Below are 57,671 nucleotides of genomic sequence, written 5' to 3' on the forward strand. Positions count from 1 at the left end.
TTCCTTGTCGCCGGTCACCCAGGGCGATCCCGCGAGGGGCGGATAACCGGTGGCATCGAGCCCGCGGCCGTCCTGCTGGTGGCAGGTTTCACAGTAGGATTCCCGGGCGAAGATCTCTTCGCCCAGTGCGTAGGCCTTCGCCAAAGGCCCCTCGGGTTCATTTGACACCGCGGCAGCGGGCGGTACGTAGGCCTGTCCGTTCATCTGGGCGCGGGCGTTGAGCAATACTTCCCGGTCAAAGGATGCCAGCTCGCCCGCTTCGGCGGCGGCCAGCACCATCTCACCCTGGTCGGGAGGCAGCCAGCTCGCCGCTACGATCGCTTCCATGCGTACGCGGGGGTGGGCGTCACCGGCAAAAGCGGTTAGCCGGTCAGCGGCATCTTCCAGTTGGTAACCCAGGTAGCGGACCACGCGCGCGGCCGCGGCCCGGAGGCGATAGTCCTCCGCCTGGCTCGCTGCGTCCAGTATGGATTGGTCGATTCGGTTGGCTCCCCAGGTCACGAAGAGGGCTTCCCGTAAAAGATGCTCGTACTGATCGGCCTGCTCATTTTGGTCAGCTATCCACCTGCGCACCGCCGCCATTACTTCTTCGGTATCGCGGTTACGGAGTACGCGCCGGCTGCGGTAGCGGGTCCGGTATTCGGGGAGCTCCAGGTTGTCCAGCAGTTGCTCGATGGACGCGTCGGCTACCGGGACCGCTTCGACCAATGGTCGCTCGGGATAGGTGATGCGGTAGATGCGGCCGTGGACGTGGTCGCGCAGGGGGTCGCGGGCGTTGTGCTGCATGTGCCCCACGAGGACGTTGTGCCAATCTACCAGGTAGAGGCTGCCGTCGGGCGCGAATTCCATATCGACAGGCCGGAAGTTCGGGTCGGTGCTGGTCACCAGGTCCTGCCGCCAGCGGGTGTCGAAGCCGGTGCCCTTGTCGAACAGCCGGTGCTGTTTGGTGCCGAGAAAGCCGATGGTGTTGTTGATGAGCAGGTCGCCCTGCATCTCGTCGGGGAAGTGGCGGCTGCTCACGATCTCCAGGCCGGAGGTGGGGCGGACGCGGTGGGCCTCCTCGATCAGGTCGTCGGCCATAGGGGCCTGCACGCCGTAGACCGGCTGTATGGTGGAGGGCAGCATCCAGCGTACCTGGGTGCCGCTGGTGTGGGCGAAAATGGGCTGCCCCCAGGCGTCGAAGATGATGCCCCAGGGGTTCGGGATCGGGATCTGGGCGGTGCGCTCCAGCCGGCCGCGGACGGGATTGTAACGGTAGAAGCCGCCGTTGGTGCCCCGCACCGGGCCGTAGGGCGTCTCGACGTTGGTGTGCAGGAAGATGCCCTCGCCCATGTAGATGCCGCCGCCGGGGTCGGCCTCGTAGGCGCTGATGTTGTGGTGGGTATCGTGGTCGTCGAAGCCGCTCAGGACGATCTCCCGGCGGTCGGCGCGATCGTCGCCGTCGGTATCCTGCAGGAACATGAGGTTCGTCCCCTGGGAAACGTACACGCCGCCGTTGGCGAATTCGAAACCAACGGGCAGGTGGAGACTGTCGGCCCATACCTTCAATTCGTCGGCCTTGCCGTCCCCGTCCGTATCCTCCAGGATGATGAGTTTGTCATTAGGAAGTTCGTCGCCGGGTTTATAGTGGGGGTAGCTGGGCATGAGGCTGACCCACAGCCGGCCGCGGTCGTCCCAGTTCATCTGGCAGGGGTTGGCCAGTTCGGGGAACTCTCGCTCGGAGGCGAACAGCTCGATCTCGAAGCCGGGGGCGGTGGTGAAGGTGGCCAGGGCTTCCTCGCCGTAGAGGTATTCGACGGAGTCCGCCGGCTCCACGGCGTAGTTGGTCTGCACCGCGGGCAGGGTACGAGTACGGGCGTCTGCGGCGGTAAGGTCGTAGGCGTTACCGCGCAGATGGGCGAAGATGGTTGTATCCCGGTTAGCGGTCATTTGCCGCACCTTCTCCTTTTCGTAGGGGTAGTTGTCCGGTCCGTAGGGGTCGTAGCGCCGGCCGTAGGCGTGGACGCCGTTGGGCATTTTGAAGTCGAGGAGCCAGAAGCGGTTTTTCTCGTTGACGCGGGCTAGTAGTTCGGGGTCGTCCGATGGCTGCGTCGTGCCGAACAGCTTTTCGGCCAGGTGATCGGCGAGCCGGCGGTAGCCCACGTCGGTGAGGGAAATGCCGTCCGAGGTCAGGCGGTCGCCGGAGGCCATCCAGTCGAGCGAGGGCGCGTACAGGTCGACGAAGGGAACGCCATTGTCCTCGGCGATGTCGGCCATGATGCCGGCGTAGCGTTCCAGCCGCTCGTTTTCTTGCCGGCCGTCGGGCAGTCCGAATGCGGAGGCGTCCTCGTAGGCCGGCGGGCCGACCAGGACCAGGCGGGGAGGGCTCTCTTCGTTGTACAGCTGCCGCTGGGAGTGACGCAGAAAGCTGTCCAGTTCCAGCGCGAAGTTGGTTTCTCCGGCGCGGCCCGCGTAGCTTTCGTTGAGGCCGAAGAAGGTGATCACCACGTCGGCGTCGAGGGTGTCTAGCCACTCGTCCTCGGTGGGAAAGAAGCCCTGGCTGCCCGTCGGGCGATTGACGTCGGGGTTGAACGCCTCGGCGCCGGGGAAGGCCCAGGGCTCGGCGCGGCTGGCGTGGGGGCGGAAGCCGGGGGTGTTCCCCGGGTCGCACATATTCCGGACCGTGAGGTTGGCGTCGGGGTATTGCTGGTACATGGCCGACTCGAAGTGCCCGAAGTAGGCCATGCGGCTGCAGAGGTTGTTGCCGATGAGGACGACTCTGTCGCCGGGTTGGAGCGGGAGTAATCCCTCCCTTTCTTCCGCGGAACACGAGAGGAGCAGGAGGAGTCCGAGGAGGGCAGGGTAGTAGCGCACGATCGATATCTAGTCGACCGAATATACAAAGCCGTTAATCGTCTTCTCCTAACCGCAGTAGCTTGATGCGGCTGATCATCATATCGATCCCGAGTGTGAGCGTCTGGATGAGGTCGCTGTCTTCCCGGTAGTCGGCGTCCTCGAGGTTGTGGACGCGGCGGCCGCGGCTCATTTTTTTATAGTTTTCCCACGAATCCCCCTCGGGGTTAATGGCCACTGCTACGCCCCCGCCGCTCTCCACGACCTGGAAGGCCGACATGTCGCTGCTGCCGTCACCCACGTAGATTACCTGGGCCATGGGCACGTAGTTGTTGTTGGGGTCGTGGTCGATGTAGGTGTTCTCCAGTTCGCTGGCCTTGTCGAGGTCGAGGCCTTCCACCAGCTGCTTGATGTAGTGCACCTTATCGACGTGGCTGATGACCCGGCGCGCGCTCAGGATGCGGCCGTCGTGGTCGAACTCCAGTTCCCCGCCGTACACCCGGTCGAACTGCTCGCCGATTATGGAACTTTCAGGAATGGTCTTGAAGCCGGCAGTGAGCAGGACGAACTCCAGTCGTACGTCCTCATCCCGGTCGGCGGCGTAGTCTTTCAGGCAGTCCACGAGTTTATCCGCACCGGGAAAGAGGGGAAATTCCCGCCCGAAATCCTCCATGGACCGCCGGGTGATGGGACTGTCTTCCCGGTGGGAATATTCCCGCAGCAGGTCGGCCTTGGCCAGGGGGTACTGCCAGATGTCCTGCTGCCGCTGCTCCAGGCGGGCGGCGAAGTCGTCGTAGGGCAGGCCGAGGTGTTTAAAGTAGGTTTCGGTGGTGCTCGGACCGAGGGTGTCGTCAAAGTCGAAGATGAGCACGATACGTTCGCGCAATATGCGGGTAGCGGAAGTGGACATATTTACTATACGCCCCTACGTGTATATCGTGTTCACTGGTGCAGGACGATCTGGCTGGTGACTTTACCGTCCTGGTCGGTCATCCGCAGGATGTAGTGGCCGGGGATGAGGCTGGTGTCGCCCAAGGGAAGCTCGATCCGCGCCCGTCCGGCTTCGTGGGGCTGGGGTTGCCATTTGCGGATCATCTGCCCGTTCACGTGCCACAGCTGGGCGGAAAGGGCGCCGGCCGCTTCGGCGGGAAACTGGACGTTGAGGCGATCGGTGAAGGGGTTGGGGGAGACGGTGATGACGGGAGGGGTTTTTTCCTGGACGATGACCGTATCGCGCTGGGAAAAGGCAAAAAAGGCGGTGTCGGGTTCTGAATAGTCGACGTAGCATGCGCCAACTATGATTATTTCTCCCGCCAGTATCTGATCCGACATTTCTAGTATGAACGTTTTTTGCTCCTCGAACCCGGAGTCGTCCCGGTCTATAAGGTAGACAAGCTCTTCGTACCCTGTATAACTTAGCCTTAAAACCTGACCGGCCTTCACCGTCAGCTCAAACTTGCCATCGAGATCGGTCACCGTCCCGGTAGTGGTTCCCTGGATCAGCACCGTAACCCCGATCAGCGGCTCTCCATTTTCATCAAGTATCTGTCCGCGGAATTCCCCCTTCATTCGTGCCTCCCGTTTCGTGTCCCCGTTGATGATCTCGCTCATTGCCGCGTAGGAAGGTTCCGGCTCCGTAACCGGGGCATCATCTGCCGTTTGGGCACCCACCCCCGCGCTCAGCAGCAGCCCCGCCCCGGCCGCCGCCGCCCGCCAGCCGGTAGACGGCTTCACGTACGCGCGTACCGGCCGGTCCAGCTGGTCGCGGCGGAAACGACCGCACAAATTATTCCCGGCCACGGCCAGGTACTGGTGGATCTCCCGGTCGGTCATCCAGCTGAAGTCGGTGACCGCCTTGTCGCAGCTCGCGCAGTGGCGTCGGTTGTGGCCCACGGGTGTCATGCGGTTCCAGTCTTCGTGGCAGGGTTCGGGGATGGAGATTCGGAGGGGAGTGTAGGCCATGTCGTGCGTGCTTTGTCAGGTAGATGCACCGATTGGATGGATTGCACACGGGGCATGGATTTTTTCCGTCGACTATTCGCCGAAGTTTATCGGGAAAACTTACCGGCACCTCCGTATCGACCGATGTTGTACCCGATCAAACTTCCTTCACCATGGGCTTCGGCGGATCGGCCAGTGCGGCCAATGCAGCAATCAAACGGAATGCGGCCATGCGGAAAAATCGCTCCTTCCTGGGTGCGGTGAAACGAAAATGGACGTCCAACGCCGGATTTGACAGACAGGCCCGGCCCGCCGTACAGAAGAAATTCCGGGACCAGCTGGAGCTGGAGATGGCTGCGGACCGCCGCTGGCAAATCGTTACGTGGGGGCTTATTTTGATCGGACTGTATACCACCATCGTGTACTTCCTTTGATGCAACAAGCAAAGCACTTCCCCTCGATCTGGGTTACCGCCTTCACCCTGCTGGCTATTGTCCTGCACCTCTACGCGGCCACCTCACTTTCGTACCACCGCGACGAGCTCCTCTACTTCGCGCTGGGCTATCATCCCGATTGGGGATATCCCTCCGTGCCGCCGGTGATCGGCTGGTTGGCCGGGCTGGTGCGCATTACGCTGGGCACCAGTGTCTTTGCCGTGAAGTTTTTGCCGGCCGTGCTGAGCGGCGTCTTCGTCTGGCTGATCGCCGCTATCGTAAAGGAAATGCGGGGCGGCACCTTCGCGACCGTACTGGCATGTGCTACCGCGGTATTCATGCCGGTTAGTCTGCGGACGTTTCACCTATTCCAGCCGGTGCACCTGGATTTAATCTGGTGGACGGTACTCACCCTGCTCCTGCTGCGCTACCTGAACACCGCGCGTAGTCGGTACCTGCTATACCTCGGCGTAGTGGTCGGGGTAGCCCTGTTGACGAAATATCTGGTACTGCTGTGGGTGGGCGGCCTACTGCTGGGCCTCCTCATCTTCCGACCCACCATTTTTCGGGAGCGTCACTTGTATTACGGGGCTGGAATAGCCCTCCTGATATGGGTACCCAATCTGCTCTGGCAGGTCACCCACGATTGGGCAGCGGTCGGACATTTGCAGGCCCTAAGCCGCCAGCAGTTGGTCAACGTAAATCGAATGAATATCCTGACCGACCAGCTGACGATGGCTTTCGCGGGGTCCTTGCTGCTCGTGCCCGGCCTGTTTCAACTGCTCCGGCGGTACAGGGTACTGGCCACCGCGGTGTGCTTCACCTTCGCCGTCCTCTTGCTGCTGCGCGGAAAGAGCTACTACGCCATGGGCACCTTTCCGGCCCTCATCACCGCCGGTGCCGTGCTGTGGGAGAAGTGGCTGGGACCCACTGGCTGGCGATACGTCCTCCCGGTGGCGATGGTTGTCCTGACCGTCCCCATTTTGCCGCTGGGCCTGCCGGTCATCGGGGAGGCCGCGCTGGTCACCTACTTTCAAGACCTGGAGCGGGATTACGGTATCGTTCCCGGCCGCCGGTGGGAGGACGGTAAAATCCATCCCCTGCCCCAGGATTACGCCGACCAGCTGGGTTGGACGGAACTGCAACAAGCCCTGGTAGCCGCTTACGCGCAGGAGCCGAGTCCGGAGACCACGGCACTTTACTGCGAAAACTACGGTCAGGCCGGCGCAGCCCTTATGGTCAAGGGGCACCAAGGCGTCCCGGAACCGATCTCCTTCAGCGATGCCTTTAACTATTGGGTGCCGGATTCGCTTTCGGAGCCCTTTACGGCCTTCTACTACATCAACGACGAACCGGCCTCCGATCTCGACGACTGGTTTGGCCAGGTCGAGGTGGTCGGCGCCATCGATAAGCCGGAAGCCCGGGAGTACGGCACCCGGATCTATCGTTACAGCGAACCGCTACGGCCCTTCCAGGAATTCTGGACCGCGCGGCTGGCCGATGACCCTTCGCCCTACTGACGGGTCATTCGTCGATCTTCGCATCCTGCCCATCGAAGAAGGTTACCACCCCCGACACCCGCCTTTACCTTGCGGAGGATCAATTGCCAGCCCAATGTGCACAGCTGAACTTTACACCACTACGGCAGGGTCGCTTTTTGAAAACCTGCTACCCGAGGAATGGAGAAACGTCGATTTCAACCGTCCCCCCGCCACCACCGACCACGCAGATACCGAACGGGAAACGGAGGAAGCAGACCGGATGCAACGTGCCTATCAGAAGCATTACCAGCGGGAAGCGCGCGACAGTCGGCGCACGGTGATCTGGGCCACTATTTTGAGCATCGGTCTGGCAATAAGTACCGCCTTAGTGCTTTATAGACTGCTCATCATCGGAACGATATGATGAAGTTTATTCGGTTCGTCGCCGTCAGTCTTATTCTCTTTTTTGCCGGACAATCCATTCACGCCCAACGGGATGATTTGGTGGTAGCGGTGCGCTATCTCTTTTAAACCAAAATTTCTGGACGGAACAGGTAACGTGACGGATAGTGGTGGCATAAAGGGGTATACCACATACACTATGAATCACATCCGCTTCACACTCATCTTTTTGTTTATTACCGCATTTGCCGCACTTTCCGCGCAGGATTTTAAGTCCGCCGTCGGGGTTCGCCTGGGTTATCCGTTTTCCGTCAGCTACAAAACCTTCATCTCCGAATCCAGCGCGCTGGAGGGCTACGTCGGCTTCCGGGGGTACAGCGGCGTGGCCAACTGGATCAGCGTCAACGGGGCCTACCAGATCCACAAGGACATCGAAGACCTGGAGGGGCTGCAATGGTATTACGGCGGCGGCGTCGGTGCCCAGTTTTGGAGCTACGACTGGGAAGCCTCCGGCAGCACCACCTTCAGCGTTTCCGGCTACCTCGGCGTACAGTACACCTTCGGTGAGGCGCCGGTGACGGCCAGCATCGATTGGGTGCCCACCTTTTTCATCGGAAGTTCCTCCTACGGCGGCTTTAATTCCTTCGGTGGAGGCTACGGAGCACTGGCCGTACGCTACGTATTGGGTCGCCCGTAATTGGGGTAAAGGACAGACACCGACTATGCGGTGCGTAGACTATCCGTTACCTTGCCGGCTGATTGCCCATAGGAACGCGATTACTTAGGTCGCGGCCAAAACGTCTAGCCCTATGCACACGCTTCGGTGTCTGTTCTTTTGTCTCCTCTTTTTGGGGCTGTCGCCCCTAACCCAAGCACAGGACTTCGGTTCCGCCATCGGTTTGCGCTTCGGTTATCCGCTGTCGGTATCCTACAAGAACTATCTGAACCGCACGGATGCCCTGGAGGTCTACGCGGGCTTCCGCAGCTTCGACAATTACGGCTGGTTCAGCATTAACGCAGCCTACCAACGGCACAATGATATCGCCGAGGTCTATGGCCTGCAGTGGTACTACGGCGGCGGCGCCGGCATCCAGTTCTGGAACTACGACCTGGTAGACGAAAGTTCCGTCACCCTCGGGCTTTCCGGCTACCTGGGACTGCAGTATACCTTCGTTGACGCACCGGTTACGCTCTCCCTCGACTGGGTGCCGACCGTTTTCGTCGGCCGCAAGTACGGTAGCGGGGTCAACACCTTCGGTGCCGGCTACGGGGCCCTGGCGGCTCGTTACGTGCTCTTCCGCTAGAGAAAGGCATCCGCGGCTACTCCGTCGGCTACCGCCAGTCCATCCCGCGTCAGCCGAAAGATGGCTCCCGGGGGCACTTGGCGAAGCGTACCGGCGGTAAGGTGGCGGGCGACTTCCCGCGCGAAGTGGTCCGCGCGCTCCTGGCCGAAGCGATCCGCCAGATCTTGCAGATCGATACCTTCGCTCCGGCGTAGGCCCGTCATGACGAATTCGTTGTAGCGATCCCGTTCCGTAAGTACTTCCTCCCCGTACAAGAGTGGTCCGGCACCTTCGTAATCCTCCGTGGAATGGATATCCGGCCAGACGCGTGCGTAGGCTGCATTATTGGCGACGTTCCACCGGCGCCGGTCGCTGCCGTTAAAGCTGTGGGCCCCGGGCCCGACGCCCAAATAGGGCTGCCCCGTCCAGTACCCGCTGTTGTGGCGGCTGCGGTGACCGGGCCGGGCGAAGTTGGATATCTCGTAGTGCTCAAAACCGGCTCCCTCCAGATGCTCGATCAGCATGTCGAACTGGCGGGCGAATTTATCGTCGTCGGTATCCGGTACGGCTCCGGTAGCCACCCGGTGGCCGAGGGCGGTTTTGGGTTCGACCGTCAGGGCATAGGAGGCAATGTGATTGACGCCGAGGTCGGTGGCGATGCGCAGGTTTTCGGCCCAGGTGGCGTCGCTGGTGGTTTGTGCCCCGTAGATCAGGTCGATGCTGAGATTATCGAAACCCGCAGCTACCACCTTTTCCACCGCCGAGCGTGCCTCTACGGCATTATGCGCGCGGTTCATGAAGCGCAGGTCCGCCTCGTCAAAACTCTGGATGCCGATGCTCAGCCGGTTGACGGGCCTATTCGCGAGCATGGCAATCGTCTCCGCGTCCAGATCATCGGGGTTGGCTTCCAGGGTGATTTCCGTTTCCGCGCTTCCGTCCCAATATTCCGCTTGGCGGATCGTATCGAATAGCTTATCCAGCTCGTCGGCCCGCAGCAGCGAGGGCGTGCCTCCGCCGAGGTAGATGGACGGTACCGTCTCCGCCGGTAGTTCCGTACGCCGTACTTCCAGTTCCCGCACCAGCGCATCGATTACTCCCGTACGTTGCTTCAGGTTAGTGCTGAAGTGGAAGTTGCAGTAGCTGCAGGCCTGTTTGCAAAAGGGGATGTGGAGGTAGAGCAAGGGGGATTTACGATTTACGATATTTGATTTACGATCTACGATTTGTGAGGCAGCTCGCTCCGCTCGTGGCGATCAAAGTAGGCTTTTGCGGCGGAGCGCAGGTAGTATGGCCGTTGAACAACACCCAGCCCGTTCCGGACGACTGACAACAGCCACCTGGTCGGCCGAGCGGTAGCTCGTCTTCCCAGGGGGCGGGTCGTGGAGAAGTGTTTAGGGGGGGTAACTTGGTGAAGTTGGTGGTTGGGGTAAGAGAGATTTTCGCTTCCGAACCGTCGGCGGACCAGCTATCGCTGGGCAGACGACTGGTACCCCACGAGCACAGCGAGCATCCCCGCCAAATCGTAAACCGTAAATCAGAAATCGTAAATCCCCTCTTCTACCGTCCTTTCGGGCGCCGACGCTTACCCCCGCGCGACATCATGCGGTGGCCTTCCTTGCCCATCCGCTGGGCGGCTTTGACCTGGCCGGACTGCCGCAGGGCGGTATCCAGCTGGTCGATCTGGTCGGTGATCTGGGGGAGCTTGACGTTGGTTTCCTTGGCGGCCTTGAGGTATTTCTTGGCGGCGCCGAAGTTGCGGCGGTTGGCTTCGATCTGGGCCAGCTGCAGCTTGAGCATGGCCTTTTCGTTGGCGGTGGGGACGTCGATGGCGTCGGCCTGCTTGAGGTAGCCCTCGGCGGCGTTGAGGTCCTTACGGCTCAGGGCGATAGTACCGCGCATCATGTAGTAGAAGGCGCGGTTGGCGCTGTAGAGCCAGTCCGGCTTCAGGGTCAGGTTTAGCAGTTGCTCGCCGCGGTTGAAGTCCTGCATCTGGACGGCCTTGGCGGCGGGCCCCACGGTACCCAGGAAAATGTAGCCGAGCAGCAGGATGATGCCCGCCAGCAAAAAGGGAAAGCCATACCAGAAACCGAAGGCCACCCAGAGGGCGGTACCGCCGATGATGCCGGCGGCGATCAGTGCGAATCGGATGTATGGGGGTATGATAAACATGCTGTTAATTTTAAATGCCTTTATCCTGCGCTCCGCCGCAAAAACTATTCCAAAGCGGCTTCGTATTCCCGTTGGGCACGCTTGGCCACGAAAATCGAGATTTCGTACAGCGTGTACAGCGGTAAGGCAATCAGTATTTGGGTAACCACGTCGGGTGGGGTCAGCAGGGCGGACAGGATCAGGATGCCGATGACACTGTGCCTGCGGTACTGCCGCATCGACTCCGCGGTGACGAGACCGAACTTGGCCAGAAAGTGAACCAGGACCGGCAGCTCGAAGATGAGGGCGGCCGGGAGGGTAAACATGACCATGTATCCGATAACCGAGGCCATCTTGGGCTGGTTGACCGCGCCCCCCACTTCGAAGCCCATCAGGAAGTTCGTTCCGAAGGGAGCCACGACGAAGAAGCCGAAGGCCACGCCCAGGAAAAAGAGAAAGGAACAAATCGCGATCACCCACCGGGTGGCCGCCTGCTCGGCGGGGTAAAGGCCGGGCCGGATGAATGACCAGATCTCGTAGAATACGTAAGGGAAGGAAAGCACGAACCCGCCAACGAAGGCCATCTTGACCGCCGTGATGAACTGCTCGCCGAACTCGGTGGCCTGCACGAGTACGTTAGGCGGGGAGAAGCAGAGTGCATCGCCGGTGCCGAGCCAATCCGATATGGCACAGAATACCCGGTAGCTGGGGAAATCCTCGTGGAGGGGTCCGAATAAGACATAGCGGAAGTACCAATCATTGAAAAGGAAAAGCACGATACCGCAGACGGCCATGGCAATCAGCGCCCGCATCACGTGCCAGCGCAGTTCTTCCAGGTGGTCCACGAAAGACATTTCCTTATCCATTTCGGGTATGGGCTTACCGGCCTCGTCGTATTTCCAAGTATCTACGTCCTGTTGGTCGAGTGGCATAGCGCGAAGGTACTATCTCGGGCGGTTTAGAGAAGATAATCCCGTACGGCTTCCGTGCTGTAGTCCCACAGCCGACCGGCGAGTTGCTCGTTACAGGCGGTGGGGGAAGGCTTGATGAGGCACTGGGACGGATTAAAATATCGGCCGCTCACTTCACGGACCTCCGGGCTACTGGCGAGGTAAACACTGGTGTCCGCCCCGCGTTTGGGCGTGCGGGCGAAGGGCTTGTAGAGCGACCAGACGGCTTTGGTCAGGAACTTGCCGTGCTTATTGGCTAGCGACGTGCCCACCACACCTGGGTGCAGGCAGTTGGTAGTGAGCTCCGCGCCGTGGCGCCGGTCGAGTTCCTTGGTGAATAAAATATTGGCCAACTTGCTCTGCGCGTAGGCTTTCCCCCCGCTGTATGTATCGGCACCCCGCTCCCCGCGTAGGTTGCCGAAATCGATGCCCGCCTTGGTGTGGAGGGCGCTGGATACGTTGATGACCCGACTACAGAGGTTGCTGCACTGCATGGCCGGCAGGAGGTTCAGCGTAAGCAGAAAGTGACCGAGGTGGTTGACGCCGAACTGCAGTTCGTAACCGTCTTTCGTGTGGGCCAGCTTGTCACTGTATACCCCGGCATTGTTGATGAGGACATCAAGCCGCGGGTGCTCGGCCAGGTACAATTCCGAGGCATCGCGGACGCTGGCCAGGTCGGCCAGGTCGAGGGGAATGGTGTCAATATTTTCGTTGCCCGTCTTCCGGACCAGCTCGTCGGCCGTCCGCTGGGCCTTCGTCTCGTCACGGCAGGCCAGCACCAGATGGTAGCCTTTATGCGCCAGGCGCTCGGCGGTAGCCCGGCCAATGCCATCATTAGCTCCTGTGATGAGTACGGTTCTGTCTTGCATAGTCTCCTGGGAGGTAACGCTTGGGAGGGTTGGGCGGTTGTTGGAGGGGGGAGGAGAGCTCCCGTTGGTCGCGGTGGAGCTTGCGCTTCGCGCTGCGCGGTAGAGCTCACTGCGTTCGCGGTAGAGGCTGCGCGGTAGAGCTCACTGCGTTTGTGGTAGAGGCTGCGCGGTAGAGCTCACTGCGTTCGCGGTAAGAGGCTGCGCGGTAGAGCTCACTACGTTCGTGGTAGAGGCTGCGCGGTAGAGCTCACTACGTTCGCGGTAGAGGCTGCGCGGTAGAGCTCACTGCGTTCGCGGTAAGAGGCTGCGCGGTAGAGCTCACTACGTTCGTGGTAGAGGCTGCGCGGTAGAGCTCACTGCGTTCGCGGTAGAGGCTGGTGCTTCGCACGGCGCGGTAAATGATGTGTGGCTAGTGTGTACTTTTGGGGTGTGCTAGTTACCCGTGATTTGTCGTACAGCTACCGTGCCGGGGGGGCGGGGTTTTCTTTTCCGGACTTGTCGGTCGGGGGGGGGGAGGGGGCGCTGTTGTTGGGGCCCAGTGGGTCGGGGAAGTCGACGTGGTTGCACTTGTTGGCGGGTATACTGACGCCGACGGGTGGTCGCGTGACGCTGGACGGGACGGATTACGAGAGCCTGGCCAGAGGTGACCTGGATCGCTTCCGGGGGCGGCACATCGGGCTCGTGCTACAGCGAGCGTACTTCGTGGAGGCGCTGAACGTGGTCGAAAATCTGAGTTTGGCGCGTAAGCTCGCGGGACTGCCGCCGGACCGAGACTTTATCCAATCGGTGCTGGACGGGCTGGCGATCGGGCAGTACGGAAATCGTAAGCCGGGGGAGCTGAGCGTGGGGGAACAGCAACGGGTGACGATCGCGCGGGCACTGGTGAACCGTCCGAAATTAATCCTGGCGGATGAGCCTACCAGTGCGCTGGACGATGCGAATGCCGGGCGGGTGAGCCGACTGCTCCGCGAACGTGCCGCCGAACTAGGAGCTGCCCTGGTGGTCGTGACGCACGATGGCCGGCTGCGGCCCGATTTTTCGCGAATCGTGGAAATTGAGCCCGCCAACGTACAAAACCAATAAGCTTGTCCCTACTTAGCCTGGCACTCCGCAATCTGCTTTACCGACCCTGGACGACGGCCCTGAGCCTCATTCTGGCGGCGCTCGGTGCGGGGCTCATCAGTCTCATCCTGCTGCTGAGCTGGCAATTGGAGCAGCAATTCGATCGCAACCTGGCCGGTATCGATCTGGTGGTGGGGGCGAAGGGAAGCCCGCTCCAACTGATGATGTCGAGTATGTATCACATCAGCTCCCCTACCGGGAACGTACCGCTGTCCGGTGTGAAACCATTCCTGAATCCCAAACACCCCTACATCGAACTGGCCGTCCCCTTATCGCTGGGCGACAGCTACCGCGGGCGTCGGATCGTTGGCACCCGCGCATCCTTTCTGGAAGTGTACGGAGCCGAACTCGCTAGCGGTGAACTGTGGACCGCCCCGATGGATGTTGTTGCCGGTGCGACTGCCGCCCGGGAGCTCGATCTTCAGGTAGGCGACACCTTTCAGAGTAGCCACGGACTGATCGAGGATGACGACCTTACCCACCGGGATGCCCCCGCCTTTACCGTTACCGGTATCCTTGCCCCGACGGGTACGGTTGCGGATTTGATCCTGCTTACCCCGACGGAAAGTCTGTGGGCCGTGCACGATACCCACGACCACGAAGCGGCGGAGGGCGAAGAAGATCACGACCACGACCACGAACATGCTGCCTACGACGTGAGCGCACCACTGACCATATACGATGACGAGTCGATCACCTCGATCCTGCTGAAGTTCAAAGGGACCAGCGTGGTCGGACTGAATATGCAGCGCAGCATCAATGAGAATACCGAGATGCAGGCGGTCACCCCGAGCGTACAGCTCACAGAATTATATTCGACGGTCGGGCAGGGGGAGGATGTGCTGCGGCAGCTGGGCTACGTGGTGGTCGTGGTCAGCATCCTGAGCATCTTTATCGGCCTGTACAGTTCCCTCGATCGGCGGCGTGGCGAGTTGGCACTGTTGCGGACACTGGGGGCCGGGCCCGGCAAATTATTCGGACTTCTGTTGATGGAGGGCACCATCACGGCCGTAGCCGGGGCGATACTGGGGCTGCTCGCCAGCCACCTCGGACTCTGGTTAGTCGCCCGCTACTTCGCCCGGACGTACCGCTACGACTTTCAGTCCCTGGTTTTTCTGCCCGGGGAGGCATATCTGCTCCTGGGTGCGCTGATCGTCGGGATCGTGGCCGCCTTCATTCCGGCGCTGCGGGCTTCCCGGACCGATGTACACCGTACGCTCAGCCGCTAGTGGCCTCAGATGGTTCCGTTCTTCTTCAGTTCCTTGTCCATGTAATCCACCGCGCGAGCGGTCATGGCCATATAGGTTATGGAGGGGTTCTGCGTGCCGGAGCTGGTCATGAAGCCGCCGTCGGTGACGAAGACGTTGGGAACGGCGTGGACTTGGTTCCACTTATTCAGGACGCTGGTACGCGGATCGCGGCCCATGCGTGCGGTACCCATCTCATGGATGCAGGCACCCACGGCGGTGGGGCTGTTGTAGGTTTCGATATCCTTGAAGCCGGCGGCCTCCATCATTTCGGCGAGGGCGTTGACGCCGTCTTCCCGCAGCTTGCGTTCGTTCTCCTTGAGACCGGCGTCAAACACGAGGGTGGGGATGCCGTAAGGATCGGTTTTGTCATCGCTCAGGAACACGCGGTTATCGTGGTAGGGCAGCAATTCCCCGAAGCAGGTCGCCTGAAAGCGCCAGGGGCCCGGGGTGCTGATCGCCTTCTTGAATTCCGGTCCGAGAGGAGCGTTCATGTCGGTAATACGATCGATGCCGCCCTGGTAGCCGTACCCCCGTAGGAAGTCTTGCCGGGTAGCGTCGTTGATGTTCCGGAACCGGGGAATGTAGAAGCCGCGATTGGGCTTCCGGCCTTTGTAGTACTCATCCTCCATGCCCTCGAATACACCGGATCCGCCCATCCCGTAATGGTGGTCCATCAGATTGTGGCCAAGCTCGCCGCTGTCGTTACCGAGCCCATCCGGGAAGCGCTCCGATTTGCTGTTGAGCATGATCGCGGTGGAACCGATGGTACTGGCATTGCAGAAGACCACCTGACTGAAATACTCCCGGGTCTCCTTGGTTTCGGCGTCGATCACGTTCACTCCGGTCACACGCTGGGTCGCGTCGTCGAAGATCAGGGAGTGTACGATGCTGTGGGGCACGATGGTCAGGTTGCCGGTTTCCTGCGCTACGGGAATCGTCGAGGACAGGCTGCTGAAGTAACCTCCGAAGGGGCAGCCGCGCCAGCAGCGGTTGCGGGCCTGACACTGCCCGCGGGTACCGTGGTGTAGTTCGGGGATATACTTGGTGAGATTGGCGGTCCGGGCCGAGATCACGTTCCGCTCGGGGAAGGTTTTTTCGACCGCCTGCTTAAAGTGATCCTCCGCGCAGTTTAGCTGGAAGGGGGGAAGGAACTCCCCGTCCGGGAGGTGGGAAAGACCGTCCTTATTACCCTGTATGCCAACGAATTTTTCCACGTAGGTGTACCAGGGTTCAATGTCGGCGTAGCGAATCGGCCAATCGACGGCTACTCCGTCTTTGAGGTTCGCTTCGAAGTCGAGGTCGCTCCACCGGTAGCACTGCCTGCCCCACATGATCGACCGTCCGCCGAGATGGTGGCCGCGGATCCAGTCAAAGCGCTGAATTTCGTCGTAGTCATACTCGTCGTCTTTGACAATCCAGGGTTTGTTGTCTTCATTGACCCACCAATTGAGGCGGTTTTGCTTGAAGTAGTGGGCGGCGATTTCCTCGCGGGGGACTTTGTTCAGAATGCCCAGGTCCCAGGTGTCCAGGTTGGCTGTGGGGTAGTCGCCGTGCTCTACCATCCGTCCGCGTTCGAGCATCAGCACTTTATAGCCCTTTTTGCAGAGTTCCATGGCGGCGTATCCGCCACTGATGCCGGAACCGACAACGATAGCATCGTAGGTGACCTCTTCGCGGCCCTGGGAGTTGAATTTCATAGATCGATAAGTAGAATACATGAAAAGAGGTAGCCCCACCTCCGAAACGAAAGCGAACGTATGGTCGGGCTACCCCCTGGCGAAACTAAAATGTAGGTCGGTGGCCTAAATAGCCCAGGCTTTGCCCCCGGTCAGTTCCTGCAGGTCACCGCAGGGAATGTATTCTCCCGGCACGGGCAGATAGGCTAATACTTCCGTTCCGATCGGTTCGCTATTGAACCAGGCTCCGACGATCTGCGACTTGAGGTCGAAGTAGGTATCGCGGGCGGAGCCGTCGACTTCCGGCATCGTATCCCAATCGGTGTCGGGATTCTTGTAGTGGAGATCCTGGTCCTGCAGGTAGACCAGTGATTTCTCCGAATCCATTCCATTGAACGGGCCGGCTTCATCGGCGTCCATGCGTTCGCGTAGCGCCGTGAGGCCGTCACGGAATTTCGAGCGGGCTTCTTCCGTATAGACCTGACCGACCATTTTATCGACAACCTCGGGCACGCCGACGTCAAGGGCGCCCGGGGTGTCCGTGGTGGGGATCATCGTATCGGCGAGCTTGGAGATGAACTCGTACTCATCTTCGTTGAAGAAGGTGGGTTCGTAAACCGCTTCGCCGGCGGCGACGGCTTCGTCTCGTTTGCAACCGGCGAGGAGGGCGGAAGCGACGGGGGCGCTGACGGCCATCCCGGTGATGTAGGCGGTATACCGCAGTAATTCTCTTCTTTTCATCTTCCTAGATGTTCATCTTTTTAAGTTCGTTAACGGCGTGGTCCGCGGCGCGGGCGGTGAAGGCCATGTAGGTTAGCGACGGATTCACGCAGGCGGCGGAGGTCATGAAGGCGCCGTCGGTCATGTAGACGTTTGGAGCGGCCCAGAGCCGGTTGTGTTTGTCTACCACGCTGTTATTCGGGCTGCTGCCCATGCGGGCCATGCCCATCTCGTGAATGCCGAGGCCGGGGTAGGAGTGCGCATTGTAGGTGCTGACATTCTTGAGGCCGGCCGCTTCCAGCATTTCGGCGGCATCGTTCATCATGTCGTCGACCATGGCGTACTCGTTCTCGCCCCACTTCGCGTTGAAGGTAAGGGTGGGGAGGCCGTCCTTATCCAGTTCATCGCGATTGATGGTCATCCGGTTGTTGGTATCGGGCAGGGTTTCGGCGAAACTGGTCAGGCCCATCGTCCACTTACCCGGGCGGATCAGCGACTCTTTCAATTCGGGACCGACTTTGACGTTCATTTCCCGAACGAGGTGGCTCCAGCCGTTTCTTCCGGCTCCTCCCTGGTAGCCGAAGCCGCGGAGGTAGTCCCGCTTACTATTGCGGTCGCCGAGGTTTTGGTAGCGGGGAATGTAGACGCCGTTTGGTTTGCGGCCCTTTTCAATCTTGTCGCCGTAGTCATCGGTGTCGCCGTTGGCACCCACGCGGAAGTGGTGATCCATGATGTTACCGCCGAGTTCGCCGCTGGTGTCCATCGTCACGCCTTCTTCGTGCTCGGTATTCATGACGATGTAGCTGCTGGGGATTGCCGAGGCACAGAGGAAGATGACCTTGGCGTAGGCTTCGTGATCTTCTCCGCTTTCGGTATCGCGGAAACGGACTCCCTTTGCTCGCTTGTTCTCCTTATCGTAGATAAGGCTGTAGACCGAACTGTTGGGGCGCATGGTCATATTTCCGGTTTCCATCGCCACGGGTATGGTCGAGGAGACACTGCTGAAGTAGCCGCCGTAAGGACAACCCCGGATGCAGCGGTTACGGAACTGACAGGCTCCCCGGGTACCGAGGTGTACGCTCGGGTCGTAAGCGGTGAGATGAGCCACTCGGCCGGCGGTAACGACCCGGCCGCCCATGTTTTCAGCCACGCCCTTGCGAACCTGATCTTCGACGCAGTTTAGCGGCATCATCGGCAGGAAGTTCCCGTCGGGTAGCTGGCTCAGGCCGAGTTTTTCTCCGCTGATACCGGCGAAGGTCTCGACGTAAGTGTACCAGGGGTCGATATCGGCGTAGCCTACCGGCCAGGGGGTAGCGATCCCGTCGCGGGCGTTGGCCTGAAAATCGAGATCGCTCCAGCGGTAACTGTGCCGGCCCCACATAATGGAACGGCCGCCAACGTGGTAGCCACGCATCCAGTCGAAGCGTTCGGTTTCACTGTAGGGGTGCTCGTCATCCTTGACGAACCAGTGCTTGCTCTGCGGCCTCACCGTATAACCCGTGCGGTTCTGCTTGGAGTAATGTTCCTTGATCTCCTCGGCGGGCACGTTGTTCCGCAACTCCAGATCCCAGGTATCCAGGTTGGCGGTCGGATAGTCGCCGTGCTGTACCATCCGGCCCTTCTCCAGTACAAGCGTCTTCAGCCCTTTTTTGGTCAGTTCCATGGCGGCCCAGCCGCCACTGATCCCCGTACCGACGACGATTGCGTCGTAGGTGACTTCCTCGTCACCCTGCGAATTGAATTTCATATGATCGATTTGTTCGTTCCCCAATAAAGGAGGCCGTAAAGTAACAATAATGTTCCAGCACGGATGCGAACAACCCGTCCTTTCGTGGTCAACCGACGGACTTTCCCATATATCCTATGGGCACTTCGGGAAAAGATTTGAACAAATGATCTATGCGATTCTCGCTCACGTGGATCACAAAAATCACTGCACGCTCTGCGGCCCCGTTTCTAAGGGCGAACGAATAAAGTATCCTGCTGACTGGTAGGGTGGTAAAAGAGAGGATACTCCGTCTAACGGGCCGACTTCGGAGTAACGAGCGAGAGCAATACCTCCCAAAACGACTTGCGCGGGGTTTCGGCAATCTTAACGCCGGGTAGATCCGGGAAAGGGTGGGTGACCGCGGGGCTAACGGATGGGGTGGCGGAAGCGGTTAAAGCGGCGGTTGGATCCGGCACGTCTTGGACTCTGGTGTCGTAGGGTTGAAAGGTTTCTACTTCGTAGTAGACCATTTCGTCGCCGGCGGACAGGCTGTCCACCTCGCCCCGATCGCTCCACACTAACAGTCGGTCCACCGGAAGGCCATGCCGGGTGGCGACCTGCCGGGCAAGCGTATCTCCTTCCTGGACCGTGATGTCGCGGCGGGCGTAGTAGCGATCACCGTCAAGTTCTCCCTTCGCCGCGAGGGGGTGGGTCCAGGGTAGATAGATTTCGTCTTCCGGCGTTTCGGCCGGATGCGTTTCAAGATAAGTGAGCATCGCCGGTATGACCCGGGAGGGCAGCTGTAGGGAGTGCCCACCGCGCAGACCGGGCAGGTAGCCCCGTAGGTACTGGGGGTTCATTTCGATGACCACTTCCGGACGCAGGCCCGTGACCTGGGCTACGCGGTAGAGGCTTAGTTTACGGTCTACGGTGATCCGCTCGGTCACCTGCTGATCCAGCGGAAGCCGGGTAGCATCCAGACCGTAATCATTGTGGTAGGTCATTAAGAAGACCGCGGCAATGAAGTTTGGTACGTAATGGCGTGTTTCCCTGGGCAGGTATCTGCGCAGCTTCCAGTAATTCCGGCTTCCGGAGCGTCGAATGGCCCGGTTTACGTTGCCGGGGCCGGAGTTATAGGCGGCGAGCGCCAGGGCCCAGTCGCCATACCGTTCGTGCTGCATACGGAGGTAATCGAGCCCCGCTTCGCAACCCAGCCAGGGATCCAGGCGCTCGTCCAGTTCGTCGTTTACGATGAGGCCGAGTTCGCGGGCCGTTCCGGGCATGAGTTGCCAAAGCCCGCCGGCGCCTACCGGACTGACCGCCCAGGAGCGCAGGGCGCTTTCCACTACGCTGAGGTGCTTTAGTTCGAGCGGTAAGTTGGCCGCTTGCAGTTGCTCTTCGAAAATCGGGAAGAATCGGGCTGACCGTCCAAGCACCCGCCCGCTGGAAATAGGCCAGTTTCGTATGTAATTGACGACCCGGTGATAAACCGCGTCGTCCATCCGGTAATCCAGCAGCGAACCGTCGAATTCCTCGAGACGCCGCTCCACTTCTTCCCGTGTAAGATCCATGATCTGGCGGGCGTACTGCTCGGCTTCGGCCTCGGAGAGGGGAGCGGTGGCTGCGACGGGCAGACCTAGCAGGCAGGAGAAGAGAAGGAGGTAGAGGGGTTTCAATAGTTGGAGCTCAAAGGGTACCGGGGTAGTCGGACAAGATAACAAGATTCCTCATACGAAGCGACCGGTGTCACCGGGTGCCTATATGTGGGCGTGGCTATTGAACAGCAAACGGTGCGCTTTTAGTGCGGCGGAGCATGTATTTACGTGGCCTACTGCGTAAAGAATAACCATTCGATGGCCAGCGGAAATTCGCTACCCCAGCGGGCTTCATTGTGCTGGCCGAAGGGGTCGACGGCCAGGCGAATGTCCAGACGGGTGGCGCCGGGCTGCCGGGTGATTTCCTGTTGAAACCGCTCCATATTCGGCACCATGGTCTTGCTCTCCGCCTGGCCGCCGTACAGGTAGATGCGGCCGCGGTACTGGTGCGTCAGCTTCATCAGTCGAAAGGGGATTTCCGGGGTTACCCAGAGGCTGGGGCTGAAGATCATCAGCTTCTCGTACACCGCCGGATACATGATCCCCGCATAAATACTGATTAGTCCGCCGAGCGAACTGCCGCCGATTCCGGTGTGCGCCGGTTCGGGCATCGTCCGAAAGTGGCGATCCACGTAGGGCTTGAGGGTTTCGGCAAGGAAGCGGACATACTTTCGTCCGTCTCCCCGGCCGAGTCGGGTTTGGAAGGATGGGGTAAACTCGCTTACGCGTTCCGTGTCGGCGTGGTCGATAGCGATGACGATGAGGTCGCCCATTCCACGTTCCGTCAGGTGGGCCAGACGTTTGTCGACACCCCAGCTTCCGTAGGGTGCATATTCGTCAAAGAGGTTCTGACCGTCTTGGAGGTAGAGTACGGGATATCGCTTATCGCTATCGTAGTAATCGTGGGGGAGCAGTGCCGCCACCCGCCGTGTCCGGATCAGCTCCGGGATCTCGAAGGCTTCGTGAATGATCTCGACCTTCGGCAGGTAAGATGGATCGTAGATCAGCCCCGGACTGGCCCAGCGCTCCACGTGATCGGGAAGTATCCAGGGGACGCTGGTATACCGACTGTGATTGGGCACGTTGGAGCCGTCGGCACCCAATTCGACGCCTTCCCAACCGCCGCGGGTGAATTTGTATTCCACGTGTTCCACTTCTTCCCCGAGGTGCAGGGAGAGCGCGTAGGCTCCGGGCTCACCGGCCGGGTGCATGCGGTAAGCCTCATCGCGAGCATTCCAGTGGTTAAAGGTCCCCGCTACGTAGATCGGTCGCGGATCGTCAGTGGTGGTGAGGAGTTGGAGTTGGCGCTCGGGCATCTTATTTCTTATAGGCTACGCAAAGGTAAGGTACCCTCGTTCCGAAGGCGTCCGGAATGAGCGGCATACGGTCTCAGGCGAAGCCCGCGATCTCCACCTCGTCGGCGTAGTAACCCTGGCGACCTTCCCGCAACCGAAAACGGACCCGGTCGCCCTTACGCGGTGGTCGGCCGGCAAGATTTTGCGAGCGAAAATGAAATTCTTCCCGGGTGCCTTCCAGGCGAAGGTACCCGTAGCCCTTATCCACGAGAAAAAACACGACGACTCCGATGACGGGTAGGGACGAATCCATATGATGATACGAGACGGAAGCCCGAAATTTTGCGGGCGGCATGGTTTGAGTTGGAGTAAGTAAGGTAGTCGATACGGATTTGTTCCCTCCGTCGTGGGTGGGTGACCAAAGCAGGCGGAGGGCCACGCTTAGCCCGTTCGGGGCATCGATAGCATAGTCTACCGGCCGACGAAGTCATACCCGAAGGGAGAAACTCCCGACTAACCGCCTGCCCGTGGGCTAAATCCGGGAGCCACGCACCTTATCTTTACCCGATGCCTAGACCGCTATTTTATCTACTTTTTCTGCTTCCGCTGTCGGCCGCCTTCGGGCAGGTAGACAGCATCGGACAGTGGCGCAGCCTGCAATCCTTTTCCCAGGGGCTTTACGTCACCCAAAGCGCGGAGTCCGTTATTTATACCACCGGCGCGGCCGTGTTCTACGTGGATAAGGAGGACCTTAGTTTTACACAGCTGACACGAACCGAGGGCCTCTCCGGCGGGCGGATCAATATCGTAGAGTACCACCAGCCCACGGAGACCCTGATCATCGTTTACGAAAACAGCACCATCGATCTGCTCCAAAACGGCCGGTTTTCCACCATTCCCCAGATCGACAACTTTAACTTCAGCGGAGACAAGCGGATTTACGACGTGTCCTTTGCCGAGGACGAAAATACGATCTATCTCGGGGCGGGTTACGGCGTGTCTTCCCTATCACTGGAAGAAGAGATCTTCAATTTTACCACCTTCACCGGCATTCAAGTGAGTGCGGTGAGCGAATTTGAGGGACATCTTTATGCCGCTACACCGGAGGGTGTATACCGGGTACCCCTTACCGGCGTCAACATCAACGATTTTGGTACCTGGGAACTGCTGGGTTCCGAGTATGGATTCCCCGGCGATTACGCCTCCACTACGCTCACGGAATGGCGTGGTGCCCTCTACTTAGGGGTTGACAAAGACATCTACCAATGGGACGGTGATACCGCGCGGCTGCACTTCCGTCCCCCCGCCGCATCGAACGAGTTAAGACAGGTACAGGGCGGACCTAACTATCTGATCGCCGGGTATCGCTGTACCCTAACCAACTGTGCCGGCCGGGCTGTTTATGCATTGACGGAGGATGCCACCGCGGAAGTCACCCAGATCACCGACTGTGCCTATCTATTCAACAACGGAATCGAAGATGAACGAGGCCGATTCTGGTTTGGCGACGGTGCCAATATTGTCAGTATGGTGGACGGCCCGACCGGAAACTGTAACCGACTCAACTATCCCGGCCCCGCACGCGACGATAATTTTCGCATCCTCCACGACGGCACCTCCCTGTGGGTTGCGCCGGGTCAGCTGAACGAGAACGGATCGCCCCACTTCGATTACAACGGCGTGTTTCGTTTGCAGGATGGTAGCTGGGTCAACTACCGGCGGAACGAAATCGCGGCTTTTCGCGGGCAGGACGGACAAATGAACGGGGATGACGATTTCGCTACCGTGATCGACATCGATTACGATCCCATCAATCGTATTCATTATTTCAGCTCCTTTTTCGAGGGTGTCGTAGCGCGGGACGAAGAAGGTAATTTCACGCTCTTTGACGAGTCGAACAGCAGCCTGGAAATCGCACCGGATGCCGGCCCCGGACGGGTACGCGTTGCCGGTGCGGCCACCGATGCCAACGGGTATACCTACTTCGCGGTGAGCCGGGCCGAGAATAATGGTATCGTGAGCGTGCGCGGACCGGAAGGGGACTGGGTAGCGCTGGGGCAGGACTGTGGGCTTAATATTGCTTACGATGTCGCGGTGGATCAGAACGGGTACGTCTGGGTCATACATTACGATAGTGGTACGGGTGGACTCACCGTGATCGATACGAACGGCACCCCCCTCGACCCGAGTGACGATTCGCCATGCCGCACCTTCAATGAATCGAACAGCGCCCTGCCATCCAGCCAGACCCGTAGCATAGCCGTAGACCAGGACAATGCGATATGGATAGGGACCGCCGAAGGGGTAGCGGTTTTCAACTGCAACGGACGGCCCAGCGACCCCGAAGGCTGCCGGGCTACCCTCCCCGCGACCGAAGCCGACGGGTTCGGCGCTTACCTCTTGGCAAGCGAGGAGGTGCGGACGATCGCCGTTGACGGGGCGAACCGCAAGTGGATGGGAACCAACAGTGGCGCGTTTTTGCTTTCCGCTAATGGCAGGGAAGAACTGTTGCAATTCAACCGGGGCAATAGCCCACTGCTTGATAATGCGGTACGTACCATCACGATCGATCCCACGACGGGGACGGTCTACTTCGGCACCGAACTCGGCGTGATCAGTTATGCCGGCAACGCTACCGAGGCAACCGACTTTTTCGATGACGAGTTGACGGTGTTCCCGAATCCCGTCGAGCCGGGGTATACCGGTCCCATAGCCATTGACGGGTTGGCGGTCAATGCACGGGTTAAGATCACCGATCTGAGCGGTAAGCTCGTCACCGACGGTACCAGTAACGGGGGACGGTTCATCTGGGATGGTAACGACTACAACGGTCGTCGGGTCACCACTGGGGTTTACCTGCTCTTTGCCTCCAGTGGCCAGAGCACCAATTTCGAGGAGCGGGACTCCGGTAGTGCGGTTGCGAAGATTGTATTCATCCGCTGAGTACGTTCCGGGCCAAGCGAATAGGGGTTATCTTCGCTGCAATGGCTCCCGACTTCCACTTTCGTGCCGATCACCCCGATCCCGGTACTACCCGATGGCTTCATATTTGCTTCTACCTCGGTGCGGTCCTGCTTGCCATAGCGGGGGTGTACGAATTATACCTCTACGCCACGCACTGGTCAGCCGGTGAGGACAGCAGCCATTTATGGATGCTGATTTTGGGTGTCATATACCTGGTCGTGGCCGGATTGGTTGCCTATGCTACCTATAACCACGGTGGGAGCGGCGAGATCCCCCCCGAAAGGTTCGTGCGGATTCAGGACGGCGTGATGACGTATCAGCTGGACCAATTACAGAAAGAGCAGAAAATACGATTAGCGAACGTCCGATCGGTCCACCGACCAACGGTTCGGGACCTTGTCCTGGAATTGACAGACGGCCGTCGGGTGACATTGCCCGTCTACCTCATCGATGAGGAGGAGAAACAACGGGAACTGGAGGTATTCCTCACCCGTTCCGCCTCGTCGCAGGCTTAATCCTTGTTGGCGAGTTGTCCGCAGGCCGCATCGATATCCTTGCCCCGGCTTCTGCGCACGGTTACCATGACCCCACGATCCCGCAGGTAACGGGCGAAGTCATCGATCCGGTGCTCCGTTGATTTCAGGAACGGGGCGTTGTCGATGGGATTGTACTCGATAATATTCACCATGCTGGGCACGCGCTGGCATATCTGGTAGAGTCGCTCTGCGTCGTCCAGGCCGTCGTTGAAGTTCTGGAAGGTGATGTACTCGAAACCGATCCGCTTTTTTGTCTGGGCGTAGAAATACTCCAGGCTTTCAATAATCGCTTCCAGGTTATTCGACTCATTGATGGGCATAATTTCGTTCCGCTTCACGTCGTCGGCGGCGTGCAGGCTAAGGGCGAGGTTCACCTTGGTGTCTTCATCGGCGAGCTTCCTGATCATTTTAGCGATACCGGCGGTGGATACCGTCAACCGGCGCGGGGCCATGTGGAGGCCATTGTGGCTGGTAATGCGATCGATGCTTCCTACTACCTCGCGGAAGGCGAGCAGGGGTTCGCCCATACCCATGTAAACAATGTTGGTGAGCGGTTTCCCATAGGCTTCCAGACACTGCTCGTTCACCAGGTAGACCTGGTCGTATATCTCGGCGGCGGTCAGATTCCGCAGGCGTTTCATGCGACCGGTAGCGCAAAAGGTGCAGGACAGGCTGCAGCCCACCTGGCTGGAGACGCAAACCGTGAAGCGATCGTCGTCAGCCACGGGAATGAGGACGGATTCGATGAGGTGCCCGTCGTGCAGGCGAAAGCGGCTCTTGATGGTACCGTCGTTGCTGCGCTGCGCTTTATCGAGCGTGATGACGGGCAGGCTATACCGCTCCTTCAGCTTTTCCCGCAGGGGAATTGACAGGTTGGTCATCTCGTCGAAGGTGCGGGCGCCTTTCTGCCAAAGCCATTCGTAAATCTGCTTGGCGCGGTACTTCTTTTCCCCGGCCAGAATGAGTTGAGAGGTCAGTTCTTCCAGACTAAGGGAACGAATATCGGGTAAGGTGGCGGTAAGTGGGCTGGCGGACATAGGAGGCAAACGCCCGTGCCCCGCTCGCGGTTGAGGGCCAACCCTATCTGCGGAGTCTTGTTACATTACGCCGGACAGCCCCCGGCCACTCGCCTTATTAGATATGCAGTTACCGCCAAACCATCTTGACCTTTACGAACAGGCCCTCCGGTACGACCGGGTGGGGGACCCGTATACGGCCGTCAAGTTGTTGAAGAAGGTAACGCGCATCGTCCCGGAATGGGCGGATGCCTTCCGGAGCCTGGCCGTGATCTATTCCCGGCGTCAGGAGTGGAAGCCGGCTATTCATTACTGGAGCAAAACCGTTGCGCTCGACGCCGACGACCGCGAGGCCTGGTGGCAATTGGGGCTGGCCGCTATTCCCCTGAAAAGAATGCGTACCGCCCAAACGGTATGGGCAAAGTTTGGCTTTGATAAGCTTTCCCATAAGGACCCTCTCGGCTTGCAGTTGAAGCACGCCGACGGCTACGAAATCCTGTGGATGCAGCCCCTCGACGCCGCCCGGGGACGCATTGTGAGTATTCCGCATCCGGGAAGCGGCATGCGGTACCGGGACCTGATGCTGTACGATCGCCGTGGCCAGAAGGGCTATAATGTCATCGCTCGCCGCCGGGTCCCGATATTTCAGGCGGTCACGCGGCTGAAGCGGTCGCCGTACCAGACCTTCAGCTGTCTGCTGCACACGAGTGAGGTGGAACCGATCGAGCAACTGGAGCAGCTTTGTTACGACGCCGGTCTGGGTTTCGAAGTGTGGAGTAACGCTACACGGGCCGTCCAGCAAAAGGCAGCCAACGCCACCGAGGAGGAGCGGCGGGCCTTCCCCGAATATTACAGTGATTTACTGCCGCGTCCCGAAACGGGGACGAGCCTGGTGGCCATTGCCGCTATTCATCCGGCCGAAGTAGAACGGGTTCTCAATGATTGGCAGATCATTTCACTGCAGCAATATTCCGATCTGCGGGCTTACTGAGTTCATCTACGAAAATCAGCACCTCGCGTAACCCACCCACCGGAATGACCCGCTCGAAGGCGCTCAGGTCATGCAGCGTTGACTGGTAACCGGAGAGGACCAGTTGTGACTCCTGGCAGTGATGCAGTACTTCCCGGACCAGACTCTCTACGGGTTTGGCGACGTAGGTGCTGGATAGTATCGTGAAGAGATAGTCGGTCTGGTAGGTCTTACAGGCATCCCCGAGATCCGCCGGAGAAACGTTCCCACCCAGGTAAAGCACGGGGACATCCCGCCGCCGCAGGAGGTACTGGATGAACAACATGCTCAGTTCCTGCCGCTCTTCCTCGGGTAGAAAGAGGGTGAAGGACGGCAGGTCTTCCCGGCTGTTCGGTGGCAACCGGTCGGTGGCGGCCAGTACCTTTTGGCGAATGAGACAGGCCACGAAGTTTTCGTGCACCGCCGTGATCGAGCCGGTGAAGTAGAGGACACCCAGCTTATCGAGGAGGGGATATACCACCTCCATCATGGTTTCCTCAAAGCCCCGCTGCTCTATATTCATGTCTAGAATGAGGCCGAATTTCTCGGCATCCATTTCCAGGGTCGACAGCGTGAGGGCATCAAGGCGGGTGTCCGAGCTGATGTTCAGGGAAGAGAGGGAAGCCACTTCGCTGGCCCGCTCCTCCGAACTCATGGCCGCGATCCGGCTGATGCGAAAGCCGTTTCGATTCAGCAGGGCGACGTTGTACAGCTCCCGCAAATCTTCTTCCAAATAGAACCGGACATTGTGCTGGCTGCGGCGGGCGACAATTATATCATAGCGTTGTTCCCAGGCGCGCAGGGTGTGTGCCCGTATGCCCGTAAGTTTCTCAACGTCAGTGATGGAATAGACCGCCAAAGGGATTGCTGTATGTGATGATAGTGCCTGAATCGAAGCGTGTGCGCCTAACACTACCCCAAAAGAATGGTTCAGTTGGCCGGGCGGCACAACCTTAGCCGGCTATGTGGTATTTTTCCGCCTAGCCACGGTGACGGTTCGTGTCGTCATGCACCCAATATCAGCCATATGCGACTATCTCTACTCTTCATTGTCCTTCTTTTCGCCCTGTCGATAAGCGCCCAGGATTGCTTTTATCAACTGCGGCTTACCGACAGCGAAGGGGACGGCTGGAACGGGGCGGCGCTAGTCGTTCGAAACGGTGGCGAATCCGCAACCTACACCCTGGACGCCACCAACGATGATGGCTTGAGTCGGGTCTTCTACCTCCCGGTTGCTAACGGTCAAACGGTGACCCTGGATTACACCACCGGAGCCTTTCCCGACGAGGTGGGGTTCTCTATCTTAGACAATAACGATAGTCTTATCTACGAAGTGACGGCGCCGGACACCGATCCGGCACTTGCCTCCTTCACCGTGGCTTGTCGTTCCTGCGCTCCGCCGCCCTTTTCTTCCATCGATGTGTACCGCGTTCGGTACAACAGCGTGGACATTCGATTCCGCTCGACGCCGGGCGATCCGACCTACCGCATCGAGTACGGGCCCGATGACTTCGATCCGGCCACGGACGCCGGTACCGAGATTACGACCCAGGATACCATGGTGCGGGTAACGGGGCTGAGCTCACTGAGCGTATACCAATTTTACATTTCTACAATTTGCAGCGATCCGTCCGATACCACGGTTCGGCGGGGACCCTTTCGTATACGAACGCAGATCCAGAAAGACATCGGGATCACCTCGCTGGTCCGCCCGGTGACCCGGTGCCAGCCGAGCACGAACGACTCGGTTACGGTGGGCATTACCAATTTCGGCGGGGAAGCCCAGCAATTTTTCCGGCTTGACTTCACCGTGAACGGTCAGCCCGGCGGGGTTAATATGCCCTTCGACGGTATCTACACCGGGGTGGTGGGCGTGGACAGCACGAAGTTCTTCACCTTCGATGCCCAGGCCGATCTGCGGCAACCCGGATTTTACGAATTCCAGATCTTTACAATGCTGGAAGAGGACCAAGACCTCAGCAACGATACGCTGACGGCATCCGTCGTCAGCCTGCCCGTTATTACCCAGTATCCGTACTTCCAGGACTTTGAAGGAGGTGATGGCTTCTGGTTCCCCAGCCAGGGCGGGCGAGGACCTTCCAGCTGGTCGCTTGCCGCACCGCGCGGACAACGGATCGACCGGGCGGGCTCCGGCGACGTTGCTTTCGTCACGAATGCTCAAGGGCAGTATAACGATGACGAACTGAGCTACCTGGAATCGCCCTGTTTCAACTTTTCCGGCCTGGAGGAGGCACCCTACCTTTCTTTCCTGCTGTCGGTCGACACCGAGGAGGAGTTCGACGGGCTGTACCTGGAAGCCAGTACGGACGGAGGCGAAACCTGGGAGATCGTAGAGCGCAATTCCACCGGCGTCAATTGGTACAACAACGGCCTTCAGCAGCAATGGGACGGTAACGGCGGCTTCGGCGAGGGCTATTCCCTGGTGGGGCAGCAACTCCGGGAATACGCCGGCGAGGACCAGGTGCGGCTACGTTTCGTTTTCCGCAGCGATGGCGATACCCGGCGCGAAGGCGTAGCGATTGACAACATCCGCCTGACCGACAGGCCGATGGTTGATTACGCCGTTACCCGGGTAGGGCTGATCAACGAGGCGAACTGCTTCAATGAGTTCGACACCGTGCAGATCAGGCTGGCCAGATTGGGGCAGCAGGCCGTTGAAAACGTGAATGTCTATTACTCCCTCAACGGCGATCCCGCCGTGGTGGAGCAGGCACCCGCTCCCCAGACCTACGGGCAGCAGCAGACCTATAATTTTGACGTCCGCCTACAGTTTGGCAGCGCATCCCGGCAGCGGAATCGCCTGGTCGCCTGGGTGGAGGCCGAGGGCGACAGCGCAACGTACAACGACACTGTTGTCTACCGCTTTCAGCTCGCTCAGCCCGTTCCGTTCCTCGCCGATTTCGAGGACCGGCGCGTTCCCCGTTCGTGGGAATTAGATTCGGATATCGTCATCGCCGAGCGGCCGGGCAGTCCTTCCGTTGCGCTCACCGATAACCTGAGCGAACAGGATACCTTCATGCGCTTCACTACGGCCAATTACGGGCCATTGGAGGCCGGCGACGAACTGGTGTTCACTTTCCGTCAGCGCGATGCGGACGGGAACCCCGTGACCGGCGGCATCACCCGGCTACAGGTCGATGGTAGCGTAGGATGCGGCACGCTCCTGCCTACTTTGGTGAACGAGGCCAATCCCCCCGATTCCACTTTCGTCATCTCCCTCGACGAGTACGCCGGAGAGAATATGTACTTTGATTTTCTGGTCGAGTGGGCGACGGGTGATTACTACGTGATCATCGATGACATTTCGGTACGCCGGTGTCCCGCCGATCTGAACCTGCGCTACACTACCGCACCCCCTTCCGGCGTATTCGCGGACGATGGCACGGCCTACGTATTAGCCGGGGCCGGTCTGGCGCCCTACAGCTATTCCTGGAGTAACGGTGACACGACCCAGTCGGCGGATAGCCTGAGCGTAGCTGCTTACTCCGTGACGGTTACGGATGCGATCGGGTGTTCCGATTCGCTTGATCTGGAAGTGGACCTGATGGCCGTATCCACCAGCGATCCGGACGCCTTGCTGGAGAACTTGGAAGCCTTTCCGAACCCGACTGCCGACCGGGTAAATCTACGACTACGGCTTCCCGGTCCGTTGGCCCTCGGACTCGAGGTGTACGACGGTAGCGGACGCCGCATCGAGCAACGGTCGATCGGGCAATCCGGAACCCTGGACGCTGTTGTCGACTTGACTGACCGGGCGCCGGGGATTTACCTCATCCGCGTATGGGCCGGGGAGGCGACCCGAACGATACGCGTCATAAAGAGGTAAGCTTAGCGAATGCCGCGCTCCCGCAAATTGGCTACGTAAATGGCAATGTTGCGGGAGTGCCCGCTCAGCGTGGTGGCGAAGTTGTGCAGTCCACTGCCATCGCCGCGTGCGCAGAAGTAGAGATATTTATGCTCTTCCGGAGCGAGGACCGCATCGATACTTCCTACGCTCGACATCGTGATGGGGCCCGGTGGCAGGCCGGAGTAGCGGTACGTATTGTACGGGCTGTCAAATTCAATGTGGCGATTGAGCACCCGGCCGACCCCGAATTCCCGGGTGGCAAAGACGGCCGTGGGATCCGCCTGCAGGGGCATGCCGATTCGGAGGCGATTGAGGTATACCCCGGCAATTCGCGGACGCTCCGATGCCTGCAAGCTCTCTTTCTCCACGATGCTCGCTAGTGTATACACCTCCGCCGGGGAAAGCCCGACTGCTTCGGCCTTCGCCATGCGGTCGTTGCTGTTCCAGAATCGGTCATGTTCCTTGACCATGCGCGCCACGAAGTCACGCGGCGTCGCGTTCCAGTACATCTCGTAGGTATTCGGAATGAAGAGCGTCTGGAAGGTTTCTTCGGTATAACCTACGCTATCCACGAAGTCGGCATCCTGAAACAAGCGCAGAAAATCGAGGCTGTCGGGCTCGAGGAAACGGGCCACCTTGGCCGCTACGTTCATAGGCTCGCGCTCGGTGGTGAGGACGACATCGACGGTAGACTGGGCTCCGCCACGCAGCTTGCGGATGAGGGCCACGCTGCTCATGCCCGGGTTGACCGTGAAGCGGCCGGCACGCATCGGGCTGCGTTCGAAGCCCATCTGGCTGGCCAGCGGATCGAAGAAGGTGCGGTTGGGACGGATGCCTTTGGCCGCGAGGCTATCCATGACCTGTTCGTACGTGCTGCCCGTGGGAAACTCGACGGCAACGGGTTCGGCGAGAGCGTTGGGTACGGCCGGCACGATCATGACCTGGTAGTAAGCATAGGCCCCGAGCAAGAGGCCGACTAAGACCAGGAGCGCGATAATTTTCTTCATGTCAATATTGTTCCTCCTCGTTGGGGAAGTCTTGACTTTTAACGTCCGCCACGTAGGATGCTGTTGCCTCCCGGATGACCGAAAACAGGTCGGCGTAGCGACGCAGGAAGCGGGGGTGAAAATCTTTGGTAATGCCCAGCATGTCCTGGGTCACTAAAACCTGCCCGTCGCAATCGTTGCCGCCTCCGATCCCGATGGTCGGGATCGCCACGGCTTCGCTGACTCGTTTGGCAAGCTTTGCGGGTATCTTCTCCAGGACCAGCCCGAAGCAGCCGAGATCGGCCAGCATGTCCGCGTCGCTCAGTAAGCGATTGGCTTCCGCCTCTTCCCGGGCACGGACCGTGTACGTGCCGAACTTATAAATGGACTGCGGCGTGAGACCGAGATGACCCATGACCGGAATCCCTGCCTTAAGGATGCGGCGGATACTCTCCGAAACCTCCTGACCGCCCTCCAGCTTGACGGCGTGGGCGCCGCTTTCCTTCATGATCCGGATACTCGACTTGAGGGCCATCTTGCTGTCTCCCTGGTAGGTGCCGAAGGGGAGGTCGACGACCACCAGCGCCCGCTGGACACCCCGAACTACGCTGGACGCATGGTAGATCATCTGGTCCAGGGTGATGGGTAAAGTAGTCTCGTGGCCGGCCATCACATTACTGGCCGAATCACCCACCAGCAACACGTCCGCGCCGCCCGCATCGAGAATACGAGCCATGGAAAAGTCGTAGGCCGTGAGCATGGCGATCTTTTCCCCGGCCTCCTTCATGGCCTGCAGGGTGTGGACGGTTACCCGCTTGACATCACTAACCTTATGTACGCTCATGGCGCCAAAGGTAAGCTTCCCCGGTCGACCGCACGCTAGCGAACGATCAGGCGCCGCGCTCCCCGGCGTCCGCGGTCATCCACCAGCACGATAAGGTAAATGCCGGAGGGAACGCCATCTAGGGGCAGGGCGTACGCCTCGTTCGATCCGGAAAGCAATTCCGTTAGCATCCGCCGGCCATCGGGAGCGTACAGTTCCAGCGCGACTACCGGCAGCGTTGCCGACCAGGAAACCGTGACGCGGTCGGTAGCCGGGTTCGGCACGACCGACCATGCCGCGGGGGGAAGCCCCACCTGTTGCGAAGCCGTGCAATCGCCACCAAAGAAAACGGTACGGGATTTCCCCGCCGCACCGTTACATATGCTAGCCACCTGGACTTCATAGCTCGAGCAGAGGTTCAGCTTATCGACCCGTAAGTTCAAGCCCTCGACTTTCCGTTCGGTAAAGTTCTCCGAGGAGCGATCCCGGTACCGTACCAGATAACTGCCCCCGGGAGCCGCGGAAGCGGTCCAGTCGAGCAGGGTGGCATCGGCCGAAGCATCGTAGTTCGCCTCCAGGCTGGAGGGTGGCGGACAACCCTCCGCGGGCGTGACGTCCAGGCAGTAGTCCTCGACTTCTCCGCTGAATTGCTGGTTACTTCCCGCCGGGCAACCGTTCGTCTTCACCGAAGTGAATTGCATAATGATCCGCATACGGGTCAATCCGAAAGCCGCCTCATCCGGGACGGTGATGTACGCCCGGGCGGATCCGCCACGCGGCGCGGTTTGCTGCATAACGAGCTCGTCGGCCGCGAATGCCGCATCCTGGTTCCAGTCGACGTACACGTGAAAGTCCTGGGTGAAGCCGCTACCGCGGTAATCGGGTGAGAGCGCTAGCTGGTAAACACCACCGGGAACGATACTGGCGGTCGTCAGGTCCCCGTAGTTTGCGAACGCCCCGACGGCGCGGTCCGAGGTGTTTTCGAGTACGCCGGGCATGCTGACCTCCGCGATCCATTCCTGTTCGTTGCCAAAGCCCGTCGGCTGACAGTATGCCCCGTCCAGGCAGACACCGCAACCCAGCGTTTTGACCTGTTTTCGCCTGCCAAATTCCGTACTCGAGCCTACGCAATTCGTCCGCAGTTCAAATTCATAGGTTCGGCAGTTTCGTAAGCCGACCACTTCCGCGGAGGGGTCGGTCACCGTAACTTCCCGCCAGTCTTCATCGTGCGTACGAAAGCGAAGTGTATAGCTGGTCGCACTGAGTAACGGTATCCAGCTCGCCCTTACCTGCCCGCCGGGTTGTGGGGTAAGGGTAAAGTCATCGGGAAGTCGGCAACAGCCCGGGGATTCGACGACCAGTATTTCCGATGGGGTGGGTTCTTCGTTGCAGTAGGCCAGCAACTGCAGTTGGTAGTCGCTGCAGGCGGATAGTTCGCCGAGGCGATAGGGGGAAGTAACGTTGCGAATCGTATCCCAGGTCGTTCCATTCCTCTTCCGGTAGCGCAGGTCGACTACCCCCACCGAGGCGATACGCGTCCAGGTGAGTAACAGATCGGTAGAAGCGTCGCCCGGCGGGCTTGCGTCAAAAGAGGCGGGAGCCAGGCAGTCGGTACAGGACTGCTGAAGCGACCGAACCGCCTTTCCTACGTCGAGTGCCCCGCCGGTACGGGTAGCTTCGGTTAGGGTGGGCAGGGAGCGTACCGTGGCAAACAGTACGTCGCGGACCCGCCGGGCGGCCACCGGCGGGTCGCTGATGGTAAGTTCGCCGAAGGTCAGGCAGGGCACGGCATACAACAAACCGATGCTGCCCGTTACGGCCGGCGTGGCGTAGGAAGTTCCGAATACCGCCCCGTAGCGACCGTTCGCTAGGGTAGTGACTACCCCCTCCCCGAAGGCCGCCATATCCACCGATAAAAGCCCCTGAGCAGCGTCCTTTACCTTTTTATTGCGGGTGTCCAGGTTGGTTACCGTTATCAGGAATTCGGAATCGCAGAGGCTCGGCAGATCACCGACCTCGTCGACATCGACGTCGCGGTTCGGAACGGCCGCTACACTGAGGATTCCATATTTTCCAAGGGTATCGTAGAGGGCACACCAGATCGGGCTCTGGGAAGGAAATGCCCGGTCACGCCCCCAGCTGGCGTTGGTCGCGATCACGTAGGCCCCCTCCTCACCGCCGGATGTGTCGTAGCGCCGCCTGGCCTGCAGCGCGTAGCCGTAGGCCTGTATTACTTCCGACTCGAGCGGATCGAAGTCGTTAGTAATGTGCATCACCTTGGTGTGCCAGTTTATGCCGGTCACGCCGAGGCGGTTGTTACCGACGGCCGCCATCTGGCCCATCACCGGGGTACCGTGGTCGCCCTTGCCCGCCTCGACGTCATTGTTGTCCAGGGCCGTATTCCATCCGTACCGGTCATCGACGTAACCGTTGGCGTCGTCGTCGATCCCATTGTCGGGAATCTCACCGTAGTTGACCCAGATATTCTCGCGTAGGTCGGGGTGGGTAAGGTCGATACCGTTGTCGATGGAGGCGATGACGATGGTGTCTCCGTTGGCGGTCACCCCGCCCGTCGTGATATCCCAGGCCAGTTCGGTTTGGTAGTCGGCCCCGGGCTCCCCGCCGATCTGGCCGGTGTTCCAGAACTGCCACTGCTGATTGTACTGGGGGTCGTTGGGGCGCCGCCGGGAAGTGAGCCGGTGATTCAACTGGACGAAATCCACCTGCGGATCGGAAGCGTAGCGAAGGCGTAAGTCCGCTTCCGCGTAGTGGGACCAGTCGAAGTGGACGAGCCAGGTTTCCCCGCCGGCGTGGAGGCGTTTATAGCCGGTTACTTCCTGGTGGGTCAGTATCCAGGACTTACCGTCGACACCAGCCCGGAACTGGAGGATCAGCTCTCCCTGCGCGTAGTCCAATAACTGTGCACCCAGCGAGGCGGAGCAAAGCAGACATAGTAAAATGCAGTGGGGTGAGCGCATGTTCCGGAATCAAAACCGAGCGAGAGCCAAAATAGGCATTCGTACCGGTAGTCACCCGGTCAATTTGGTTGTCGGGCTTACCTTAACTGACGTACGTAGCACCTGAACCGTTGGTTTTGGTCGCCTAAAAGGGCGGGAGATATCGTGCCTCAGGCAAAAACCCTGCGCCAGCCCAGCCGGATGAAGAACAACAGCAGGAGGAAGACAAGCAACAGGTACTGGATCTTCAACCCGCTAAATACTACGATCCGCGTACGATCGATCGCCCACAGGATGACGAGCGTGGCAAAAATCATCAGCACCAATCCACCTAGCCGACCGAATCCCGGCAGCGCGGGCATGTACACCTGCCTGCGGATGATGTAGGCCGTGGCGAAGAAACTGGCAATCGGGATACCCTGCAACAAGAGGTCCGTATCCAGAATACTGCCCCGCTCGAACAGCCACTGGTAGGCCATCAGGCCCACTGAAAGGATCGCGGGTACCGCCACCAGATAGAGTAGGGTGCTGTACAGGTAGTTCCAGGGAGGCAGGTGATTTTCGTTTCGCTCCATCAAGCCGGCCAACAGCGCGGCAAAGGGAATCAGGGCAAAATAGAAGATGATCACGTCGGGATGGTCCGCGGCGTACCGGAGCAGATCGTTGAGGGTCATGACGCGCTAAGGTAATTCATCGATCCACCGCCAGGGTAACAGGCCGGACAGATTGAGGCGAAAGGCCAGTCGTTCCAGAAGATTGCCGCGTTGCTCCAGCAGGTTCCGCGTATCCGCGTCCGAGACCAGGGGGAGGTAGAGGTTAAAACGGTCGCCGAGGAGGTTTAGGGCTACTCCGCCGACGTAGTTCACCTGGTTCTCCTGGTCGGTGCTCAGTGTGGTACGGGAACCATAGCTTCCGACGTCAAAGTAGAAGCTAAAGGGCAGCGGCAGGGGTAGGTCCGCTTCCAGGTTCAGTGCCGCCAGGTAATCGTTGCTGCGCCCGTACGGGAATGCCGCGCTGACCGGCGCCCGGAAGCCCCCCTGCCGCCCTTCCAGTTGTTGTTCGTACCAGCCTGCTTGTCCGCGCCCTAGGTACAGGCCGTCGTAGGCGTAGTCGCTGGCGGCATTATCCACCAGGGAGAAGCTCGTAGCCGGCCCGGCCGGCCGGTCGCGTTGATCGTGTTGGAGGAAGTAGCCGGCGTAAAGGCGGCCACTAAGAAATTTGTTGGGTCGGTACTGGTAGCCGGTTTCCAGCTCTGCGTCCAGTCGCAGGTAGTCCACGGCGTTGAAAGCGTCCGGATCGCCGAAGCGGTGTTCCAGGCGCAGGGCGTAGTGGAGGGGGGTAAGTTCCCGTTCCAGCGCCGATTCATATCCCAGACGCAGGAAGCTCGCCGTTAGCTGGCGGTCTTCATCCAGGAGTTGGCCGTCATTACTGAAGTCGGGCCGGCGCTGCGTAAGATGCACGAATTGGGTGTACACCCGACTCGTTCGCTGCCGGATCGCCGGATGGGCGAATCGAAAGTCCGAGCGAATGCCCCAGCGATCGTAACTGTAAATGTCCTCAATATTTTCGGCCGGTGGATCGAAATCGCTAAAGCGTTGTACGCCACCGCTCACCTCGACCCGCTGCAGCCAGTCCGTAGGACGCGTTAACCGGTACTTGGCGCCGGCGAAACCGACGATTGCTTTACTGTTGAACCCGTACAGGGGACTTATCAGGAACTCCAACCGACGGGGCTCCAGCGTGCGGTTATGCAGGGCCAGGCCAAGCATAGCACCGTCATTTCCGTTGAAACCGACCAGGGGAACGAAGAAGAGCTGACGCCGGCTCTGCTCCCCGTCGATGATCAGGCTGAGCTTCGGTAGAATAGAGGTTCCTTCCCCGTCCCTCGCCCATACCGTCGAATTATACTCGCCGCGGTCTACCGTCGTCATGGCATCGCGTACGTAATCGGTTTCCCCCAGGGTGTCGATCACCGCGAAGAAGTCTTCCGGCGACGGGTGCCGGAATTGCCACCGCCGGAAGTACGCGTTAAAGGCGGCGTCCAGTCGTTCGGTGCCGACCCGTTGCTCGACCTGGTTGAGGACCAACTCGGGCTTGCTGTAGGCACCCATCCAGTAGTTGTACGCTTCAAGGCTGTCGCTGCGCGTATCCGGCGCTTGATCTCTGCCTAGCCTGGCCAGTTGGCGATAAGCTACCTTATCCGTGTCGAGCTCGCGGCCCGGCAGGAGTTGGATGCGGCCGTCGCGTTCCGGATAGAATTTGCGGGTATACCGCCCCTCGTAGTAGCTGTTGAGGCCCTCGTCCATCCAGGGGTGGTCACGCTCGTTGCTCCCCAGTATCCCGTAAAACCAGTTGTGCCCGATCTCATGGGCCAGCACTTCGTCCAGGGCGTAATCGCTACCACTGAGTCCGATGACGGTAATCATCGGGTACTCCATGCCCGCACCGGCGCTCAGGGCGGACTGTACCCCCGTCACCTGCGGGTAAGGATAATCTCCCACGTGCTCGGAATAGAATCGGGTGGACCGTTTGAGGTAATCCGTCGCGTTTTTCCAGTACGCTGATTCGGTCCGCGTAAAGAAAGCCCAGACGTCAATCGGTTTTTTTGCGGCGGAGCGCAGGTATAATGTATCGTGGAGAACCCGGAACCTTTTGTCGGCAAACCAGGCAAAGTCATGTACTCGCTCTGCCGTGTAGGTAAGCGTTTTCATTTTTGAAGCGGAGGGGGGAAAGGCTTCGCTGACGTAGCCGTAGGAGATCACTTCGGCAAAATCATCGAGCGCCGCCCGGGTGGTGTCTGCCTGCTCCAGCAGCCATTTCCGCTCCGTGGTGGTCTGTAGTTCGCCCGTTGCCGCTACGGGATAATTTTCGGGTAGCGTGATTGTAACGGTATAGTCGCCGAACTCACTGTAAAATTCCCCCTGGTCCAGATATGGCATCGCGTGCCACCCATCCCGGTCGAATACGGCCGGTTTCGGGTACCACTGGGTGATCTGGTAGGACTGCCCCACGTGCCCCAGCCGACTGAAACTCCGCGGGATCCGCACCCGGAAGGGCGTAGTAATGTCGATCGTTTCCCCGGGGGAGAGGGGATCTGCCAGGTGCAGAGTACCGATGTCCGGCTCGCTGGAGTAGGTGAATCGGGCAGGCTGCCCCTCCACCTGAAACGCTAGGCTGTCCATCGTGCCCCGGTCGGCGGGATCGGAAAAGTGAAAGCGCGTCTCTCCGTTGCGGAGTTGCTGGCGCGCGAAAGCACTTTCGTCGCTGCTGTAGGCCCGTGGCCACAGGTGAAAGACGATGGAATCGAGTGGAGTGGGGGCGTTATTCGTGTAGGCGAGGGTGATGTCGCCGTGGAGCGTATGCGCACGGTCGTCGAGCCGCACATCGATGTTGTAGCTGACCGCCTGTTGAAAATAGTCGGTCTGGCCGAGGAGGGGGACGGTAAGGAGCAGAAGGAATAAGACGCGCATAGGGTAGGGAGAGCTACAGTAATTCGCCACTGAATCCGAAGGGAAGCAAGTCGCCGGCCCGGTCGAATACATACACCGGTCCGGTCTCTCCCCGCATGATCAGCCGCATGCTATGACCGAAACGCCCTTCGTGCTCGCTCAGTATCTGGCGGCAGGAGCCACACGGGCTAGCGGGCGTCGATAGCGTCTGAGCGGGTGCCTTCACGGTGATGGCCATCGCTTCCACCGGCATGCCGGGGCGCAGAGCAGCGGCGGCGGCCATGGCGTTGGGCTCCGCGCAGATGCACATGGGATAGGCGGCGTTCTCGGTATTGGCGGCGGCCACGACAGTCCCATCCTGTAGGCGAGCGGCGGCGGCCACCTTAAAACGCGAGTAGGGCGAATAGCTGTTGGGCAGGGCGGCCGTAGCGGCGGCGAGTAGCTCCTGGTCGGTTTCCGGCAGCTGTTCGGGATCGGCTACTTCCGTGTACCGAATGGTGTGGCTTTTCTCAGGCATGGTCGAATCAATGGGGTCTAAACATCGGATGTGTCAGTCCTGACAAATTTGCAGGCATCGGATGTAAGTCGCTTCGGTGAGTGGGTAGAATCGGTGATTTGGGACAGAACTGGGCTAAGATGAGGAATGTTGTCGGACCATCGGACCTGACACATCCGATGTCTGTTATTTTGGCGGACCTGACACATCCGATGTGTCAGCAGCCGGTTTATCGGATTTGGACGGCTTCCGCGGCGTTGACAAAGAGCACGTTTCCGATGTCGTCGTAGCCGGCGAACAGTTCCCCTTTCATTCGCTTCAGTGCTTCGTCCCGGAAGCCCATGATGACCAGGTCCGCTTCTCCCGAGCGGCTGGCGATCACCCCCCGAACGTCCGTATTGTCCCGGCGGCAGAGCACTTCGATGTTGTTGCGGCTGATGGGAAGCTTTCCGGTCTCTATGAGGTCAAACATGCGCTGTTCTTCCTCGATCAATTTGGATTCCTCGAAGAGGGCGAACAGCTTTATTTCCGCATCCTTCCAATCGGAATGCCCGGTCATGACGTAGGCGAGCAGAATCATGAGGTTGGAACTCTCCAGGTGCGCCCGGGTGATCCAGACGTGGATCGTGCGCTTGAGCCCGAAGCCGCGCTCGGACAATCCCAGGATGCCGATGTTGAAGTCGACCGACTTGATCAACTTGAAGTTGTCGATGATGTCGCCGAGTCCCTCCCCGCCACGCTTGGAATATTCGAGTAGCAGCAGGTTATTTTCGGTGCCGGCAATCCCCGGGAACTGGATGATCTGCGCAATGGCCGACGTATAGGATGGGGAGACGATCGTATCTACGTAGATCCGGCTCTCCGTGGCTTCCGCCATCCGGATGATCCGCTCCTTTGTGTGGCTGGCCGCTTCCGAAGTATCGTGACTGAGGTAGCCGTTGATGTAGTGCAGGTAGGTTCCGAATCCGTATTTCTGTGAGAGCCACCGGAGCAGGTCGAAAGCCCCCAGACGGGTGAAGGTGGCGTCGCTAACGGCAATGACGCTGGGCCGCCAGCTTTTCTTCTCCTCCTTCTCGGCCTTCTGCAGGAAGATTTGAATGCGTCTGCTGATCTGAAAGATCACGCCCTGGAAGATGAGCGCCAGACTCCTTTTATCCGGGTTGCTGTAGGAGATGTAGACGTAAAGCAGCCCAATCAGTACCACCGCCGCCGCGGCGTATGTGGAGTTCATGATGAAGATCAGTCCGAAACAGGCGATAGCCCCAAAGAGACTTACGTACCACTTCGAACGGAACGTTGGGCGATAACTGGGGTCGGCCGCAAAGTGGTTTAGGAAGCTGATGAGGCAGAGGGAACCGTAAGTCACCATGAAGAACATGGAGATAATTTCCGCCACGCTGTCCAGGGCACCCAGCATGATGAAGAAGGCGGCCAGGATGACGGTCACCAGGCTGGAATTGTAGGGCTCGTTGCTCGGTCCGCGTCCACGGGCAAGAAAGGCGTTGATGCCGGGAGCGGGAAAGAGCTTATCCGCCGCGATCGCCTGTAGCGTACGCGGTGCAACCAGGATGGAACCCAGAGCCGAGGAAATGGTGGCGGCGGCCAGTCCCAGTGGAATGATCCACCAACCCTGCCAGGCGATATCGGCCATGATCAGGTTGCTGGTATCAGCCAGGGCTTCGGGAGGCGCGGAGGCGGACAGCTTCCAGGCCATAAACAAGTAGACCACCATGCCCCCGAGGGTAGCCGCCAGGGTACCCCGTGGGATCGACCGCCCCGGATCGCGGAGGTCGCCCGACAGGCCAACCCCCGCCGTCATGCCGGTGAAGGCCGGAAAGATGATGGCGAAAACGGTGAAGAAGCTCAGGGCGGGAATGTCCGGTTCCGGTTCGGCGGGCGCTGCCGGACTGATCTCTGCGGACCCTCCCGGATAGTAGACCGTATCCGGATCGGCATCTCCCTCGGCTTCCGTGATGAGTTCCTGCAGGGCTTCGTCGGTCACTTCGGCGTCAGCGGAATAGCTGTTGAAGAACTCTACGGAATTCTCCCGGCCATAGTCCGTCGTTCCGGCAAAAAAGGCCATCAGGGCAAGACCCAGCGTAGCCACCACCAGATAAAGAATCTTTACGCCTAGATCCGCTCCCTTGGTCAGGATAAGCAAGGTCAGCAACAGCAGGGCGGGTACACCGATCGTTTGCGGGAAATCCAGCAGGTAGCCGACCCAGGGCAGCAGCACGTACGTCTCCCGGAGCCAGCTCACCAGCGGCCGGAATGCCTCGGTGAAGGCCATGATGTAAAAGGCCACGGAAATAGCCTGGGATAGATAGAGGGCTATCCCGATGGTACCGCCGATGACCAGCCCGAAGCTGCGGGAAATAATATAGTATTCGCCACCGCCTTCCACCTTCTGATTGGTAGCGATCTCCGCAATCGCCATCGCGGTTGGGATAGTGACGGCGTGACCGATCAGGATGATAGCGATCGTACCGGCCAGGCCCACCATGCCCACGGCAAAGCCGAAGCGCAGGAACATGATGGCCCCCAGGATCGTCGAGATCGCGGTAAAAAATACCGGGGCGGTGCCGAATTTCTGCTTATCCATGGATTAGCCCGGGGTGGGCGGCTCCACGAGGAAGTTGTAATTCGACAGGATGTCCTGGACTTGCTGCCGTAACTGCTCGTTATCGATGTCCTGTATCTGCGTCAATAACTGCTGGGCGATGTACTGTCCGCGACGCTCCTCAAAGGCAAAACTCTGCGCCACGATCTGCGGGTCCAGGCTCTGAAAGTAATCCAGTCGGTCGGCGGTGTTCTCCGCCAGCTGAATGACCACGTCACTTACCCGGTCTACATTGCCGGTCTGGAAGTAGGGGGCCAACATCGTAAAGGCTTCGAAGAAGAACGGGAAATTCATATTCGGGAAGGAGCGGAAGTATTGGTCTCCGATCTCCAGTGCCCGCTCCACGTCACCACGTTCAATCAATTCGTTCATGGTCCGCAACATGATCTGCTGCATGGACTGAATCGCAGGGCCGTAGCTGGTATTAACGTGGGTGTCCACGTTGTCGAAGTTGCCCCACGTCCACGTATTCATGATGAGGTCGTAGTTCTTGTCGACGTCTACCGTACCGGCACCGATGTTCGGCGGGTACATACCATTGGGCGGGCTCGATACGCGGGTAGCGGTAAGCTGTAGCGCCAGACCTTCCAGCTGCATGTAGTCCTGGAGGCCCAGGAACTTGGATGGCTGACAGGTGACGGCAAAGTAGATCGGCCGCTTGTAGAAATTCATATTGATGATGTCCATGATGGCCACCACGTCCTTCTGGATAGATCCGCCCGGAATTTGCAAGGGTATGTTTTGCACCACGGGCTGTCCGGCGGGCGTCAGCCACGGCGCCTGGGCCAGGCGACCCGGATCCACGCGAATGCTCACGTTACAGGTACTGTAGGTCGTCTCGATGATGCGCCCACTCTGGGTAGCCAGATTTTTGTCGGTCGCGATCTCATTCATGAATTCCTCCAGGCTCACCGGCGCACCGGTATTGCAGGCGGCTTCGGGACGCTGTGGATTGTAGTACTGTATCTGGTTGCGCAGGCGGCCGCGCATCTTATCCTCGGTGAGTTGCAGATCGATGACCGGGCTGTCGTTCATCTGGTATCGCAGCAGATCGATGTACCAGTCTACGGCGATCAAACTCAGGTTCACCACGCGCACGTCGGTCCGGATGCCCTCCACCTCCTGGGCGTACCACAGGGGGTAGGTGTCGTTGTCGCCGTAGGTGAAGATGATGGCGTTCTCGTCCACCGACTCCAGGAAGTTATGGGCGTAGTCCCGCGCCGCGGTGTGCTCCGAGCGGTCATGGTCGTCCCAGTTTTGCGTCACCATCAGGATCGGGGCCACCAACACCAGGGCCGAGCAACCGATGGCTACGCCCGTGCCCCGCGCCCGGAAGCGGCCCTTGAGGAACTCGTAGATGGCCGGCACGGCCATGCCCATCCACATACAGAAAGTGAAGAACGACCCCACGAGAACGTAGTCCCGCTCCCGCGGCTCGTTCGGTGGCTGGTTGGTGTAGATGATGATGCCCAGGCCCGTGATCACGAACAGCGCCAGCAGGGTCAGGAACTCCTCTCCCCGCTTGGTGGAGTGCCACAGCAGGCCCAGCAGACCGAAGATAAAGGGCAGCAGGAAGTAAGTGTTGCGCGCCGGATCGTTCTTAAACTCCTCGGGTAGTTCGTCCAGATTCCCGAGCCGCATTTCGTCGAGGAATTGGATGCCCGTGATCCAGTTGCCGCGGCTTTCGTCCCAGCTGAAGTAGCCCTGCTCGCCGTTCTGGCGGCCGGAGAAGTTCCACATGAAGTAGCGCCAGTACATCCAGCCAATCTGGTAATTGAACAGGAACTTCAGGTTGTCAATAGCGTTGGGCCGCCCGTAGGGCAGCGGCTGGCTGGGGTCCAGGCCCATCCAGCGCTTGTACAGATCGGGCCGCCCCTGGCTGCCGTCGGCCATACGGGGGAAGAACATCTGCTTGCCGGGCTCGTACTCCGGCGTGATCTTATAGTTGGTGTAGACGTACTCGCCGTTCACCAGGCCGTAGCGGTCGTCCAGGTCGGTGGCGATCATGTCGGCGTCGAAGTTGGGACCGTACAGCAGGCTGCGTTCGCCGTACTGCTCGCGGTTGAGGTAGGGCAGCAGGCTGGTGACGTTGTCCGGGTTGTTCATGTTGACCGGCGTCTTGGCTTCGGCCCGGATGACCACCACGGCGATGACACTGTAGGCGATCAGGATGGTGGCGATGCCCATGGCGGCGAGCTGCACGCCCTGGTCCTGGTGCTTATGGGCGTAGCGGAAGGCCAGGTAGAGCAGGCCACCGTAGGCGATCAGGGTGGGCAGCAGGCCGATGTGCACCGGCAGGCCGCTGTTGACCAGGCCGATCTCGAACCACTGCCACACGGTCGGTACGCCGATGATGACCAGCGTCTGGATGATGCCGATCATGAGCACGCCGGAGAGGCCGGCGGCAATGAACTCCGCCCACTGGGGCAGCTTGCGGCCGCCCAGGAAGTAGGTGGCCCCGGCGATGGCGCCGATGCCCAGGATCTTGGCGGTGAAGGACAGTCCCGTGAGCAGCAGGCTGGCGGCGAAGAGGTAGCCGACGATCTTACCCACCCGGGTGAGGAACAGCTGCCCGCGCTCGCGTAGGTAGAACAGCAGGGTGATGAAGGGCAGCACCAGGATACTGAGCAGGTGAACGCCGCTCGAAAGCCCGATACAGAAGATGCTGAAGATGAGCCAGCGGTAGGCGACGTAGTCCAGCTCCCGGGGGGTGGTGTAGTAGCGGATGGCCGCCCACACCGTCATACAGGTGAAGAAGAAGGACATGGCGTAAACCTCCCCCTCCACGGCCGAAAACCAGACGGAGGTGGTGAAGGCCGCGGCGAGTCCGGCGACCAGTCCGCCACCGGCCACGGCGATGACCTGTCCGCCGCCCACTTCGGCGCGCTCGTCGCGACCGGTGAGCGAGAGCAGGCTCAGGCGGATAGTAGACCAGGCGATGAAGGTGGCGCCAAAGGCCGTACAGATGGCCGACATGCCGTTGACGAAGGCGGCGATCAGGGCCGGGTCATCGCTGAGCAGGTTACCCACGGAGGCGAAGAGCCGGCCGATAAGCAGGAAGAGGGGCGCCCCCGGGGGGTGAACGACTTCGAGTTTGTAGGCACCGAGGATGAACTCGCCCACGTCCCAGAGGCTACCCGTGCGCTCCACGCTGAGGAGCAGGACGATAGCGGTGATGGCGAAGACGATCCAGCCGGTAAGCTGGTGTAAGCGGTGTAATTTACCCATATACGGAATGGCTTAGCAACCCCACCTCGAATCGTACGAAGTGTATCGTACTAAGTCAGGATGGGCTGTTGGCGAAACGCCGCAAAGCTAAACAATATTAGGCGGGACCGGTCGGGCAGCCAACAACTCTTACAATCCGAGTAGAAGCAGCGTCGGGTCTTCCAGCAATTCCTTCACCTTCACGAGGAATGTGACCGAAGAACTACCGTCAATCACCCGGTGGTCGTAGCTCAGGGCGATGTACATCATGGGCCGGACGACCACCTCGCCGTTCACGGCAATGGGGCGCTCGATGATGTTGTGCATGCCGAGGATGGCCGACTGCGGCTTATTGATGATGGGGGTACTCATCATGCTACCGAAGACACCACCGTTGGTGATCGTGAAGGTGCCTCCCGACATTTCATCGATGCTAAGCTTATTGTCGCGCGCCTTAGCCGCTAATTCCTTCAGCTTATGCTCGATCGTAGCGAAATCCAGCGATTCGACATTGTGGATCGGCGGAACGACGAGGCCCGTCGGCGTGGAGACCGCGAAGCTGATGTCGACGAAGTCGTGGTAAGTCAGCGATTTCTCGTCCTCGGCGATATGGGCGTTCACGTCCGGCATTTCCATGAGGACCTGCGCACAGGCTTTGGCGAAGATGGACATGAAGCCTAGCTTGACACCGTACTTCTCCACGAATTTATCCTGTACCTTTTTGCGCAGGGCCATGACTTCACTGAGATCCACCTCATTGAAGGTGGTCAGCATGGCCGTATCGTTTTTGGCGCTGACCAGTCGGCTGGCGATAGTCCGGCGCATGCGGCTCATCTTTTCCGTGCGGGTGTCGCGGCTGAAGGCTTCTTTCCCGGCGGAGGAGGCCGCCGTTTTGCTGCTCGTACCGGAGACCTTTGCGGCAGCGGGGGGCGGCGCGGCGGCAGCTGGTGGGTTCTTAGCGGCCTGTTGGGCGTCTCCTTTGGTGATGCGTCCGTCGCGTCCCGTACCGTTTACGGATTTCGGGTCGACATCCGCTTCGCGGAGGATCTTGCCCGCGGCGGGGCTGGGCGTGCCGGTGGCATAGGTTTGATCACCAGCGGCGGGTTTCTTCTCCTCGGCCGGGGCCTCAGGCTTCGGGGCAGGCTCGGCGGCTGGTTGTCCGCCTTGATCCTGCGCTCCGCCGCCCGCTTCTTCTGATACGCTGGTATCGATCTTGGCTACGAGCGCACCGATTTCCAGGTCATCGCCTTCCCCGGCGACGTAGATGAGCTTCCCGGCGGCTTCGGCGGGGAATTCGAGGGTTGCCTTATCGGATTCGAATTCGCAGATCGGCTCGTCGAGTTCAACGTAATCTCCGTCTCCCTTCAGCCACTCGGAGAGTGTTACTTCGGTGACCGATTCACCGATTACGGGGACTTTCATTTCGATGATGCTCATGGGGAGAAAATATTTCGTGGGTTAACGCGACAGGCTATCTACAGTTGGGCGCCAAAGGTAAAGTTTCCCGTTCATTCTACCGCTCCGGGCAAAAGAGTGACGCAAGATCGTGAAACCTGGCGCCATGGGCCTATTCTATACAGGACAAAGCCCGGCAAGTTCCCGGAGTACGTACTTTTACGGTGATGGCGCCCCCCCGACCGATACCCCGTTTCCGCCGTTGGCTCAGCTACCTATGGGAGCAATCGCTGGAAACAACATCCTCCGAATACAACGAATACCTGGAGGTCTGCCTGGTACACGGCCGGCTGCAATTAGTGGCCGAGGAAGCGATCTACAGCTTCGGCGATTACTACCTCAACTTCAGAAAGCTGTTCGAGGTCTTTGACTACGAGCAGTTGCCGGAACACGCTTCCGTGTTGGTCCTTGGACTGGGGCTGGGTAGTATCCCGGAATTGCTCGAAAAGTACGTGGGGCTCGAATACAGTTACGTCGCCGTAGAGATCGACCCGGTCATCATCGAGCTGGCCAGTCGATACAGCCTGCCCCAACTGGAGAGCCCGGTGGAGGTCGTGCAAGCGGATGCGGTCGCCTTTCTACAACTGGACGAGCGGCAGTACGACCTGATCTGCGTGGACGTATTCCAGGACGCTACCGTGCCCGCCCATCTGGACCGATTTGACTTCGTGGAATTACTCCGCACCCGCTTGCTGCCCGGCGGGGCCCTCGTGTACAACCGGCTCGCTTCGAGTATCCCGGACCGGAACGCAGCCCGTAGCTACTACGAAGGAACCTTCGCGCCGGCCTTCACCGCCCCCTATCTCTACGATACGGGCGGCAACTATCTGCTGGTCAACGACGCCCGATTTCTTAATTTACCGTCATGAAGAGGATTTGCCCCGAATGCCAGGAAGAATACACCGGCCGTTCCGACAAACGATTCTGTTCGGCCGCCTGCCGGTCCTCCCACCACAACCGCGCCCGGGCGGAAGAGCAGGTGTTTCAGCGTACCATCAACAATATCCTGCGTCATAACCGGAATGTCCTCGCCGAACTCAATCCCGACGGGAAGGCCAGCGTGCGCCGCGACCGCCTCATAGACCGCGGATTTAAGTTCCGGTACTTCACCAACGAATACACCAGCAGTACGGGGAACCGCTATCACTTCTGCTACGATTACGGCTATAAAGTGGAGGAGGGGGAGTGGGTGCTGATCATTAAGCGGCAGGAGTATGTGGAGTAGTCGCTGGCTTCGCCAGCTTTTAGGGGGTAGGGGTAGTAGGTACTGCGTAGGGCTGAAACGTCGATGCCCGGAAGGAGTGTCATTGACGAGGGGCGGTACTTCAACCCATTTGCTATCCGCTATTCACTACCAACTACCTGCCGGATCGCCAAAATGAACCCTATCCGCCGTCTGAACCAAAAAGCTCCTTAATCGCCTTTTCTCGCGCCTGGAAGATGCCCAGTACTTGCTTGTGGACGAACAGCTTATCGGCAACCGTGCCAAGGAAGCCGAGCGGGGCCTGGTAGTGGAGGATGTCCAGCATCTCGGTGGTGTGCTGGTCGCGCATCCGGAAATGATGCTGGTGGTGCCAGAGGGCGAAAGGGCCGACGCGCTGGTCGTCGATGAAGTGGTGGTGGGGGTCGACCTTGGTGATCTCGGTGATCCAGTCGGTCGTGAAGCCCGGGAAGGGGCGGACGCGGTACTGCACGATCATGCCCTCGTACATCTCCACCCCGCGTACCGGCGACAGCAGCTCGAATTTAACTTCCGGGGGAGTGAGTTTTTCCAGGTTTTCAGGGCGGCTGAAGAAATCCCAGGTTTCGGCGAGGGAACGGGGAACGATCGTGGAAAATTCGAGTCGGCGGGGGGTCAATGCGGTGGTATTGAAGGCGGGAAGTAAGGTAGGCTAAACTTTAAATAGCGAAAATTCGCATCCGGTTTTAGGAAGTGTTACCGACGGTTCAAAAGTAAAGCAGGGGGCTTCATTTTTCTGCGGTATAATGTTTGTTAAGAATAAATTTATAACAAAGAAATACACACTTTGAACGTTAAACGGTATATTTGTGGACCAATACCTCCGTCTCTCAGGGTTGGCCGGACACTTTATTTTCAACGAATTACACTATGCAAGCAAGACCGCAAACCCGCTATAGTGACGAAGAACTAGCGGAATTCAAATCCATCATCGATAACAAACTGGCCGAAGCGCGTAAGCAGCTCCAGTTTTACCTCGATCAGCTAACGGAACAGACCAACAGCGAAGACGGTAAGGTCCGTGGCCTCGACGACGGTACCGGTACCATGGCGAACGAGGAAATGCACCGGCTCGCGAGCCGACAGAAACAACTGATCCAGCACCTGGAAAATGCGCTGCTCCGGATCGAAAACAAAGTTTACGGCATCTGCCGCGTGACGGGTGAGCTCATTAGCCGGGAACGCCTGCGTATTGTCCCGCACACCACCTTAAGCATTCACGCCAAGCAAAACCGCTAGGCCTACGATACAAGTCGATTACGTAAATTGGCAACCTTTCCGCCCCCGGCGGAGAGGTTGTCTTTTTTGGTGCCATCCCCCCACTCTTATGTCCCGCAAGGCCCTCGTCGTCGTTATCCTCCTTGCGGTGTTACTGTGCGACCAGGCCCTGAAAATCTGGGTGAAGACCCACCTGCACTACGGCGAGGAGCTGGAAATTCTTGGAATGGACCGGGTACTGATCCATTTCGTGGAAAACAACGGCATGGCCTTCGGGCTCTCCCTCGGCGGGCGAATCGGAAAACTGCTGCTCACCGGCTTTCGCATTGTAGCCGTGGTTTTGCTGGCTTACTACCTCGTTCGATTGCTAAAGGAGCAGGCATCGCGCTGGTTGCTGGCCGCCTTCGCCTGCATCGAAGCCGGAGCGGTTGGCAACATAATCGACAGTGTCTTCTACGGCGTCCTGTTTTCGGACTCCGGACCCCACGGCGGCGCTGCTACCTTCCTGCCGGCCGGAGGTGGCTACGAAAGCCTGTTTTTCGGTCGCGTGGTGGATATGTTCTACCTCCCCCTGTTCTACGGGATCTATCCCGACTGGATTCCCGGGCTGGGCGGCTCGTCCTTCCTGTTCTTCCGACCGATCTTTAACCTCGCCGACGTATCCATATCGGCTGGGGTGATCCTGCTGCTGGCGTATTACTATTTGCGGAAAGCGTAAGCCGGCCGCCGCAACTTTGTGGTCCCGGTTTGGATTCTCTTTCTTTGCGGTGCTATTCCGCTATCCGTCCACCAAAGCCTTTTCGCTTGCTTCGTTTGTCTTCCAACGCCACGCTTTTCCTGAAGCTTTTTGTTCCCGTGTTCTGGACGACGGTGTTGCTCGGCCTCACCGCCGTCATCTGGTTAGCCCCGGAGCATTATTTCGGTGGGGTACCGCTCCAGTCGCTCCGGTATGCCATGCTGCTCGTGCTGGTAGCCGGTGTAGGCACTTTTTATCTGGCCCTCTGGCCCCTCAAACGGGTGGAAACCGATGGTAACTTTCTCTACGTCAGCAATTACTTCAAGACGGCCCGGTATAATCTGATCGATGACGTGGCCCTGGTCCGGGAGAGTCGCTTCCTTTTTCTCAAGCTTTGCACCATCGAGTTGCAGGCCAAGGGGACTTTTGGCAAGCAGATGCGGTTCATCGCCTCCCGCAAATCGTTCGATACGTTCCGTAGCGAGTTTGCCGGTGCCGTACGTTTCGCGGGCTAGATCAGCCCGTCACAATCGGGTATTGATCACGTTGTTATACAGGGAGCCGAAGGTGTAACTGAAGCCGAATCGCAAATCCGCGCTGTAGTTCGTGGCCAGCTGTGCCTGTCCCAGCAGAATATCCTCAATGCTTGCCTCGCCCTTTGCCAGACTGATCTGGTCGTTGATGATGTCGTAGCTGCCACTCACGCTGAAGGAAAGTCCCTTGATCACCCGCACGTTGGCCTGGATGTCCAGGGAAAGGCGGTTCTTTTGAAAGTCATCGAGGTAATTACCGGCCGAGACGCCGGCGAATACGGAGCCCCAGCGCTGGCGCAGCCGGAGGTTGATGTCGAGACTCTGGCGGGCCAGGCTCTCCTGCGTCTTGAGGTAGACCGTGGTATCCACGTAGTTGTTGTAGACCCAGCCCACCCGGTAAGCAATGGTGAATTCCTTGAAGGGGACCTGGTTGTAATCGAAGATGTTGTATTCGATGGCAGGCGACAGCCGTGCACCCAGATTAATATTGCTGTAGGTAGAACTGCTGACGCTCGGGAAGAACCCGACCGACCAGTGGTTGCTGATGCTCCTGACGACCCGTCCGTCAATACCCTGGTCGCGGCGAATGGATATCAGGGGATCCTTATCTTTTTGATCAATGCGCTCGATGCGGTAGAAAAAGTTAGGGCTGAAGCGCAGCCGCCAGTCCGGGGTAGTGCGGTCGGCCTCAAAACGGAGGCGCAAATCGTTACGGCTTCGCTGGCTTTCGATATCGGAACTAAAGGAGGCGCTGGCCTCGAAAATCCAGCTGTTCCAGTGATCCGCATTTGCTTCTTCGACGTCTTCCGTTTCCACTTCGGACACTTCCGGGGCTTCCGCGGTGAGGTCGACCATGTCGGCGTAGTCGGTACCCGCGAGGAAGCCGGCCAGGCCGAGTTCGATGCGTTTATTGAGGTACTCGTCCCGCTCCAGTCCGGTCATGACCGCCGTTGTCGAGACTTTGAAATTGAGGCTGTTGCCGGCCAGTTCCTGCTGACCTTTGAACTGGAGGTCGTAGACCCGGCCGCCGTTCGACAGGTAATTGGTAACGATGAAAAGGTTGACCTGCGCGTTGACCGGGTCGATGGTGTGATTGACGTAATTGAGCTCCTGCTTCAGCAGGGTTCGGTTGCAATCGCACTCGGTGAAGAGGTTCAGCCGTTTTTGCCCGTAGCTCGTTGAAGTCAATAGCAGAGCGTACGCCAACAGGGCGCAAACGGGTAAAAATCTCATTGGCTGGGTAGTTAAACGGCAAAAGTATACAATAAGCGACCGCGAATTCAACCCCATGATAACCCCATTTTGCTATGATCGAGCCTCAGCCAGTGCTTCTTTGTATACGCGAAGTGCCCGATCGCGCCCAAATTTATGGGGTACGATGGGTTCCTGCGGATAGCTTTCCGTACCATACTCCGGCACCCAGCGCTTAACGTATCGATATTCTTTATCGAATTTCCGCTGCTGGCTATCAAAGTTAAAGATACGGAAGTAGGGTTGGGCATCCACGCCGCCGCCCGCCGCCCACTGCCATCCGCCGTTGTTGCTGGCCAGTTCGTAGCAGAGGAGTTTGTCCGCGAAGTACTTTTCCCCCAGCCGCCAGTCGATCAGCAGGTGCTTGGTCAAATAACTCGCCACAATCATGCGTACCCGATTGTGCATGAAGCCGGTAGCGTTTAGCTGCCGCATGCCCGCATCCACGATCGGGACGCCGGTCTTGCCCTCGCACCACAGCCGGAAGTGTTCTTCCTTATTTATCCAGGGAATATGATCGTATTCCGGCCGGTAATTCCCCTTGGCGACGTGTGGAAAGGCCTGCAGAATGTTGGAATAGAAGTCCCGCCAGATCAATTCCCCCAGCAGGGTATCGTTAGTAGTCCGCGCCAGGCGTGCCCGTTCCCGGATGCTTACGGTTCCGTGGCGAAGGTGCGGCCCCCAGCGAGTCGTTCCCGCTACCGCTGGAAAGTCCCGGTTCTGGTCATAGTGTGTAAGCAAATCCCGACCCTCCGCGGCGGGCGGCACCTCAACACCGGAGGGGGCAAAGCCCATCTCTGCAAGGGTCGGGATCGGGTAGGGCCCCTTCTCCGGCAGGAGGTGATGCAGGTACCGTTCGGTCGGGTAAGGCTTAAGGAAATAACTGATTTTCTCTTCCCCGAAGGAGACGAGGCGGCTGTCCAACGTCCGGAGCCAAGTGCGCATGTAGGGCGTATAGACCGTGTAGGGTCCTCCCGCTTTCTTCTGCACCTCATCGCTCTCAAAGATGACGTGGTCCTTATAGTCGCGAAAGGGTATTTCCCGAATAGACAGCAGGTTGGCTACCGCCCGGTCGCGCTCCAGGGCATAGGGCTCGTAGTCGCGGTTCGTGTACACGGCCTCAGGCCGAAGACTATCCCGTAGAAACTCCCACACTTCCAGCGGATATCCGTAAAAGACCCGCAAATCGCTGCCGTATTCCCGATACGCCTTCGCGAGTTCCGTGACGCTATCGTGGATGAACTCTACCCGCGCATCCTTCTTGCTCGGCAACTCATCCAGAATATTTCGATCGAAGATGAAGACCGGTAAAACGGGACCACCCCCTAGGAGGGTGTGGTACAATCCGGCATTATCGCTGATGCGAAGGTCGCGGCGGTGCCAGAATATGGTCATGGTTAGTACGGTAGTCCAGTAGGTGGTCTCCTATTGGTTTGTTAATGCAGTGGGTAGCCTGCTGGTACGTCAGTCTGCTGGATTTGGGACCGCACAATGGTCGGTTACTGGCTGAGCAAGATGGCTATCACCGTACGCTGCGCCGTCATCCCCAAAATCTAGCATGACGATCAGGCGAGCCGAATAAAAGAGGAAAGAACGAACTATACCTCATCCGGATCCTCGTACTCAACGCGGAACTTCTCGATCATCTCCTCACTGAGACTGTCCGCGTATACGCCGTAGGCGTCGACAAGAAGGCCTTTGGTGCCGTCACCGGTTTCGATGCCGTATAGGACGCTGTTGTCGCCGGCACTGCTCATGCCCTCGAAGCGGTAGGTGTGGGTGATGGTGAAGTCAGAGGGGGCGTAGGTTTTGCTATTCTGCTTGCACTCCAGGTATTCTTCCTTCTGGTTGAAATCTTTATTGTAGCCCTTCTTCTTGAGGTCTTCAATGGCGAAGGAGAGGGTATCGTAGGGGTTCTCTTGTAGGATTGGCACTGGCGTATGGTAATGGTACGTTGGTATAAGTCGGTACCCCGCCCGGCGGTTCGCAGATCAGAGCGCGTAAAACAGACCGAAGTGCCCGCCGAAGGCACGGCGAATACTGGTCTGGGCTTCGGTATCGCCCGGCCGGATCACGTTACTGAAGCCCTGGAGGTAGCGTCCGTCAACCTGCACCGTCACCGGGCCGAATTCCAGATTGAACCCGAGGCCGGCGCGAAGACCGTAGTTGATCCGGAAGGACAGATCGTTGCCGTAGTAGGTGTAATCCGGGTAATCTTCCGGATCGAAGCCAACGGGCAGGGTTTGGGATTCGCCGATCGGCACGGAAACGTAAGGACCGGCCTGTAGCATCGGCTGAAACCAACCGCGACCGACACTGAACTGCGTCAGGATCTGGAGCTCGACGTATTCCCTGTCGCGCCGGTAGATACCTCCGTCCAGATCCTCCTGCCAACCGGCCTGTTCGTATGCTACTTCCGCCTGGAAGCCCACCAGTTGCTTATCGAAATAGCGCAGGGCGATGCCGTAGGTGCGGCCCTCCACGGTATTCACGTCGCGATTGGGGGTAAAGTCCATCTCGCTATACTGCTGCCCACCGACTATACCCAGCTGCAGGCGGCGGTAATCGATGGAGTCGGTCTGGCCGAAAAGGGCAAGGCCGGTAAAGAGAAAACTGATGGACAGGATAAATCGTAGCATAAGCAATAAGGGCGGCGGAGCGCAGGTACAAAAGTAGGACGAAAACAGGGGTGACGGCGTTACCTTACCATGATGATACGCTTGGTAGCCGTGCTGTGGTTTGGAATGCTGGCGGGATGCTTGTCTGCGCAGGTATCCGACTTTTTTTTAGACCCCGCAGGGAAGGCGTACTATTTACTAGACGATGCCCGCCTCGCAACGCCAAACCCTTTGGGCGAGAATACCTACAGCTTTTACGATAGTAGCCTCGGGTCGCCCGACTACGTCGACGTGACCAATCCCTTTCAAATACTGGTCTATTATCGGGAGTACGGAACGGTAGTGGTCCTCGACCGTACCCTCAGCGAGCTGGACCGCATCGATCTGTTCGCCAACGAAAGCATCCGCCAGCCCGGGGTCATTGCGCGGAGCTACGACGACGGGATGTGGGTCTTCGATAATTGGGACTTCCGGCTGCTTAGACTCAACGGGACAGGGGAGATCGAGCACCAGACCAATAACCTCCGCCTGCAGCTGGGCATCTCCGGTGCACCCGATGCCCTGTTCGTTGATCGCAACCGCGTGATGCTCTACTTCGCGGCGGACGACCGGATGGCCGTATTCACCAACTACGGCAAGTTCCTTTCGTGGGTCGCGGTGCCACCGGGACTTACGCTGTCGTGGCGGGCTCCCCATCTCCTGGCCATCGGCGAGGGCCAACACTGGCTATGGACCCCCGGCGAGGAAGGCTTAGTACCACTGGGTACGCTACCCGAGGACCTGGCCTCCGCCGGCCGTATTCTGTTTACCACCGAGGGGTACGTAACCACCGTACCTGGAGTATTGCAAATAAGGGGCAAGGCCTTTTCAAACAAAAAACAATAAAACAATTTGTTTGATGTAGAGTAATTTCCTAACTTTGCTACCGTAGTTCGAAAAAAGGTTGCAAAATGAAATATTCTCTCCCCCGCCTGACGGCCTTCGTCGGCAGGCACTGGCTGCGGCTTGGCCTGATTGGCTGTGCGCTCTTCCTGCTCTCCCAGAAGCAGGTCAATTTTAATGTGAAACTCGGTCACCCTGACGCGAATGACTCGGCTCCGGCACTGGATGAAACCTCGCCCGCCGATGCGCCTTCGGACGAAGCGCCCGTGACATATTATACCGAGGAGGGGACCGCTTCCGCCAAGAGCGGGGGCTTCTTTTCCCGCTTTAACATCTTCGGTAGTTCCGAACCGGATCTTTACGAACGGCTCAACGGGCAGCCCGAAGCGGACATCGACGCCTTTTTGACCCGCTTCGGTCACGTGGCGCAGGCCGAACAGGAGAAGTTCGGCATCCCCGCAAGCGTCATCCTGGCTACCGGCTTGCTGTACAGCCGGAGCGGTAAAGGCACGACCGCTCAATCCCTCAATAATTACTTCCGCTTACCCTGCGGTGCGGACTGGCAGGGGGCGACCGGCCAGGCGGACGGATCTTGCCTGCGGCGGTACGAAAGTGCCTGGACAAGCTTCCGCGACTTCAGCCTAACCCTCACCGCGGGCGAGTATACCCGCCTTGCGCAATTCGGTCCGCGCGATTACCGCCGGTGGTCTGCCGGTATGCAGGAACTGGGCTTCCTGGACAACGAACAGCTGGCGACCGACATCCAACGGACGATCGATCGCTACCAACTCTTTCGCTTCGACTAGGCCTGGGCGGGTTATTCTTCCTCGTCGCCTAACTTGTCGAAGAGCTGGTTGGCCAGCATGTAGTGGTACCACTTCAGGAGCCGTTTGATGTCGCTGGCGTGTACCCGGTCCTTATCGTAGGTAGGCAGTACGTCCTCGAAGTAATCAAAAAGGCGCTCGCCCTTCTCGTTGGCTGCGGGAGCCGGGTTGTCTTCCTGCTGTTCCAGCATCCGGTCGAATACCTTGCGCAACGGCTCGGCATCTCCGTCCTCGGTATACACGGCCATGCTTTCCAGCGGCGCGAATTGATGCTTCCGGGCCGGTGCGAAACGGCGCTTTCCGGATTCCATTTCTTCCACGATTACGCCCCCCTTGCGTTCGGTGACGACGGTGTATAGTCCGGGTAGTCCGGTGACGGCTATGATCTCTGCAAATTTCATGGCGCGAAGGTATTGATTAGTACGGTAGGGGGGAAGTACGCTGGCTTCGCCATCTGGTTAGTACGGTAGTCTTTAGTCGGCTGGCTGCGCCACCCGGGGTGGTACGGTAGTAGCTCCCTTTGGTCGCTGTTAGTAGGGTAGTCCTTTAGTCGGCTGGCTTCGCCGATCCGGAGTAGTACGGTAGGTGGGGTCATGGGATGTGCGTCGCAGCGTAGCGGGGGGGCTGATCCCATGCCTGCCGACCCGGAAAGACTAACGAACTCAAAGGTAAAACCCTAGTAATCTAACAACTCCCGAATAGCCGCCTCCAACCGCTTCTTGGGTAGGTATTCTTCTTCTAGAGCTGCAGCAAAGGGAACGGGTGTATCCAGACTGGCGAGCCGGCGGACGGGCGCGTCCAGGAGCTCGAAGCAGTGCTCGCCGATCCAGGCAGCTAATTCGGCACCGAAACCGCCGGTTAGGGAAGCTTCGTGGAGGACCAGGGCGCGGCTGGTTTTTTCCAGGCTTTTCCGGATGGCGGCGTGATCGAGGGGGGCAAGGGAGCGAAGGTCGATGATCTCGATGTCCAGATCGTTCGCGGTGGCGGTTTCCGTGGCCCAGTGCACCCCGGCACCGTAGGTAATCACGGTAAGTAGTTTGCCTTCCCAAACAATCGTTGCTTTGCCGATAGGGGCCGGGGTAAATCCACTTGGGACCGGGGCGGTAAGGGAGCGGTAAAGGCCTTTGTGCTCGAAGAAAAGTACCGGGTTCCGATCGGCGATGGCGGCCAGTAGCAAAGACTTGGCATCTTCCGGGTTGCTGGGGTAGACAATCTTGAGGCCGGCCACGCCGGTGAACCAGCTTTCCATTGTCTGGCTGTGGAAGGGACCGGCCCCC

General features: G+C 59.1%; 49 protein-coding genes (2 of these 49 running past the window's edge). 18 read left to right on the plus strand and 31 right to left on the minus strand.

From position 1 onward, the window contains the following. The 3 genes in view from DRW39_RS15835 to DRW39_RS15845 are tightly spaced (at most 34 nt apart) and all read right to left on the minus strand, a layout consistent with a single transcriptional unit that may run on beyond the window. Positions 1 to 2,853: the 5' portion of a PVC-type heme-binding CxxCH protein gene (locus DRW39_RS15835; RefSeq protein WP_198664912.1), read on the minus strand. Its footprint begins 282 nt before the window's first position; 2,853 of the gene's 3,135 nt are visible here — the first part of the coding sequence; the start codon lies at positions 2,851 to 2,853; its stop codon lies off the left edge, out of view. Between the two features lie 34 nt (positions 2,854 to 2,887). After that, entirely contained in the window at positions 2,888 to 3,742 is an 855-nt protein-coding gene (locus DRW39_RS15840; RefSeq protein ID WP_116108039.1) for a hypothetical protein, read from the minus strand. A gap of 32 nt (positions 3,743 to 3,774) precedes the next feature. Beyond that, a complete protein-coding gene (locus DRW39_RS15845; RefSeq protein WP_116108040.1) occupies positions 3,775 to 4,794 on the minus strand; it encodes a carboxypeptidase-like regulatory domain-containing protein in 1,020 nt (339 codons plus the stop codon). 152 nt (positions 4,795 to 4,946) lie between these two features. On the opposite strand from DRW39_RS15845, the gene DRW39_RS15850 reads away from it, so the two are divergent. The 5 genes from DRW39_RS15850 (at position 4,947) to DRW39_RS15870 (ending at position 8,394) form a co-directional block, all read left to right on the plus strand. Beyond that, positions 4,947 to 5,207, plus strand: coding sequence for a hypothetical protein (locus DRW39_RS15850; RefSeq protein WP_116108041.1), 261 nt, complete (start codon positions 4,947 to 4,949; stop codon positions 5,205 to 5,207). Next, complete coding sequence (locus DRW39_RS15855) at positions 5,207 to 6,727, plus strand: ArnT family glycosyltransferase (RefSeq protein WP_157976161.1); 1,521 nt, start codon at positions 5,207 to 5,209, stop codon at positions 6,725 to 6,727. The genes DRW39_RS15850 and DRW39_RS15855 overlap by 1 nt, the downstream gene beginning before the upstream one ends. A 94-nt stretch (positions 6,728 to 6,821) precedes the next feature. After that, on the plus strand, positions 6,822 to 7,112 hold the full coding sequence (locus tag DRW39_RS15860) for a hypothetical protein (RefSeq protein ID WP_116108043.1): 291 nt from the start codon (positions 6,822 to 6,824) through the stop codon (positions 7,110 to 7,112). A gap of 177 nt (positions 7,113 to 7,289) precedes the next feature. Further along, positions 7,290 to 7,787 carry a hypothetical protein gene (locus DRW39_RS15865; RefSeq protein ID WP_116108044.1) on the plus strand — a complete coding sequence of 166 codons (498 nt, stop codon included), beginning with the start codon at positions 7,290 to 7,292 and terminating at the stop codon, positions 7,785 to 7,787. 112 nt (positions 7,788 to 7,899) lie between these two features. Then, a complete protein-coding gene (locus DRW39_RS15870) occupies positions 7,900 to 8,394 on the plus strand; it encodes a hypothetical protein (RefSeq protein ID WP_116108045.1) in 495 nt (164 codons plus the stop codon). Here the strand turns inward: DRW39_RS15870 and hemW are convergent. From hemW to DRW39_RS15890, 4 genes are all read right to left on the minus strand, one after another. Further along, a complete protein-coding gene (gene hemW / locus DRW39_RS15875) occupies positions 8,391 to 9,554 on the minus strand; it encodes a radical SAM family heme chaperone HemW (RefSeq protein WP_116108046.1) in 1,164 nt (387 codons plus the stop codon). The two genes, DRW39_RS15870 and hemW, sit on opposite strands and share 4 nt — an antisense overlap. A 376-nt stretch (positions 9,555 to 9,930) precedes the next feature. Further along, complete coding sequence (locus DRW39_RS15880; protein ID WP_116108047.1) at positions 9,931 to 10,542, minus strand: hypothetical protein; 612 nt, start codon at positions 10,540 to 10,542, stop codon at positions 9,931 to 9,933. 44 nt (positions 10,543 to 10,586) lie between these two features. Beyond that, positions 10,587 to 11,453: a twin-arginine translocase subunit TatC gene (gene tatC / locus DRW39_RS15885; protein ID WP_116108048.1), complete on the minus strand. Its 867-nt coding sequence runs from the start codon at positions 11,451 to 11,453 to the stop codon at positions 10,587 to 10,589. A 26-nt stretch (positions 11,454 to 11,479) separates the two neighbouring features. Next, on the minus strand, positions 11,480 to 12,340 hold the full coding sequence (locus DRW39_RS15890; protein ID WP_116108049.1) for an SDR family oxidoreductase: 861 nt from the start codon (positions 12,338 to 12,340) through the stop codon (positions 11,480 to 11,482). Between the two features lie 429 nt (positions 12,341 to 12,769). Here DRW39_RS15890 and DRW39_RS15895 point away from each other — a divergent pair, with 429 nt between their 5' ends. After that, on the plus strand, positions 12,770 to 13,423 hold the full coding sequence (locus DRW39_RS15895; protein ID WP_116108050.1) for an ABC transporter ATP-binding protein: 654 nt from the start codon (positions 12,770 to 12,772) through the stop codon (positions 13,421 to 13,423). Between the two features lie 2 nt (positions 13,424 to 13,425). Beyond that, positions 13,426 to 14,691, plus strand: a complete 1,266-nt coding sequence (locus tag DRW39_RS15900) for an ABC transporter permease (RefSeq protein WP_116108051.1) — start codon at positions 13,426 to 13,428, stop codon at positions 14,689 to 14,691. A 5-nt stretch (positions 14,692 to 14,696) separates the two neighbouring features. Here the strand turns inward: DRW39_RS15900 and DRW39_RS15905 are convergent, their stop codons facing one another. The 6 genes from DRW39_RS15905 to DRW39_RS15930 form a co-directional block, all read right to left on the minus strand. Beyond that, entirely contained in the window at positions 14,697 to 16,409 is a 1,713-nt protein-coding gene (locus DRW39_RS15905; RefSeq protein WP_116108052.1) for a GMC oxidoreductase, read from the minus strand. 105 nt (positions 16,410 to 16,514) lie between these two features. Further along, positions 16,515 to 17,129 (minus strand): gluconate 2-dehydrogenase subunit 3 family protein, encoded by a 615-nt coding sequence (locus tag DRW39_RS15910; protein WP_116108053.1) that lies wholly within the window; start codon positions 17,127 to 17,129, stop codon positions 16,515 to 16,517. 4 nt (positions 17,130 to 17,133) lie between these two features. Further along, positions 17,134 to 18,855 (minus strand): GMC oxidoreductase, encoded by a 1,722-nt coding sequence (locus DRW39_RS15915; protein WP_116108147.1) that lies wholly within the window; start codon positions 18,853 to 18,855, stop codon positions 17,134 to 17,136. A gap of 272 nt (positions 18,856 to 19,127) precedes the next feature. After that, positions 19,128 to 20,492 (minus strand): lytic transglycosylase domain-containing protein, encoded by a 1,365-nt coding sequence (locus DRW39_RS15920; protein WP_116108054.1) that lies wholly within the window; start codon positions 20,490 to 20,492, stop codon positions 19,128 to 19,130. A 152-nt stretch (positions 20,493 to 20,644) separates the two neighbouring features. After that, a complete protein-coding gene (locus DRW39_RS15925) occupies positions 20,645 to 21,727 on the minus strand; it encodes an alpha/beta hydrolase-fold protein (RefSeq protein WP_116108055.1) in 1,083 nt (360 codons plus the stop codon). Between the two features lie 73 nt (positions 21,728 to 21,800). Continuing rightward, entirely contained in the window at positions 21,801 to 22,019 is a 219-nt protein-coding gene (locus tag DRW39_RS15930) for a cold-shock protein (protein WP_116108056.1), read from the minus strand. A gap of 254 nt (positions 22,020 to 22,273) precedes the next feature. On the opposite strand from DRW39_RS15930, the gene DRW39_RS15935 reads away from it, so the two are divergent. Both DRW39_RS15935 and DRW39_RS15940 read left to right on the plus strand, forming a co-directional pair. Next, positions 22,274 to 24,649: a hypothetical protein gene (locus DRW39_RS15935; protein WP_116108057.1), complete on the plus strand. Its 2,376-nt coding sequence runs from the start codon at positions 22,274 to 22,276 to the stop codon at positions 24,647 to 24,649. A 41-nt stretch (positions 24,650 to 24,690) separates the two neighbouring features. Further along, positions 24,691 to 25,185: a DUF308 domain-containing protein gene (locus DRW39_RS15940; protein WP_116108058.1), complete on the plus strand. Its 495-nt coding sequence runs from the start codon at positions 24,691 to 24,693 to the stop codon at positions 25,183 to 25,185. On the opposite strand, the gene rlmN is transcribed toward DRW39_RS15940, so the two are convergent. Further along, a complete protein-coding gene (rlmN, locus tag DRW39_RS15945) occupies positions 25,182 to 26,243 on the minus strand; it encodes a 23S rRNA (adenine(2503)-C(2))-methyltransferase RlmN (RefSeq protein WP_116108059.1) in 1,062 nt (353 codons plus the stop codon). The two genes, DRW39_RS15940 and rlmN, sit on opposite strands and share 4 nt — an antisense overlap. Positions 26,244 to 26,346: 103 nt before the next feature. Here rlmN and DRW39_RS15950 point away from each other — a divergent pair, with 103 nt between their 5' ends. Continuing rightward, a complete protein-coding gene (locus DRW39_RS15950; RefSeq protein ID WP_116108060.1) occupies positions 26,347 to 27,213 on the plus strand; it encodes a tetratricopeptide repeat protein in 867 nt (288 codons plus the stop codon). Here the strand turns inward: DRW39_RS15950 and DRW39_RS15955 are convergent. After that, positions 27,173 to 28,090, minus strand: coding sequence for a MerR family transcriptional regulator (locus DRW39_RS15955; RefSeq protein WP_116108061.1), 918 nt, complete (start codon positions 28,088 to 28,090; stop codon positions 27,173 to 27,175). The two genes, DRW39_RS15950 and DRW39_RS15955, sit on opposite strands and share 41 nt — an antisense overlap. 168 nt (positions 28,091 to 28,258) lie before the next feature. On the opposite strand from DRW39_RS15955, the gene DRW39_RS15960 reads away from it, so the two are divergent. Beyond that, positions 28,259 to 31,078, plus strand: a complete 2,820-nt coding sequence (locus DRW39_RS15960) for a T9SS type A sorting domain-containing protein (protein ID WP_157976162.1) — start codon at positions 28,259 to 28,261, stop codon at positions 31,076 to 31,078. A gap of 2 nt (positions 31,079 to 31,080) precedes the next feature. Here DRW39_RS15960 and mltG read toward each other — a convergent pair whose 3' ends face one another. The 9 genes from mltG to odhB all read right to left on the minus strand — a co-directional run bounded on the left by mltG (position 31,081) and on the right by odhB (position 47,074). Then, a complete protein-coding gene (gene mltG / locus DRW39_RS15965) occupies positions 31,081 to 32,106 on the minus strand; it encodes an endolytic transglycosylase MltG (RefSeq protein ID WP_116108063.1) in 1,026 nt (341 codons plus the stop codon). A 1-nt stretch (position 32,107) separates the two neighbouring features. Next, the gene (gene panB / locus DRW39_RS15970; protein WP_116108064.1) at positions 32,108 to 32,929 is read right to left on the minus strand and encodes a 3-methyl-2-oxobutanoate hydroxymethyltransferase; all 822 of its coding nucleotides are present in this window, start codon (positions 32,927 to 32,929) and stop codon (positions 32,108 to 32,110) included. A gap of 35 nt (positions 32,930 to 32,964) precedes the next feature. After that, positions 32,965 to 35,886, minus strand: a complete 2,922-nt coding sequence (locus DRW39_RS15975) for a S8 family serine peptidase (protein ID WP_116108065.1) — start codon at positions 35,884 to 35,886, stop codon at positions 32,965 to 32,967. Positions 35,887 to 36,035: 149 nt separating this feature from the next. Continuing rightward, positions 36,036 to 36,539, minus strand: a complete 504-nt coding sequence (locus DRW39_RS15980) for a hypothetical protein (RefSeq protein ID WP_116108066.1) — start codon at positions 36,537 to 36,539, stop codon at positions 36,036 to 36,038. 6 nt (positions 36,540 to 36,545) lie between these two features. Further along, positions 36,546 to 39,335 (minus strand): M1 family metallopeptidase, encoded by a 2,790-nt coding sequence (locus DRW39_RS15985; protein WP_116108067.1) that lies wholly within the window; start codon positions 39,333 to 39,335, stop codon positions 36,546 to 36,548. 13 nt (positions 39,336 to 39,348) lie between these two features. Next, positions 39,349 to 39,831 (minus strand): cytidine deaminase, encoded by a 483-nt coding sequence (locus DRW39_RS15990; protein WP_116108068.1) that lies wholly within the window; start codon positions 39,829 to 39,831, stop codon positions 39,349 to 39,351. A gap of 208 nt (positions 39,832 to 40,039) precedes the next feature. Continuing rightward, a complete protein-coding gene (locus tag DRW39_RS15995; RefSeq protein WP_116108069.1) occupies positions 40,040 to 42,412 on the minus strand; it encodes an amino acid permease in 2,373 nt (790 codons plus the stop codon). A gap of 3 nt (positions 42,413 to 42,415) precedes the next feature. Continuing rightward, positions 42,416 to 45,658 (minus strand): DUF2723 domain-containing protein, encoded by a 3,243-nt coding sequence (locus tag DRW39_RS22660; protein ID WP_232830167.1) that lies wholly within the window; start codon positions 45,656 to 45,658, stop codon positions 42,416 to 42,418. A gap of 129 nt (positions 45,659 to 45,787) precedes the next feature. Further along, positions 45,788 to 47,074: a 2-oxoglutarate dehydrogenase complex dihydrolipoyllysine-residue succinyltransferase gene (gene odhB, locus DRW39_RS16005; RefSeq protein WP_116108070.1), complete on the minus strand. Its 1,287-nt coding sequence runs from the start codon at positions 47,072 to 47,074 to the stop codon at positions 45,788 to 45,790. A 185-nt stretch (positions 47,075 to 47,259) separates the two neighbouring features. On the opposite strand from odhB, the gene DRW39_RS16010 reads away from it, so the two are divergent. Next, entirely contained in the window at positions 47,260 to 47,961 is a 702-nt protein-coding gene (locus DRW39_RS16010; RefSeq protein WP_116108071.1) for a spermidine synthase, read from the plus strand. Beyond that, positions 47,958 to 48,317 carry a hypothetical protein gene (locus tag DRW39_RS16015; protein WP_116108072.1) on the plus strand — a complete coding sequence of 120 codons (360 nt, stop codon included), beginning with the start codon at positions 47,958 to 47,960 and terminating at the stop codon, positions 48,315 to 48,317. Before DRW39_RS16010 ends, DRW39_RS16015 begins: the two co-directional genes overlap by 4 nt. A 160-nt stretch (positions 48,318 to 48,477) precedes the next feature. On the opposite strand, the gene DRW39_RS16020 is transcribed toward DRW39_RS16015, so the two are convergent. Next, entirely contained in the window at positions 48,478 to 48,951 is a 474-nt protein-coding gene (locus DRW39_RS16020; RefSeq protein ID WP_116108073.1) for an SRPBCC family protein, read from the minus strand. 251 nt (positions 48,952 to 49,202) lie between these two features. Here DRW39_RS16020 and DRW39_RS16025 point away from each other — a divergent pair, with 251 nt between their 5' ends. From DRW39_RS16025 to DRW39_RS16035, 3 genes are all read left to right on the plus strand, one after another. Beyond that, positions 49,203 to 49,571, plus strand: coding sequence for a TraR/DksA family transcriptional regulator (locus DRW39_RS16025; RefSeq protein ID WP_116108074.1), 369 nt, complete (start codon positions 49,203 to 49,205; stop codon positions 49,569 to 49,571). A gap of 88 nt (positions 49,572 to 49,659) precedes the next feature. Beyond that, positions 49,660 to 50,268, plus strand: coding sequence for a lipoprotein signal peptidase (locus DRW39_RS16030; RefSeq protein ID WP_116108075.1), 609 nt, complete (start codon positions 49,660 to 49,662; stop codon positions 50,266 to 50,268). An 86-nt stretch (positions 50,269 to 50,354) separates the two neighbouring features. After that, on the plus strand, positions 50,355 to 50,801 hold the full coding sequence (locus DRW39_RS16035; RefSeq protein ID WP_157976163.1) for a hypothetical protein: 447 nt from the start codon (positions 50,355 to 50,357) through the stop codon (positions 50,799 to 50,801). 9 nt (positions 50,802 to 50,810) lie between these two features. On the opposite strand, the gene DRW39_RS16040 is transcribed toward DRW39_RS16035, so the two are convergent. From DRW39_RS16040 to DRW39_RS16055, 4 genes are all read right to left on the minus strand, one after another. Then, the gene (locus DRW39_RS16040) at positions 50,811 to 52,052 is read right to left on the minus strand and encodes a DUF481 domain-containing protein (protein WP_157976164.1); all 1,242 of its coding nucleotides are present in this window, start codon (positions 52,050 to 52,052) and stop codon (positions 50,811 to 50,813) included. 72 nt (positions 52,053 to 52,124) lie between these two features. After that, positions 52,125 to 53,465 (minus strand): cryptochrome/photolyase family protein, encoded by a 1,341-nt coding sequence (locus DRW39_RS16045; protein WP_116108078.1) that lies wholly within the window; start codon positions 53,463 to 53,465, stop codon positions 52,125 to 52,127. 203 nt (positions 53,466 to 53,668) lie between these two features. After that, the gene (locus tag DRW39_RS16050) at positions 53,669 to 54,004 is read right to left on the minus strand and encodes a phosphoribosylpyrophosphate synthetase (protein ID WP_198664913.1); all 336 of its coding nucleotides are present in this window, start codon (positions 54,002 to 54,004) and stop codon (positions 53,669 to 53,671) included. A gap of 57 nt (positions 54,005 to 54,061) precedes the next feature. Further along, a complete protein-coding gene (locus tag DRW39_RS16055) occupies positions 54,062 to 54,709 on the minus strand; it encodes an outer membrane beta-barrel protein (protein ID WP_116108079.1) in 648 nt (215 codons plus the stop codon). 69 nt (positions 54,710 to 54,778) lie between these two features. On the opposite strand from DRW39_RS16055, the gene DRW39_RS16060 reads away from it, so the two are divergent. Both DRW39_RS16060 and DRW39_RS16065 read left to right on the plus strand, forming a co-directional pair. Then, the gene (locus DRW39_RS16060) at positions 54,779 to 55,573 is read left to right on the plus strand and encodes a hypothetical protein (RefSeq protein WP_157976165.1); all 795 of its coding nucleotides are present in this window, start codon (positions 54,779 to 54,781) and stop codon (positions 55,571 to 55,573) included. 65 nt (positions 55,574 to 55,638) lie between these two features. Continuing rightward, positions 55,639 to 56,376, plus strand: a complete 738-nt coding sequence (locus DRW39_RS16065; protein ID WP_116108081.1) for a glucosaminidase domain-containing protein — start codon at positions 55,639 to 55,641, stop codon at positions 56,374 to 56,376. An 11-nt stretch (positions 56,377 to 56,387) separates the two neighbouring features. Here DRW39_RS16065 and DRW39_RS16070 read toward each other — a convergent pair whose 3' ends face one another. Both DRW39_RS16070 and DRW39_RS16075 read right to left on the minus strand, forming a co-directional pair. After that, entirely contained in the window at positions 56,388 to 56,795 is a 408-nt protein-coding gene (locus tag DRW39_RS16070; RefSeq protein WP_116108082.1) for a DUF5606 domain-containing protein, read from the minus strand. Between the two features lie 275 nt (positions 56,796 to 57,070). Beyond that, on the minus strand, positions 57,071 to 57,671 hold the end of the coding sequence (locus DRW39_RS16075) for a thiamine pyrophosphate-dependent enzyme (RefSeq protein ID WP_116108083.1). Its footprint extends 1,391 nt past the window's final position; 601 of the gene's 1,992 nt are visible here — the last part of the coding sequence; its start codon lies off the right edge, out of view; it ends in the stop codon at positions 57,071 to 57,073.

Source organism: Lewinella sp. IMCC34191, assembly GCF_003390935.1.
Taxonomy (GTDB): domain Bacteria; phylum Bacteroidota; class Bacteroidia; order Chitinophagales; family Saprospiraceae; genus Neolewinella.

Excerpts from the sequence above, each read along its gene's own strand:
- DRW39_RS15950 (WP_116108060.1), top strand. The coding sequence starts at position 26,347 with ATGCAGTTACCGCCAAACCATCTTGACCTTTACGAACAGGCCCTCCGG.
- DRW39_RS15905 (WP_116108052.1), bottom strand. The coding sequence starts at position 16,409 with ATGAAATTCAACTCCCAGGGCCGCGAAGAGGTCACCTACGATGCTATC.
- DRW39_RS15980 (WP_116108066.1), bottom strand. The coding sequence starts at position 36,539 with ATGACCCTCAACGATCTGCTCCGGTACGCCGCGGACCATCCCGACGTG.
- DRW39_RS15845 (WP_116108040.1), bottom strand. The coding sequence starts at position 4,794 with ATGGCCTACACTCCCCTCCGAATCTCCATCCCCGAACCCTGCCACGAA.
- DRW39_RS16065 (WP_116108081.1), top strand. The coding sequence starts at position 55,639 with ATGAAATATTCTCTCCCCCGCCTGACGGCCTTCGTCGGCAGGCACTGG.
- mltG (WP_116108063.1), bottom strand. The coding sequence starts at position 32,106 with ATGAAGAAAATTATCGCGCTCCTGGTCTTAGTCGGCCTCTTGCTCGGG.
- DRW39_RS15995 (WP_116108069.1), bottom strand. The coding sequence starts at position 42,412 with ATGGATAAGCAGAAATTCGGCACCGCCCCGGTATTTTTTACCGCGATC.
- DRW39_RS15975 (WP_116108065.1), bottom strand. The coding sequence starts at position 35,886 with ATGCGCTCACCCCACTGCATTTTACTATGTCTGCTTTGCTCCGCCTCG.
- DRW39_RS15925 (WP_116108055.1), bottom strand. The coding sequence starts at position 21,727 with ATGCCCGAGCGCCAACTCCAACTCCTCACCACCACTGACGATCCGCGA.
- tatC (WP_116108048.1), bottom strand. The coding sequence starts at position 11,453 with ATGCCACTCGACCAACAGGACGTAGATACTTGGAAATACGACGAGGCC.
- odhB (WP_116108070.1), bottom strand. The coding sequence starts at position 47,074 with ATGAGCATCATCGAAATGAAAGTCCCCGTAATCGGTGAATCGGTCACC.
- DRW39_RS16070 (WP_116108082.1), bottom strand. The coding sequence starts at position 56,795 with ATGAAATTTGCAGAGATCATAGCCGTCACCGGACTACCCGGACTATAC.
- DRW39_RS15935 (WP_116108057.1), top strand. The coding sequence starts at position 22,274 with ATGCCTAGACCGCTATTTTATCTACTTTTTCTGCTTCCGCTGTCGGCC.
- DRW39_RS15855 (WP_157976161.1), top strand. The coding sequence starts at position 5,207 with ATGCAACAAGCAAAGCACTTCCCCTCGATCTGGGTTACCGCCTTCACC.
- DRW39_RS16055 (WP_116108079.1), bottom strand. The coding sequence starts at position 54,709 with ATGCTACGATTTATCCTGTCCATCAGTTTTCTCTTTACCGGCCTTGCC.
- DRW39_RS15990 (WP_116108068.1), bottom strand. The coding sequence starts at position 39,831 with ATGCCTGAGAAAAGCCACACCATTCGGTACACGGAAGTAGCCGATCCC.
- DRW39_RS15960 (WP_157976162.1), top strand. The coding sequence starts at position 28,259 with ATGCGACTATCTCTACTCTTCATTGTCCTTCTTTTCGCCCTGTCGATA.
- DRW39_RS22660 (WP_232830167.1), bottom strand. The coding sequence starts at position 45,658 with ATGGGTAAATTACACCGCTTACACCAGCTTACCGGCTGGATCGTCTTC.
- DRW39_RS15940 (WP_116108058.1), top strand. The coding sequence starts at position 24,691 with ATGGCTCCCGACTTCCACTTTCGTGCCGATCACCCCGATCCCGGTACT.
- DRW39_RS16015 (WP_116108072.1), top strand. The coding sequence starts at position 47,958 with ATGAAGAGGATTTGCCCCGAATGCCAGGAAGAATACACCGGCCGTTCC.
- DRW39_RS16010 (WP_116108071.1), top strand. The coding sequence starts at position 47,260 with ATGGCGCCCCCCCGACCGATACCCCGTTTCCGCCGTTGGCTCAGCTAC.
- DRW39_RS15865 (WP_116108044.1), top strand. The coding sequence starts at position 7,290 with ATGAATCACATCCGCTTCACACTCATCTTTTTGTTTATTACCGCATTT.
- panB (WP_116108064.1), bottom strand. The coding sequence starts at position 32,929 with ATGAGCGTACATAAGGTTAGTGATGTCAAGCGGGTAACCGTCCACACC.
- DRW39_RS16040 (WP_157976164.1), bottom strand. The coding sequence starts at position 52,052 with ATGAGATTTTTACCCGTTTGCGCCCTGTTGGCGTACGCTCTGCTATTG.
- DRW39_RS15860 (WP_116108043.1), top strand. The coding sequence starts at position 6,822 with ATGTGCACAGCTGAACTTTACACCACTACGGCAGGGTCGCTTTTTGAA.
- DRW39_RS16030 (WP_116108075.1), top strand. The coding sequence starts at position 49,660 with ATGTCCCGCAAGGCCCTCGTCGTCGTTATCCTCCTTGCGGTGTTACTG.
- DRW39_RS15910 (WP_116108053.1), bottom strand. The coding sequence starts at position 17,129 with ATGAAAAGAAGAGAATTACTGCGGTATACCGCCTACATCACCGGGATG.
- DRW39_RS16025 (WP_116108074.1), top strand. The coding sequence starts at position 49,203 with ATGCAAGCAAGACCGCAAACCCGCTATAGTGACGAAGAACTAGCGGAA.
- DRW39_RS16060 (WP_157976165.1), top strand. The coding sequence starts at position 54,779 with ATGATGATACGCTTGGTAGCCGTGCTGTGGTTTGGAATGCTGGCGGGA.
- DRW39_RS15915 (WP_116108147.1), bottom strand. The coding sequence starts at position 18,855 with ATGAAATTCAATTCGCAGGGTGACGAGGAAGTCACCTACGACGCAATC.
- DRW39_RS15850 (WP_116108041.1), top strand. The coding sequence starts at position 4,947 with ATGGGCTTCGGCGGATCGGCCAGTGCGGCCAATGCAGCAATCAAACGG.
- DRW39_RS15890 (WP_116108049.1), bottom strand. The coding sequence starts at position 12,340 with ATGCAAGACAGAACCGTACTCATCACAGGAGCTAATGATGGCATTGGC.
- DRW39_RS15840 (WP_116108039.1), bottom strand. The coding sequence starts at position 3,742 with ATGTCCACTTCCGCTACCCGCATATTGCGCGAACGTATCGTGCTCATC.
- DRW39_RS16045 (WP_116108078.1), bottom strand. The coding sequence starts at position 53,465 with ATGACCATATTCTGGCACCGCCGCGACCTTCGCATCAGCGATAATGCC.
- DRW39_RS15880 (WP_116108047.1), bottom strand. The coding sequence starts at position 10,542 with ATGTTTATCATACCCCCATACATCCGATTCGCACTGATCGCCGCCGGC.
- DRW39_RS15870 (WP_116108045.1), top strand. The coding sequence starts at position 7,900 with ATGCACACGCTTCGGTGTCTGTTCTTTTGTCTCCTCTTTTTGGGGCTG.
- DRW39_RS15985 (WP_116108067.1), bottom strand. The coding sequence starts at position 39,335 with ATGCGCGTCTTATTCCTTCTGCTCCTTACCGTCCCCCTCCTCGGCCAG.
- DRW39_RS15930 (WP_116108056.1), bottom strand. The coding sequence starts at position 22,019 with ATGGATTCGTCCCTACCCGTCATCGGAGTCGTCGTGTTTTTTCTCGTG.
- rlmN (WP_116108059.1), bottom strand. The coding sequence starts at position 26,243 with ATGTCCGCCAGCCCACTTACCGCCACCTTACCCGATATTCGTTCCCTT.